Annotated in this window: 55 protein-coding genes, 1 tRNA gene and 1 riboswitch; of the genes, 28 read left to right on the forward strand and 28 right to left on the reverse strand. The window is 42.5% G+C overall.

Translation table 11 applies throughout. The features are described 5' to 3' along the window. The 9 genes from ACILP5_RS07910 to ACILP5_RS07950 form a co-directional block, all read right to left on the reverse strand. Window positions 1-251, reverse strand: a 251-nt coding sequence (locus ACILP5_RS07910; RefSeq protein WP_395618118.1) for a MerR family transcriptional regulator, incomplete at its 3' end; no start/stop codon positions are given. A gap of 31 nt (window positions 252-282) precedes the next feature. Beyond that, window positions 283-921 (reverse strand): carotenoid biosynthesis protein, encoded by a 639-nt coding sequence (locus ACILP5_RS07915; protein WP_395618119.1) that lies wholly within the window; start codon window positions 919-921, stop codon window positions 283-285. A gap of 72 nt (window positions 922-993) precedes the next feature. Continuing rightward, window positions 994-1067: transfer RNA gene (locus ACILP5_RS07920), tRNA-His, on the reverse strand. 91 nt (window positions 1068-1158) lie between these two features. Then, a complete protein-coding gene (locus ACILP5_RS07925; protein WP_395618120.1) occupies window positions 1159-1770 on the reverse strand; it encodes a superoxide dismutase in 612 nt (203 codons plus the stop codon). A gap of 117 nt (window positions 1771-1887) precedes the next feature. Next, the gene (locus ACILP5_RS07930; protein WP_395618121.1) at window positions 1888-2328 is read right to left on the reverse strand and encodes a nucleoside deaminase; all 441 of its coding nucleotides are present in this window, start codon (window positions 2326-2328) and stop codon (window positions 1888-1890) included. Continuing rightward, a complete protein-coding gene (gene aroC / locus ACILP5_RS07935; protein WP_395618122.1) occupies window positions 2325-3416 on the reverse strand; it encodes a chorismate synthase in 1092 nt (363 codons plus the stop codon). Before aroC ends, ACILP5_RS07930 begins: the two co-directional genes overlap by 4 nt. A gap of 1 nt (window position 3417) precedes the next feature. After that, the gene (locus ACILP5_RS07940) at window positions 3418-4794 is read right to left on the reverse strand and encodes a BatD family protein (RefSeq protein ID WP_395618123.1); all 1377 of its coding nucleotides are present in this window, start codon (window positions 4792-4794) and stop codon (window positions 3418-3420) included. Window positions 4795-4830: 36 nt separating this feature from the next. Next, window positions 4831-5547: a transporter gene (locus tag ACILP5_RS07945; protein WP_395618124.1), complete on the reverse strand. Its 717-nt coding sequence runs from the start codon at window positions 5545-5547 to the stop codon at window positions 4831-4833. Window positions 5548-5613: 66 nt separating this feature from the next. Continuing rightward, window positions 5614-6459: a hypothetical protein gene (locus tag ACILP5_RS07950; protein WP_395618125.1), complete on the reverse strand. Its 846-nt coding sequence runs from the start codon at window positions 6457-6459 to the stop codon at window positions 5614-5616. A gap of 140 nt (window positions 6460-6599) precedes the next feature. Here ACILP5_RS07950 and ACILP5_RS07955 point away from each other — a divergent pair, with 140 nt between their 5' ends. Next, window positions 6600-7427, forward strand: a complete 828-nt coding sequence (locus ACILP5_RS07955) for a phytanoyl-CoA dioxygenase family protein (RefSeq protein WP_395618126.1) — start codon at window positions 6600-6602, stop codon at window positions 7425-7427. A gap of 32 nt (window positions 7428-7459) precedes the next feature. Here ACILP5_RS07955 and ruvX read toward each other — a convergent pair whose 3' ends face one another. Continuing rightward, on the reverse strand, window positions 7460-7873 hold the full coding sequence (ruvX, locus tag ACILP5_RS07960) for a Holliday junction resolvase RuvX (RefSeq protein WP_395618127.1): 414 nt from the start codon (window positions 7871-7873) through the stop codon (window positions 7460-7462). A gap of 1 nt (window position 7874) precedes the next feature. Further along, on the reverse strand, window positions 7875-8423 hold the full coding sequence (locus ACILP5_RS07965) for a YcxB family protein (RefSeq protein WP_395618128.1): 549 nt from the start codon (window positions 8421-8423) through the stop codon (window positions 7875-7877). Between the two features lie 97 nt (window positions 8424-8520). On the opposite strand from ACILP5_RS07965, the gene ACILP5_RS07970 reads away from it, so the two are divergent. Further along, window positions 8521-9024: a phosphoribosyltransferase family protein gene (locus ACILP5_RS07970; RefSeq protein ID WP_395618129.1), complete on the forward strand. Its 504-nt coding sequence runs from the start codon at window positions 8521-8523 to the stop codon at window positions 9022-9024. Here ACILP5_RS07970 and ACILP5_RS07975 read toward each other — a convergent pair. Genes ACILP5_RS07975 through ACILP5_RS07985 form a run of 3 tightly spaced genes read right to left on the reverse strand, consistent with a single transcriptional unit; the run spans window position 9021 to window position 11177 of the window. Further along, entirely contained in the window at window positions 9021-9779 is a 759-nt protein-coding gene (locus ACILP5_RS07975; RefSeq protein ID WP_395618130.1) for a shikimate dehydrogenase family protein, read from the reverse strand. The two genes, ACILP5_RS07970 and ACILP5_RS07975, sit on opposite strands and share 4 nt — an antisense overlap. 1 nt (window position 9780) lies before the next feature. After that, window positions 9781-10410: a VTT domain-containing protein gene (locus ACILP5_RS07980; protein ID WP_395618131.1), complete on the reverse strand. Its 630-nt coding sequence runs from the start codon at window positions 10408-10410 to the stop codon at window positions 9781-9783. 5 nt (window positions 10411-10415) lie between these two features. Continuing rightward, window positions 10416-11177, reverse strand: a complete 762-nt coding sequence (locus ACILP5_RS07985) for a phosphosulfolactate synthase (protein WP_395618132.1) — start codon at window positions 11175-11177, stop codon at window positions 10416-10418. A gap of 128 nt (window positions 11178-11305) precedes the next feature. Between ACILP5_RS07985 and ACILP5_RS07990 the strand changes: the two genes are divergently transcribed. Both ACILP5_RS07990 and ACILP5_RS07995 read left to right on the forward strand, forming a co-directional pair. Beyond that, window positions 11306-11725: a DUF2147 domain-containing protein gene (locus ACILP5_RS07990; protein WP_395618133.1), complete on the forward strand. Its 420-nt coding sequence runs from the start codon at window positions 11306-11308 to the stop codon at window positions 11723-11725. An 18-nt stretch (window positions 11726-11743) separates the two neighbouring features. Then, on the forward strand, window positions 11744-12193 hold the full coding sequence (locus ACILP5_RS07995) for a PaaI family thioesterase (protein WP_395618134.1): 450 nt from the start codon (window positions 11744-11746) through the stop codon (window positions 12191-12193). Here the strand turns inward: ACILP5_RS07995 and feoB are convergent. Then, entirely contained in the window at window positions 12190-14316 is a 2127-nt protein-coding gene (feoB, locus tag ACILP5_RS08000; RefSeq protein ID WP_395618135.1) for a ferrous iron transport protein B, read from the reverse strand. The two genes, ACILP5_RS07995 and feoB, sit on opposite strands and share 4 nt — an antisense overlap. A 3-nt stretch (window positions 14317-14319) precedes the next feature. Beyond that, window positions 14320-14547, reverse strand: a complete 228-nt coding sequence (locus ACILP5_RS08005; RefSeq protein WP_377979026.1) for a ferrous iron transport protein A — start codon at window positions 14545-14547, stop codon at window positions 14320-14322. 101 nt (window positions 14548-14648) lie between these two features. On the opposite strand from ACILP5_RS08005, the gene ACILP5_RS08010 reads away from it, so the two are divergent. From ACILP5_RS08010 to ACILP5_RS08040, 7 genes are read left to right on the forward strand one after another with little or no spacing between them, the layout of a single operon-like run. Beyond that, window positions 14649-15317 carry a heme exporter protein CcmB gene (locus ACILP5_RS08010; protein ID WP_395618136.1) on the forward strand — a complete coding sequence of 223 codons (669 nt, stop codon included), beginning with the start codon at window positions 14649-14651 and terminating at the stop codon, window positions 15315-15317. Then, window positions 15305-15973 (forward strand): cytochrome c biogenesis protein CcsA, encoded by a 669-nt coding sequence (gene ccsA / locus ACILP5_RS08015; protein ID WP_395618137.1) that lies wholly within the window; start codon window positions 15305-15307, stop codon window positions 15971-15973. Before ACILP5_RS08010 ends, ccsA (ACILP5_RS08015) begins: the two co-directional genes overlap by 13 nt. Then, on the forward strand, window positions 15973-16179 hold the full coding sequence (locus ACILP5_RS08020; protein ID WP_395618138.1) for a CcmD family protein: 207 nt from the start codon (window positions 15973-15975) through the stop codon (window positions 16177-16179). Before ccsA (ACILP5_RS08015) ends, ACILP5_RS08020 begins: the two co-directional genes overlap by 1 nt. Next, window positions 16176-16619 carry a cytochrome c maturation protein CcmE gene (locus ACILP5_RS08025; RefSeq protein ID WP_395618139.1) on the forward strand — a complete coding sequence of 148 codons (444 nt, stop codon included), beginning with the start codon at window positions 16176-16178 and terminating at the stop codon, window positions 16617-16619. The genes ACILP5_RS08020 and ACILP5_RS08025 overlap by 4 nt, the downstream gene beginning before the upstream one ends. Window positions 16620-16621: 2 nt before the next feature. Further along, window positions 16622-19171 carry a cytochrome c biogenesis protein CcsA gene (gene ccsA / locus ACILP5_RS08030; protein ID WP_395618140.1) on the forward strand — a complete coding sequence of 850 codons (2550 nt, stop codon included), beginning with the start codon at window positions 16622-16624 and terminating at the stop codon, window positions 19169-19171. A 1-nt stretch (window position 19172) separates the two neighbouring features. Further along, the gene (locus tag ACILP5_RS08035; RefSeq protein ID WP_395618141.1) at window positions 19173-19391 is read left to right on the forward strand and encodes a hypothetical protein; all 219 of its coding nucleotides are present in this window, start codon (window positions 19173-19175) and stop codon (window positions 19389-19391) included. After that, on the forward strand, window positions 19378-20697 hold the full coding sequence (locus tag ACILP5_RS08040; RefSeq protein ID WP_395618142.1) for a hemolysin family protein: 1320 nt from the start codon (window positions 19378-19380) through the stop codon (window positions 20695-20697). Before ACILP5_RS08035 ends, ACILP5_RS08040 begins: the two co-directional genes overlap by 14 nt. Here the strand turns inward: ACILP5_RS08040 and ACILP5_RS08045 are convergent. Together ACILP5_RS08045 and ACILP5_RS08050 are read right to left on the reverse strand one after the other, a co-directional pair. After that, on the reverse strand, window positions 20686-21774 hold the full coding sequence (locus ACILP5_RS08045) for a chorismate-binding protein (protein ID WP_395618143.1): 1089 nt from the start codon (window positions 21772-21774) through the stop codon (window positions 20686-20688). The genes ACILP5_RS08040 and ACILP5_RS08045 overlap by 12 nt on opposite strands. After that, entirely contained in the window at window positions 21771-22193 is a 423-nt protein-coding gene (locus ACILP5_RS08050) for a hotdog fold thioesterase (RefSeq protein WP_395618144.1), read from the reverse strand. Before ACILP5_RS08050 ends, ACILP5_RS08045 begins: the two co-directional genes overlap by 4 nt. Window positions 22194-22238: 45 nt before the next feature. Here ACILP5_RS08050 and ACILP5_RS08055 point away from each other — a divergent pair, with 45 nt between their 5' ends. Genes ACILP5_RS08055 through ACILP5_RS08065 form a run of 3 tightly spaced genes read left to right on the forward strand, consistent with a single transcriptional unit; the run spans window position 22239 to window position 24683 of the window. Continuing rightward, a complete protein-coding gene (locus ACILP5_RS08055; RefSeq protein WP_395618145.1) occupies window positions 22239-22892 on the forward strand; it encodes a histidine phosphatase family protein in 654 nt (217 codons plus the stop codon). A 1-nt stretch (window position 22893) separates the two neighbouring features. Beyond that, window positions 22894-23940: a sensor histidine kinase gene (locus ACILP5_RS08060; RefSeq protein ID WP_395618146.1), complete on the forward strand. Its 1047-nt coding sequence runs from the start codon at window positions 22894-22896 to the stop codon at window positions 23938-23940. A gap of 5 nt (window positions 23941-23945) precedes the next feature. After that, a complete protein-coding gene (locus tag ACILP5_RS08065) occupies window positions 23946-24683 on the forward strand; it encodes a LytR/AlgR family response regulator transcription factor (RefSeq protein ID WP_395618147.1) in 738 nt (245 codons plus the stop codon). Here ACILP5_RS08065 and ACILP5_RS08070 read toward each other — a convergent pair. Beyond that, window positions 24661-25731, reverse strand: coding sequence for an AI-2E family transporter (locus ACILP5_RS08070; protein ID WP_395618148.1), 1071 nt, complete (start codon window positions 25729-25731; stop codon window positions 24661-24663). The two genes, ACILP5_RS08065 and ACILP5_RS08070, sit on opposite strands and share 23 nt — an antisense overlap. Before the next feature lie 67 nt (window positions 25732-25798). Between ACILP5_RS08070 and ACILP5_RS08075 the strand changes: the two genes are divergently transcribed. Genes ACILP5_RS08075 through ACILP5_RS08095 form a run of 5 tightly spaced genes read left to right on the forward strand, consistent with a single transcriptional unit; the run spans window position 25799 to window position 31077 of the window. Further along, a complete protein-coding gene (locus tag ACILP5_RS08075) occupies window positions 25799-26500 on the forward strand; it encodes a response regulator transcription factor (protein WP_395618149.1) in 702 nt (233 codons plus the stop codon). 30 nt (window positions 26501-26530) lie between these two features. After that, a complete protein-coding gene (locus tag ACILP5_RS08080; protein WP_395618150.1) occupies window positions 26531-28024 on the forward strand; it encodes a glycoside hydrolase family 10 protein in 1494 nt (497 codons plus the stop codon). A 1-nt stretch (window position 28025) separates the two neighbouring features. Continuing rightward, window positions 28026-29072: a 2Fe-2S iron-sulfur cluster-binding protein gene (locus ACILP5_RS08085; protein WP_395618151.1), complete on the forward strand. Its 1047-nt coding sequence runs from the start codon at window positions 28026-28028 to the stop codon at window positions 29070-29072. Between the two features lies 1 nt (window position 29073). After that, complete coding sequence (locus ACILP5_RS08090) at window positions 29074-30777, forward strand: M3 family oligoendopeptidase (RefSeq protein WP_395618152.1); 1704 nt, start codon at window positions 29074-29076, stop codon at window positions 30775-30777. A 51-nt stretch (window positions 30778-30828) separates the two neighbouring features. Further along, on the forward strand, window positions 30829-31077 hold the full coding sequence (locus ACILP5_RS08095) for a hypothetical protein (protein ID WP_395618153.1): 249 nt from the start codon (window positions 30829-30831) through the stop codon (window positions 31075-31077). A gap of 65 nt (window positions 31078-31142) precedes the next feature. Here ACILP5_RS08095 and ACILP5_RS08100 read toward each other — a convergent pair whose 3' ends face one another. Further along, a complete protein-coding gene (locus ACILP5_RS08100) occupies window positions 31143-31589 on the reverse strand; it encodes a hypothetical protein (RefSeq protein WP_395618154.1) in 447 nt (148 codons plus the stop codon). Next, window positions 31589-33598 carry a cytochrome c biogenesis protein CcdA gene (locus tag ACILP5_RS08105; protein WP_395618155.1) on the reverse strand — a complete coding sequence of 670 codons (2010 nt, stop codon included), beginning with the start codon at window positions 33596-33598 and terminating at the stop codon, window positions 31589-31591. The genes ACILP5_RS08100 and ACILP5_RS08105 overlap by 1 nt, the downstream gene beginning before the upstream one ends. Before the next feature lie 150 nt (window positions 33599-33748). On the opposite strand from ACILP5_RS08105, the gene glyA reads away from it, so the two are divergent. The 3 genes from glyA to ACILP5_RS08120 are packed head-to-tail and all read left to right on the forward strand — an operon-like array spanning window position 33749 to window position 37796. Next, window positions 33749-35038 (forward strand): serine hydroxymethyltransferase, encoded by a 1290-nt coding sequence (glyA, locus tag ACILP5_RS08110; protein ID WP_395618156.1) that lies wholly within the window; start codon window positions 33749-33751, stop codon window positions 35036-35038. Window positions 35039-35044: 6 nt separating this feature from the next. After that, a complete protein-coding gene (tatC, locus tag ACILP5_RS08115; RefSeq protein ID WP_395618157.1) occupies window positions 35045-35911 on the forward strand; it encodes a twin-arginine translocase subunit TatC in 867 nt (288 codons plus the stop codon). A gap of 22 nt (window positions 35912-35933) precedes the next feature. Beyond that, the gene (locus tag ACILP5_RS08120) at window positions 35934-37796 is read left to right on the forward strand and encodes an ABC-F family ATP-binding cassette domain-containing protein (protein WP_395618158.1); all 1863 of its coding nucleotides are present in this window, start codon (window positions 35934-35936) and stop codon (window positions 37794-37796) included. A 46-nt stretch (window positions 37797-37842) separates the two neighbouring features. Here ACILP5_RS08120 and ACILP5_RS08125 read toward each other — a convergent pair whose 3' ends face one another. After that, entirely contained in the window at window positions 37843-41211 is a 3369-nt protein-coding gene (locus tag ACILP5_RS08125) for a ThuA domain-containing protein (protein WP_395618159.1), read from the reverse strand. A gap of 85 nt (window positions 41212-41296) precedes the next feature. On the opposite strand from ACILP5_RS08125, the gene ACILP5_RS08130 reads away from it, so the two are divergent. Further along, window positions 41297-42133: a dienelactone hydrolase family protein gene (locus ACILP5_RS08130; protein WP_395618160.1), complete on the forward strand. Its 837-nt coding sequence runs from the start codon at window positions 41297-41299 to the stop codon at window positions 42131-42133. A 126-nt stretch (window positions 42134-42259) separates the two neighbouring features. Here ACILP5_RS08130 and ACILP5_RS08135 read toward each other — a convergent pair whose 3' ends face one another. Further along, entirely contained in the window at window positions 42260-43048 is a 789-nt protein-coding gene (locus ACILP5_RS08135; RefSeq protein ID WP_395618161.1) for a phytanoyl-CoA dioxygenase family protein, read from the reverse strand. A gap of 116 nt (window positions 43049-43164) precedes the next feature. On the opposite strand from ACILP5_RS08135, the gene ACILP5_RS08140 reads away from it, so the two are divergent. Beyond that, window positions 43165-44034 carry an AraC family transcriptional regulator gene (locus tag ACILP5_RS08140; protein ID WP_395618162.1) on the forward strand — a complete coding sequence of 290 codons (870 nt, stop codon included), beginning with the start codon at window positions 43165-43167 and terminating at the stop codon, window positions 44032-44034. Here ACILP5_RS08140 and ACILP5_RS08145 read toward each other — a convergent pair. After that, window positions 44031-45089 (reverse strand): TerC/Alx family metal homeostasis membrane protein, encoded by a 1059-nt coding sequence (locus tag ACILP5_RS08145; protein WP_395618171.1) that lies wholly within the window; start codon window positions 45087-45089, stop codon window positions 44031-44033. The two genes, ACILP5_RS08140 and ACILP5_RS08145, sit on opposite strands and share 4 nt — an antisense overlap. 52 nt (window positions 45090-45141) lie before the next feature. Here ACILP5_RS08145 and ACILP5_RS08150 point away from each other — a divergent pair, with 52 nt between their 5' ends. After that, the gene (locus ACILP5_RS08150) at window positions 45142-45879 is read left to right on the forward strand and encodes a glycosyltransferase family 2 protein (RefSeq protein WP_395618163.1); all 738 of its coding nucleotides are present in this window, start codon (window positions 45142-45144) and stop codon (window positions 45877-45879) included. 61 nt (window positions 45880-45940) lie between these two features. On the opposite strand, the gene ACILP5_RS08155 is transcribed toward ACILP5_RS08150, so the two are convergent. The 3 genes from ACILP5_RS08155 to ACILP5_RS08165 form a co-directional block, all read right to left on the reverse strand. Next, the gene (locus tag ACILP5_RS08155; RefSeq protein WP_395618164.1) at window positions 45941-46252 is read right to left on the reverse strand and encodes a hypothetical protein; all 312 of its coding nucleotides are present in this window, start codon (window positions 46250-46252) and stop codon (window positions 45941-45943) included. Between the two features lie 277 nt (window positions 46253-46529). After that, complete coding sequence (locus ACILP5_RS08160) at window positions 46530-46748, reverse strand: hypothetical protein (RefSeq protein ID WP_395618165.1); 219 nt, start codon at window positions 46746-46748, stop codon at window positions 46530-46532. A 188-nt stretch (window positions 46749-46936) separates the two neighbouring features. Beyond that, window positions 46937-49309 carry a TonB-dependent receptor gene (locus tag ACILP5_RS08165; protein ID WP_395618166.1) on the reverse strand — a complete coding sequence of 791 codons (2373 nt, stop codon included), beginning with the start codon at window positions 49307-49309 and terminating at the stop codon, window positions 46937-46939. Between the two features lie 94 nt (window positions 49310-49403). After that, window positions 49404-49498, reverse strand: a riboswitch (TPP riboswitch). A 67-nt stretch (window positions 49499-49565) separates the two neighbouring features. Between ACILP5_RS08165 and mfd the strand changes: the two genes are divergently transcribed. After that, window positions 49566-52910, forward strand: a complete 3345-nt coding sequence (mfd, locus tag ACILP5_RS08170; RefSeq protein ID WP_395618167.1) for a transcription-repair coupling factor — start codon at window positions 49566-49568, stop codon at window positions 52908-52910. A 42-nt stretch (window positions 52911-52952) separates the two neighbouring features. Beyond that, window positions 52953-54164 carry a gliding motility lipoprotein GldJ gene (gldJ, locus tag ACILP5_RS08175; protein ID WP_395618168.1) on the forward strand — a complete coding sequence of 404 codons (1212 nt, stop codon included), beginning with the start codon at window positions 52953-52955 and terminating at the stop codon, window positions 54162-54164. A 21-nt stretch (window positions 54165-54185) separates the two neighbouring features. On the opposite strand, the gene ACILP5_RS08180 is transcribed toward gldJ, so the two are convergent. Beyond that, window positions 54186-54854: a ComF family protein gene (locus ACILP5_RS08180; protein ID WP_395618169.1), complete on the reverse strand. Its 669-nt coding sequence runs from the start codon at window positions 54852-54854 to the stop codon at window positions 54186-54188. Window positions 54855-55001: 147 nt separating this feature from the next. Between ACILP5_RS08180 and fusA the strand changes: the two genes are divergently transcribed. Further along, window positions 55002-56440, forward strand: a 1439-nt coding sequence (fusA, locus tag ACILP5_RS08185) for an elongation factor G (protein WP_395618170.1), incomplete at its 3' end; no start/stop codon positions are given.

Genomic DNA, 56440 nt, shown 5'->3' on the forward strand with positions numbered 1-56440 from the left:
CCGGAAAGCTCCAGAATTTTCTCGGAAATTTCGGCTTCAGATAATTCGGCAATCTTGGAAATCTTGATTCCTCCTTTATTTTGAAGGGTCGCAATATTCAAAATTCGCTTTAACTCATTGTCAGTATAGGTACGAATCCCCGTTTCAGTCCGAACAGGCTGAAGTAAGTTATACCGCTGCTCCCAGATACGAATCGTATGAGCTTTGATACCACTGAAGTTCTCTAAATCTTTAATCGAGTAGACGTTCATCCACATGGTAACATCCTAACGTATAAATTGTTTACGAATTCCACTGAAGAATTAACCAATGACCTAAAAAGAATAAAAATTGCAAGGCAGCAATAAGTCGAAAAAGGCTTGATTTGGAAGGAAATGGCGTATTTTGATAGGCTAAATGAAAAAAGAAAGAGGCCATCCACCACGCCAAAAAGTTTTGTGTAGGCACCTGAATTCCAGCCCAAGTCCAAAAATCAAAATGCACAGCCACCGGCTCAATTAAAAAATCCAAGGCTGTCATCAGACCAGCTCCTATCGCCGCTTTGCTGATTTTACCAGCAATATTCCATTCTTCCACTAAGGCACTCGTAGCTAAGACAAGCACTAGCCAATTCAAGCCAATGGTTAGCGGCGCTCTGAGCAATTGAAATCCTAACGTTTTTCCATATGAATATACTCCGAAAATTTGACCCGTTCTGACTCCCTGCACTTCTAAAAACCAACCAGCTATGGCTAGAGCTACTAAAAAAAGATAGGCTTGAAACGAGGGCTTGGGAAAATAAACCAGACAAATAAAGGCTGTAAACCAAAGTGTTAAAGGAACTAAAGAGGTAAATAAGGCTGCAGTCGCAGGCAAATGCATCCCGATGAGACCGGAAGCATACAATATGATTAAAAAACGTTTTAAAAATACAGGATTCATATACTTGTTTTCGCTACAAATGTAGAAAAAATAACACAAAAAAAGCCCCAGCATTTCTACTGAGGCATTTTGGGCGGATGATGGGATTCGAACCCACTACCCCTGGTACCACAAACCAGTGCTCTAACCGAGTGAGCTACAACCGCCATTTGGGACTGCAAAAATACGCAAAGCTTCCAATATTGCAAAAGAAAGCCGAAAAAAACGGGAGAATTTTCACCCTCCCGTTCTAATAAATTACTTCTGAGCAGCTTGGTAACGCGCTTCCGCTTTGTTCCAATCCACTACGCTCCAAAATGCATCAATGTAATCTGGACGCTTATTTTGGAATTTCAAGTAGTAAGCATGCTCCCAAACATCTAATCCAATCACTGGGAAGCCTTTTACATCGGCGACATCCATTATAGGATTGTCTTGGTTAGGTGTGCTAGAAACCGCTACTGAACCATCTTTCTGCGCTACTAACCATGCCCAGCCAGAACCGAAACGCGTTAAACCTGCTTTCTTGAACTCCTCTTTGAAGGCATCAAAAGAACCGAATTTCGCATCGATCGCTTTTGCTAAAGTTCCTACTGGAGCACCACCGCCATTTGGCGACAAGATATTCCAGAATAAATCGTGGTTAAAGTGACCACCGCCGTTATTACGAACTGCCGGAGATAATGTAGAGATAGAAGTGAATAATTCCTCTAAAGACTTACCTTCTAACTCTGTTCCAGCCACCGCTGCGTTTAGGTTAGTCACGTACGCATTGTGGTGACGATCATGGTGGATTTCCATCGTTAATGCATCAAAATGCGGCTCTAACGCATTGTTTGCATACGGTAATGGGGCTAATGTGAATGACATAATATCTAATTTAATGGTGAATGATTAATGGTGTTTTAAATGGTGAATGGTAAATGGTGAATGGTAAATGAAAAGCAAAAAAACATTCACCATTTACCACTCACCATTTACCATTATTTAGCGTCGCATGGAAAAGAACTCCTTTAAAAGTTGTTCTGATTCATTTGCCAAAACCCCTCCAACAATCTCTGTCTTCGGGTGTAAAATTCCTTTTCCTAACTTTTCAAAACCGCGCTTCTCTTCTGAAGCACCGTACACTAATCGCCCCAGTTGTGACCAGTAAATGGCTCCTGCACACATTAGGCAAGGCTCCAAGGTCACATAGAGCGTGCAATCTTTTAAATATTTAGCGCCGATGGTTTGGGCGGCAGAGGTAATTGCTATCATCTCTGCGTGAGCCGTTACATCGGTCAAAATTTCCGTTTGGTTGTAGGCCTTTGCCACTATTTTACCTTGGCAAACTACGACCGCCCCTACCGGAATCTCTTCGTCTTCTAAAGCCCTCTCCGCCTGTTTCAGCGCGAGGCTCATGTAATATTCATCCTCGTTTGGAATCATAATACGTCAGCTAATTTCGTCAAGCGATGACGCAAATAGAAATCCAATAACACAATCGCTGACATCGCTTCCACGATAGGCACCGCTCGCGGTACTACGCAAGGATCATGGCGACCTTTGCCTGATACAACAATTTTTTCGCCAGAATTGTTCAAACTATCCTGATCCTGCATAATGGTAGCCACTGGCTTGAATCCTACCCGGAAATAGATGGGCTCTCCATTCGAAATACCCCCCTGAATACCCCCTGAATGATTTGTGACGGTGCTAACTTTTCCTGCTTCGTCTTTTATAATTATATCGTTATGTTGAGATCCTCGTAATTCTACTCCTTCGAATCCAGAACCGTATTCAAACCCTTTTACGGCATTAATACTTAGCATTGCCTTGCCTAACTCCGCGTGCAATTTATCAAAAACCGGTTCGCCTAAACCCACTGGGCAACCCGTGATGTAAGCAGAAACGACGCCCCCCACGGAATCCCCTTGCTTGCGGATTTCATCGATATAAGTGAACATTTCTTCGGCTAATTTTGTATCAGGACAACGCACGGCGTTTGTTTCTGCCACAGATAAATCCAGTTGCTCTACGGGCGTTGTTAATTTCAAGGTTCCTACCTGTGAAACGTAAGCGGTTATTTTTACACCTAACTGATTTAATACTAATTTCGCCAAAGCTCCCGCAGCCACCCGCGCCACCGTTTCTCTGGCTGAGCTACGTCCGCCTCCGCGGTAATCGCGAATACCATATTTTTCTTGGTAGGTAAAATCGGCGTGCGAAGGACGGAATTGATCCGCAATATGCGAATAGTCTTTCGATCGTTGATCTCCATTCCAAACTAACATCGCAATGGGCGTACCTGTTGTTTTTCCTTCGAAAACACCTGATACGACTTCCACTGAATCTGCTTCTTTGCGTTGGGTAGTAATGCGCGATTGGCCTGGTTTACGGCGATCCAATTCTGATTGAATGAAATCCATATCAAAATCGACTCCTGCTGGACAACCCGTGACCACAACGCCTACCGCAGCGCCATGAGATTCACCAAAGGTGCTAATTTGAAATATTTTACCGTAAATACTGCCCATACTATTTATATTTGGCCTTAATTATCAAAATGAAAAGCCAGAGTAAAACTAGCCCTAATAAAGCATTAAAAATCTGTTTCCAATCCATCCAGCGATAACCTATCAACTTATCCGCTGCTAACTTTTCGAGTCCCCGATAAAGCAACATCGTTTCCGATTGCGTATTCAAATAACGATCTGAAGGCTGACCACTTACCGCTAAAATTGACTCAGAACGCAAAGTGTCGTAAGTCGCTGTCCGGGTATTAAAGAAAATCCAATTAAAATAGGATTTCAGTGCAAATTTACCCGGTTGCGATGGAATAATCAGTATTTTCTCGGTTTTATTGCCGAACATTTTGTCTCCATAGGGATAAACGGAACTTTGAGTCCCAATTGGGAAGAAATTGAGAAAGTAATCCGACTCAATTAATTTCGAATCCCAAAGGATGCTATTCCCGTCGCCCACCACACTTGAAACATAAACTACGGTGTCCCCTGTCTGAACTTGAGCCCGCGACAAAGTCTCTTCAAGGTGAAAATCCCCCACAGGAATCTTCCCTTTCAACGGATGATTAGGCAATTCCTTCGGACTTATCACGATGGGTTTCGAACTAAATACTACCTTCTCGTTATTTTTTAATAATTGCAAACTCAAGGAAGGTATCACTATTTTCTTCGCGTCCAATGCAAAAAAGGTGGACTGAAAGAAGCGATATTCTGTATATTTTTTATTCTTATAAACGACCTTGGATACTTTTACTTCCTGTAAGCCAAAACTTTCTTCCCAACAGTTCTTCGGCCTTATTTTCTGAATCAGCGCAGGGATTTGAATATCATTTCGATCAAAACTGTAGCGCGTCGAATTATCATCGGGAATAAATAAAGAAAATTTCAACGTGAATCCTTGGCCCACGAATGGCTGAAATTGAGTGGAGGTAAGGGCGAGAATTAGTGAACTTTGGCCCTTAAATAAATCCTCTATTTGCTCCTTGGTATCTTCTACTACCTCTTCTTTTTGCGCTGATTCACTAATCTGCAAAGCAAAGGCTTCTGTTTTTAAGGATTGCTGATTAACGATAACCTCAGCTGGTGGTATGAGTAGTGAGCCGGTGGCCGATGCTTGATAATATTGGGAGAAAGTATAGGAATAAACCGACTCCCCATTTTGAATATCGGTCGCTTTAGACCTGGAAACTCCTAATTTTCGCAATCCAGGCAATTCTGGAAATTTAAAAATGGGTGTCTCAATACTCGCATTAGCTGATTTAATAATGAAAGACAAAGAAAAGTTCTCTTCTAACGTGATTGATTTCTCCCCTACCACGAGTGTGGCTTGAGCACTCAACTCGGTGATAGCGAGCAAAAAGACCCAGAAGAAATAGAAAAAACGCCTCATTGCTGCAATTTAAGAAATCCTGGTTCAATGTCCGCATCATCGTATGATTCGAAAGCGAAAAGATAGTCCGACAGCAATGTAATAATCCTCGGGGTGAAGTAAACTTTGGCCAGCCGATATATCTAATTTTAAGTCATCATTCACATAATAGGCAAATCCGGCGTCATATGAATGATCCGCAAATTCAGAAGCGGGAAACCTTCCAAAAACCTCGACATAGGCATAGCCCTTTTTACCAATCAATACATTCGGTGCCACCCGATAAATTCCCTCTAAGGATCCATTTGAATGTAGTTCGGCTCCTACATTGTACCCAATACCAGAGCGCTCATTGAAATCATTTTGCATGGTAAAAACCACGTCACCAATCGAGTGGCCACGCAAGTTTTTCTCAGAAAAATCCCGGTTTTGGTGGTCCCAATTATAATGGACGATGACAGATGTGCGGGGTATCCAAGCTGAAGATTGAAATCCTGAAGGCTGAAATAGGGCCCACTTAAATCCGACGGCCTCCGTTTGAAAACGGGTTTGCATTCCCGGTTCTTGAGACAATACGGAAACATAGCGCAATTCTAATCGCTTACTTAAGCCATATTTCAACAAGGAAGTAGGAAAAAGATATTCTGAAGTAGATCGATTAAAGCCCAATTCGCCTTGCACATATCCTTTTTTTACTATGAAAGGGCATTCCGTTTGATCTGGACGATCAGTTTCAATACGTCCCTCACTTTGTGCAAGAGCGGTGAAAGACAAGAACAAAAAGAATGCAATTCGAGTAACCACACTCGAAGATAGTATTTTTTAGTCTAGTCTAAAAATTTATTTAGAAGAACCTTTTATGGTGAATCCTAAAGCGCCATAGAATTCCATAAAATAGATAGCCTGCTCCGCATGATCAACTGAGCGACCCGTCGTGCGAATATCCCATAATTTAGTCGCGCCTGTCTTGATGGTCGTTTCAAAGAATAAAAGTTTAGAGAAATTGAACTTTAAACCTGTCTTCAAGGAAGCTCCACCACCTGCCAGATTCCAATAATTATTTTTACCAACACCAAAAACATGGACATCGGAACGAGGAACTAAGGCACCAATTCCAACTCCGCGTATCCAGTCAATTGCAAAACGACTCTTTTTACTCTGAAAAAGAGATTTATAGTGCTCGATTTCAATTGAAGCGTAGTTGTAGCCATCCGTATGTTCTAAATGGACAAATTCATCCGGATCTAATTCTAAGGGTGTTTGGTTAAAGGTCCCCACGTAAGCTGGATTAACTGTAATGGCTGGAGTTGAAGTTTGCGGATTAATAAAGCCAGTCACTCGAACTATTTGGTCATCTGTTACCACGTATTTCATGTGATCCCAACCAATACTAATCGAAAGATTGTCTTTTATAAAATAGCCTGCATGGAAATTAAACTGTGGAATGGATAACAATTCAGGATTAACATAGGTTTTGAAGTCCCTAATGGGGGTAGGAAAATCCAAAGCCTTTGCATTTAACAACGTAAAATCATAACCTGGACCTACAAAACGAATATCCGAATTGGCGTAGCTAGAACGATTATACCCCCAAGTGATATAATATGAGCCTTTTTTATTCGTTTGTTGAGAAAAAGAAGTAAGACTAAACAAACTGAATAAGGCAATAAAAAGAGCTTTTTTCATTGGGGTTATTAAAAATTCAATTGGCTAAGGTCGGTGTTTTTTATGCCAAAAACTTGATTTTGAATAGAAAATCAGATTACGATAACTATAATTCATTCATATTGCCGTAAATTGCACCTCGGATTCATTACCATTATCTTATGAGAAAACCATCTGCGAAATTTGAAAACAAAACCTTTACGTTAGGTGAGAAACTGACTGAGGAGCAGAAAGAATACTTCAAGAAGTATGGAGTAATTCAATTTAAGAAGTTTATTGAGCCTGAAACAGCAGAAATTTTCATTTCGGAATTAGCGAAAATCGAAAAGCAGTGGCTAGAGGAAGGTATTGAAAAAGTAAAAGGGATTCCATTAAAGTTTGGTAAAGACCACCTAGGAAACCCGATGATTCAGCGCATGTGCTTTACGAATCAATTTAGCCATGTTTTAGCAGAATTAATCAGAGATCCACGCTTGCAATTATTAATCGAATTGTTAGCCCCTTACGAAGGACGTATCAGTGAGGATGAAAAAGATGGCTTAGTTTTCAATCACTACATCAATGAGCCCAATTCCAAGTTCAGCCAAATGGGCTGGCACACAGATAGCCCGCGTGATTTATTCTTAGGCCAAAAAATCCTTCCGATGTTAAACGTAGGGATTCACCTAGATAATTGTCCTTCTTCTAACGGTGGTTTACGCGTACTTCCAGGCACACATACGCAAGGAGTATTGAAGTTGCTATTCGGAAAGAAGCAATTCATAGACCATAAACCAGATCCAAGAGAAGCAGCGTTTGAAATTGAACGTGGGGATTTAACGATACACGATGGCCGTTTATGGCACAGAGTAGAGGTTTCTCCTAATGTGGGTGAAAAATCCCGTCGACGCGTCATGTATGTTCCCATTATCACCGGAAAATACAAACCGAAAACAGATCAAAGTAAGACTCCATTCTACCACCGCTTTGCGAAAGTAGTAACGAAATAAAAAAAGCGGCTCTTTTCGAAGGGCCGCTTTTTTTATGATTTAGATTCTAAATACGATTGCAATATAATCGTGGCGGATACCCGATCCACCGTTCCTTTTTCTCTTCGGTCTTTCTTCGACATACCTCCCGCAATCATCGCTTGCATCGCTAATTTCGAGGTGAAACGCTCATCATGCTCTTCTAGAGGAATCATGGGAAACTTCTTTCGAAAGCTTTTAATAAAAATACGAACGCCTGCTGTGGAATCGGTATCGGTGTTATCGAGGTTTTTAGGCATTCCGATAACTACTTGGTCCACCGTCTCTTTTGCAAAATAGCTTTGAAGAAAAGCTAATAAAGTATGCGTAGAAACCGTTTCTAACCCATTTGCGATAATCTGCAAGGGATCTGTGACTGCAATCCCCGTCCTTTTTAACCCAAAATCAATGGCTAGAATACGCCCCATCTTAGGAAATTAAAAACCCCTTGTCACGCAAGATTTTATCTAGTAATTTCTTGTCGTTATCATTATTGAATACGCTAAATGGCAAGTGCAAGAATTGGTATTTACCCATTTCCAAAATATAAGCATCTTTATCCTTGTAAGCCCCTACAATCATATCCCATTTGATCATTCCGCCTTCTTTGTCAGAAAGCTTCATAAAGATTTGCCGGCTATCGATTTCGTAACGGTACTTGTCAAAAAGTTGCTTGTATTGTGCTAATTGCGTGATTCCTGTAAATTGAATTAACCAGAAAAGAATATATCCAATCACACCTACGGCGATAAAAATATAGATCCAGTAGTTTTTATAGGTTCCAGTTAGGTTCAAAGCCACATTCCCCAGCACTAAGGCTAATGGAATGAACGCAAATTTCCATTGGTTCGAGAAAAGTTGACGCATGCACAAACCCACAAACTTATTTTTTTCCAAGGCAAATTTCTTTGTCTTAATGGCTAGAGGATTCGAAGGTGCTTGCATTTGGCGCTGTTGAGCACCGTACATTTTAGACATAATTGAATGATTTTAAACGCTATTTAAGGGGTAAAGGTACGAAAATTGGATAATTTTGGTAATTTTAAAGCGTACAATTTGAATTAAAGCATTCGCTATGTCCGCTAAACAAGTACTTGATGGCCCTGCCCTTCTACAAAAGATCCGTAGAATTGCTTTCCAAATCTATGAGAATAACTTCGAGGAGTCGGAAATTGTTATAGCGGGAATCGTGGGCGAGGGTTTTACGTTTGCGGAAATGCTCTGTGAAGAGATCAAAGGCATTTCGAAGATCAAGGCAATCCCCGTTAAAATTGATTTGAATAAGGAGCAACCTTACGAGCGTCCGGTGAAATTCGAGGGTGGTACCGATGCGTTGGAAAACAAGGTTATCATTGTGGTCGACGACGTATTGAATACAGGACGTACGTTCTCCTATAGCCTGGCGCCTTTCTTAAGCATGCACGTAAAACGTATTCAGGTAGCCGTGATTGTGGATCGGAATTACAAGCGTTTCCCGATTTCTGCTGACTACAAAGGATACGAACTTTCGACCACGCTTTCTGAGCACGTGCAGGTCATCTTGAGCGATACAGCAAAAAGAGGGGTGTATTTAGCTTAGTTTTTCTGCCAAATTTCCCAAGCCTTATCGGCCTGGCCATGCAACATCTCTAATCCAGTGTAGATTCCACCTACGCCATTTTCCAATCCGGCCTTTAAAAAAGCGGTCTCCAACGGATTATAAACGATATCGTATAAATAATGCTGCTTGTTCAATAAATCATAAGGGATAGGCGGCTTGTCATCCACTTTTGGAAACATTCCCAGCGGTGTTGTATTCACGATAAGGCCGATTTCCTCCAGTAGTGAAGGCATAGCTTCGTAATTCACCGTTTCGTCTGATGCTTGACGGGATACCTTGATTACCTCAAACCCCATATCTTCCAAGGCCACAATGATCGCTTTCGCAGCTCCACCTTGACCTAAAACACAGGCCTTCAATGATTCGAAGTTTTTGAATTTATCCCAAAACTCTACCGTCGTCCGGAATCCCCAATAATCGGTATTATACCCTCGGGTATATCCATCAGGTGCAATTTTAATGGTATTCACCGCACCAATCGTAGCAGCAGCTAAATCGATTTCGTCTAAAAGAGGCATCACGGCCTGCTTGTAGGGAATGGTCACGTTCAAACCTTTTAGATTTGGATTTGCCGCTAGAATATCTTTGAATTCTTCGATACTTGGAATCGGGAATTGTTCGTAAGCGTGTGTCTGCGAAAGACCTAGCTTCTCGAATTTCTCAGTGAAATAGGCTTTGGAAAAAGAATGGCCTAAGGGATATCCAATTAGACCATATAAGTGAGAGATGGCCATCTTATTTACGTTTTGTAATCAATCCCCAAACAATAGGCAATACAGACACGCCCACGATACCTAGGACCACTTTTTCGAAATTTGCTTTCACAAATTCATTGTCTCCTAAGAAATAACCAGCCGTAGAAATACTGCTTACCCAAAGTGTCGCCCCTAAAAAGCCGTACAATAAATAGACCGGATAGGACATGCGTCCGGCACCCGCTACGAAAGGGGCAACGGTACGTACAATAGGAATAAAGCGGGCAAGAATGACTGTTTTGGGGCCGTATTTGGCATAAAACGCTTCCGTCTCCTCGATATGCTCGCGCTTTAAAAACAAAACCTTTTCGCGTTCGCGAATGATCCCACTAAAATATTTTCCGATGAAATAATTCACCTGATCGCCCAGAAGGGCAGCTCCGATTAACAAAGGAATCACGGTAGCTAGCGATAATTCGCCACTCGCGGCCGCAAGCAAACCGACCGAAAATAAGAGTGAATCACCAGGTAAAAAGGGCATCACGACTAAGCCTGTTTCCACGAACACGATCAGGAACAATAGACCGTAGGTCAATGCGCCATGAGCGGCAATGAATTCAGACAAAAAAGTCAAAGGATCCCTCAAGAGATCAAGAAGAAGCTGCAGCATTGAACTTATTTCGTTAAGAAGTGGTCAAATGTATCGCCACGTAATCCTAAACGTATCGTTTCTAGTGAAACTACTTCCTGAGGAGCAATATTTCCTACGTTTACGTTCGCTCCTACGAGTTTTACGAACCAAACTTGCTGTGATTTTTGCGGTGCCTCCCAGATGATTTTCTCCTCTGGAATCTCCGTTAAAATTTCTTCTACTAAACCTTGGCGAACCTCTCCAGATGCACGAAATAGCCCCACATTACCTCCTTCACGCGCCTCTCCAATTACCTTCCAGGCACCCGCCTCTAATTCCATACGCATCAATTTGATCCACTTGTAAGGAGGGATAATTTTTGCTTCGTCCTTGGAACCCACTTCTGAAAGAACAGTTACTTGAGTGGCCAACGTGCGGATTAATTCACACTTAATATCAGACTCCATTTCGATGGAACCATCCGAAACCTCCGCATGCTCCATACCAAATTCGTCTAATAGACGACGGTAATCCTCGAATTGACCACGAATATAAAAGGCTTCAAATAGCGTGCCTCCAAAATATACCGGAATGCCAGCTGATTTATATAAAGCTAACTTCTCTTTTAAATTAGGAGTCACATAAGAAGTCGCCCAGCCTAATTTAACGATATCTGTATAATCTGCGCCTGTCTCTAGGAAATCCTCCACTTGACGAAGACTTAGTCCTTTATCCATCACCATCGTTAAACCTTTTTGACGTGGTTTAGTTGTACGTTCAGGAATTTGATTTAAATGATAATTCATATAGTTTATTAATGGATTGGTACGGTTTTGTGCCAAATATGTACAAAAATAAGCATTCCTATTGATAGCCACAAACCTGATTATGCTAGAATCGTTCGTATATTTGTCACATTAAACCTTCATCAACCATGAAAAAAGGAATTTTATCGTTTATTACCCTCCTATTTATTTCCATTTCCACCTTTGCAAATTCAGGCGTTGATGCCATTTTAGGTGAATGGCTTTCACAAGAAAAAGATGGTAAAATCACCATTTTCAAACAGGGTGATCAGTACTTTGGCAAAATCTCCTGGGGGAAAAAAACCGGAATGAAAGACACTAAAAATCCAGATGAAAAATTACGCAGCCGTGATTTACTGGGAACGGTTATATTAAAGAATTTTAAATTCACTGGATCTGCTTGGGAAAATGGAACTATCTATGATCCCAATACTGGCAAGACCTACGATTGCATATTAAAAGTTAAAGACGGGAACAAAACATTGGATATTCGGGGTTTTGTGGGTACCCCGATGTTTGGCAGAACATCTACCTGGACTCGATCTTAATCACAATAACCGCCTAAAATGGAACCAAACGAACAAGTAGTAGCCTACCTCAATCAAAATTTACACAAAAAGATTGCCGACGGAAACCCTGCTCCCATTGGAAAATGGTTAGATGGCACGTTAGTAAAAGCCGAAGCGGGGAAATTAACGGCTGAATTTGTGGTTCGCCCAGATCAATTAAATCATGCGGGTGTCATTCACGGTGGCGTGATTTCTGCGATGCTCGATGAGATGATGGGTATGACTTTAATTACAGTCAAAATTGATCATCTATATGTGACCATCAATTTGTACATCGATTTCCTATTCGGAGCTAAGGCTAATGAAAAGATTACCGTAACAACGGAAGTTCACCGGGTAGGTAAAAAAATCGCTAACATAGAGGCTAAATTGCACAATGCGGAAGGCAAATTGTTAGCAAAAGGCGTGAGTAATCTAGCGGCGACTTCGATTCCTTTTTCTTTCTAAGATAGAAGTTGGTAGACGGCGAAGGCTGATAAGTAAGCCAAAGCCGTCATGTAGGTAAATTGGATTAACGGATATTTCCACGATTTCGTCTCGCGGTAGGTCGTAGCCAATGTACTCATGCACTGCATCGCAAAAGCATAAAATATCAAAAGAGAGAATCCCAAGGCAACATCGTACATCGGTTTACCTGTGGCTGGATTTATTTCAGCGCGCATCCGATTTTTAATCGTCGCATTTTCATCGTCTACTTCTCCACCCATACTGTAAATAGTGGACATCGTTCCCACGAACACTTCGCGAGCTGCGAAAGAAGTAATCAACGCAATCCCGATCTTCCAGTCATAGCCGAGCGGACGAATAACAGGCTCTACAAAGTGACCAAAGTGACCCGCATACGAGTTCTCTAGCTTCTGCGCTGAAATCTTGTTAGCTAATTCTACTCCCTGTAGAGTCGGGTTTTCTTGACGAACACGCGCTTCAGACTGTGCAATTTTATCTCCCGGACCATAGCTCGCTAAAACCCATAATACAATCGAAATGGCAACAATAATTTTACCCGCCTCAAATACAAAGGCATTCACGGAATTCCAAATAGTCAGCGCCACGTGCTTAAATCGCGGCCCTTTGTAGGTGGGTAATTCCATGATGAAATAACTCTTTTCTTTGGCCTGTAAAATCACCTTCATTACCCACGCAGAAACCAACGCCATGAAGAAGCCCAATAGATAAAGGCCGAAAAGGGCTACTCCTTGCAGATTAAATAGCCCGAATAGCGTATTTTTCTCTGGCACCACTAAAGCAATCAAAACCGTATAAATAGGCAAACGCGCCGAACAAGACATCAAAGGCGTAACTAAAATCGTAATCAAACGATCCTTCCAAGAACCAATCGACCGCGTACTCATGATCGCCGGAACTGCACACGCCACCCCAGAAATCAAGGGCACCACTGACTTTCCATTCAAACCAAAACGGCGCATCAATTTGTCCATAATGAACATCACGCGCGACATATAACCGGTCTCTTCTAACAAAGAGATGAATAAAAACAAAAAGGCAATCTGTGGAATGAAGATTAAAACCCCACCAATTCCAGCAATCAATCCATCGGTTAACAAAGCCGTCAAAGCCGATTCCGGCAACACCCCTTTTAACCAATCATTCAGCGCCGCAACTCCACCATCAATCAAATCCATCGGATAGGTCGCCCAGGTGAATACAGCCTGGAACATCACAAATAGAATCGCTAAAAAGAACACATAACCTCCGACTGGGTGCAAGAAGAATTTATCTAAGCGATCCGTCCAAGTGCGGACGGGTGGAGCATCCCATTGGCGGTTCAAATTAATCACACAACGATCCACCACCTCGGTGATTTGCTCGTAGCGCTTGACCGTTTCTTGTGACTGGTATTTTTTACCGGAAAATTGATGTTTATTTTGAATGGCATCCAATACCTCGCATTGCTTTTTCGAGAACATCTTCATCCGATCATGTTCCATCAACCACAAGAGAGAACGATATGGCTCTGCCTCACCAAATTCTGCTTGAATATCTTGAATAAGTTCCTCTGAAATAGGCAAAGGCAATGCGTCGTTAGATGCGAAACGGTTTTGAAGCGTCTTGACTACCGATAATTTCAGGCCGTTAAGTCCGATACCCTTTTTGGCATTCACTTCGGCTACTTCTACATTTAATTCGCGAGCAAGCTTGATCGAGTTGATGACATAACCCTCGTTCTCCGCTACGTCGATCATATTCAAGGCCAGCACCGTAGGGATTCCTAAGTCGCGAACCTGCGAGAAAAGCAATAAATTTCGCTTTAAATTAGAGGCGTCCGCCACCACGATGGCCATATCCGGAAAATCTGGATGCTTCGGATCTCCTAAAATGTTGATGACTAATTCCTCGTCGATGGACTTCGGATAAATACTATAAATACCAGGCAAATCTAAAATTTCCACGGAACGCTTGGGTTCTAGTTCCCAAATCCCCGTCCGCTTCTCCATGGTTACTCCCGGAAAATTCCCTGTCTTCTGATTCAACCCCGTTAAGGAATTAAAGAGAGACGACTTTCCTGCATTGGGATTCCCAATCAGCGCTATTTTAGGTGTTTTTGCCAAAATTTATGTTCTTTTAATCAGCATCGTTTCTGCTTCCTCCCGTCTCATGGACAAGGTATAAGAGCCTGAAACCCGAATCGCGATGGGATCGCCAAAAGGAGCCAAATGGGTCAAAATTACCTCAGTTCCTGGCAAACAACCCATCTCTAATAGTTTTAACGAAAGCAATTCGTCCGTGAAGCCCACTATCTCCCCCTTTTCACCAATCTTCAAGTCGGCCAAATTTGCCATGTTCACTATTTAGAATAATTCAAAATTAGACACAAATGTACTAAGTATTTCTGAGCTAAAAAATGATACAAATAGTTTTTTCTGTCGTAAATTGCAGGTTCATGGCCTTAACTGAAATTTTCGTGTTGATTCGCAAAGAAATGCAATTAGAGTGGCGCAATAAATATGCGATCCACGGTCTAGTGCTGTACTTAGCCGCGACTATTTTCATCTGTTATTTGTCCTTCAAAGCGAAACAACAATCGATCCATCCGATTATGTGGAATACGTTGTTTTGGATCATCTTACTTTTCTCTGCCGTGAATGCGGTAGGCAAGAGTTTCACGCAAGAATCAGCGAATCGAAATATCTTTTATTATACGTTTGCCAAGCCAGAATCGGTCATTTTTAGCAAAATCATCTACAATACGTTGGTGATGCTGGGGGTGTCTTTCATCGGTATTTTCTTTTATTCTTGGGTGATGGGTAATCCTGTTGGCAACATGCCGCTCTATCTCCTATCGCTGGTTTTAGGAGCAATCGGTTTTGCTTCAACCCTTTCATTGGTGGCAGGAATTGCCGCTCAGGGAGAGAATTCAGCCACTTTGATGGCAGTGATGAGCTTTCCTTTGCTCATTCCCTTGTTGTTGTTATTATTAAAATTGTCCAAAAGTGCCCTAGACGGAATTTCACTAGCAGAGAACTGGGATGAGATCGCTATTTTAGGAGCGCTAGATATCATTGTTATTGTATTTTCTGGGATCTTATTCCCTTACATATGGAAACATTAAAACGCCAATATTGGAAGATTTTGTCGATCATTTTATTGATTTACACGGTCTATGCCGGGTTAAACGGAGAGGTGCCGCGTCAACCTATTTTGAACGAGACGATTCGCAATCTGTATTTTCACGTGACCATGTGGTTCAGCATGATTTTCCTTTTAGGGACATCGGTGTATCATTCCATTCAATACCTGCGTAAATCTGATCTGAAATCAGACCTGATTTCGAGCACCTATGTGGAAGTTGGAATGGTGTTTGCGATCTTAGGCTTAATTACGGGGAGTGTTTGGGCGAAATTTACTTGGGGAGATTGGTGGACAAATGACCCGAAACTAAATTCAGTCGCTATTGGTTTACTTATTTACCTAGCCTATTCGCTAGTTAGATCATCGATGCCAGATGAGATGCAGAAAGCGCGAATTTCGTCGGTTTACAACATCTTTGCTTTCGTGATCTTCATGGTATTGATTTGGATTTTGCCACGCATGACAGATTCCTTGCACCCTGGAAACGGCGGAAACCCCGCTTTTTCGAAGATGGACTTAGATAACCGGATGCGCCTGGTCTTTTATCCTGCGATTGTCGGTTGGACATTACTAGGTTATTGGATTGCGCAAATCCGCATTCGAATTAAGAATTTAGAACAACAAAACGAGTTATAATGAAAGCATTCCTTTTATTCTTATTCAGTCTTACTGCTTTTACGGCTAGTGCACAAGCTAGCGACATCGAGATGGCAGATCAATTCCGCGCTGACGGAAAAATCTATGTAGTGATTGCGGTGATTAGCGTCGTGCTGATCGGATTATTTGCTTATTTATTCCGTTTAGAAAGTAAAGTTTCAGCCTTAGAAAAACGCAACAAATGAAAAAGACACACATCATCGGATTGATATTAATTGCGGTTGCCATCGGAATCATTATGATTACGACGGGGGATGCGAGCACCTATGTGGGTTTTGATGAGGCAGAAAGCATTTCTCAGCAAGATCCGAATCAGAAAGTACACGTGGTGGGAACTTTAAGAAAAGATGCTGCAGGTAAAATTGTAGGATTAAATTACAATCCTGCCGTTGATGCCAATCACTTGGAATTTCTAGTTCAAGACAGTTTAGGACGCGAGAATCAAGTAGTCTATGCAGCGCCAAAGCCTCAAGACTTTGAGAAATCCGAGAAGATTGTTTTAGTGGGCAGTATGCATTCCGATAAGGTATTCTACTGCGATAAAATTCTATTAAAGTGCCCTTCCAAGTACCAAGAAGGTGAAATTTCAGCAGACTCCATTGCCTCAGTAGCGGTAAAAAATTAAATATGATACACGAAACCATCGGTTCGGTTGGACATTTATTTGTCATTATTTCCTTCGTAACGGCGCTTCTAGCGACGTTTGCGTATTTCAAATCAGCTCAATCCACGAACGAATTAGAGAATGATTGGAAATTAACGGCACGCGTGTTGTTTGGGCTGCATTTGATATCAGTGATTGTAGTGGCGGGCAGCCTCTTCGTCATTATTTATAACCACTATTTCGAGTACCATTACGCCTTCACGCACTCCTCGTTGCAATTGCCTACGATGTTTATGATCTCCTGTTATTGGGAGGGCCAAGAGGGTTCGTTTTTGTTGTGGATCTTCTGGCAAGCGATTTTAGGTCTGTTATTGATGATCAAAAATCCGAAATGGGAGTCGCCTGTGATGACGGTTTTTGCGCTTGTGCAGACGTTTTTAACCTCGATGATCTTGGGCGTCATTATCCCTTGGATCGACTTGAAAATCGGCTCTTCTCCGTTCTTATTATTGCGTGAGGCACAGCCAGATCTTCCGGTTTGGAGTATGCAGCCGAATTTTATTCCTAAAGACGGACGTGGATTAAATCCTCTTTTACAAAACTATTGGATGGTGATTCACCCGCCTACCTTGTTCTTAGGTTTTGCCTTGACGCTCGTTCCGTTTGCGTATTTGATCGCTGGATTGTGGAAGAAGAAATTAACGGAATGGGTGCTGCCGGCCTTGCCTTGGGCGCTTTTTGCCGCAGGGGTACTAGGAATTGGTATCATGATGGGTGCTTATTGGGCCTATGAGACCTTGAATTTTGGGGGATATTGGAACTGGGATCCGGTGGAGAATGCCTCGTTTGTGCCTTGGTTAGTTTTGTTAGGTGCCATCCATACGATGATCGCACACAAAACATCTAGTTCTGCGCTAAAGACCTCGATTATCTTAGTCATTGCGACCTTCATCTTAGTCTTGTACTCGACCTTCTTGAACCGTTCTGGAATCCTAGGAAATGCTTCTGTGCACTCCTTTACGGATTTGGGCCTTTCTGGCCAGCTCTTATTGTACATGGGAACCTTCCTTTTTGTGGCCATTGCTATGTCCATTTACCGTTGGAAGGATTTGCCTCAGGATACCAAAGAACTAGGGACCTATAACCGCGAGTTTTGGGTATTCGTAGGTGCGGCTATTTTAGGCTTATCTGCCTTCCAATTAACGTTTACGACTTCGATCCCGGTGTACAATAAGATTGCAGAGGCTTTTGGCCTTCTCTCTAATATCGCGTTACCGGCTGATCAGGCAGAACATTATAGCAAGATTCAAATTTGGATATTCGTAGCCGTTGCTATTTTGAGTGGCATCGGTCAATATGTGTGGTGGGGAAAAATCAAGCAAAGCACGAGCTTCAAGCCTTTGATCAATCCGGCTTTGATGGCGACATTTTTGAGTGTCGTGTTCATCAACATTGGTAAGATTTACACGATCCCCTACATCATCTTATTGTGGAGTGGATTATTCGCTGTTTTCGCGAACTTCAAAATCCTTTGGTTCCTCATCCGTGAAAAGTTCTCATTGGTAGGTGGTGCAGTGGCACACGTCGGTTTAGCGATCATGTTGATCGGTATTTTATTCTCAGCAGGTTATTCCAAAGTCGTATCGTTAAACCGCTCCGGCTTCGCGATTAGCACGAAAGTGGAGGAATTCACGAAGGATAACAACAAAGAAAACAAGGAAAACTTACCGCTTTGGCTAGGTCAAGGCGCCCAAATGCAGGATTACTTAGTAACATACAAAGGTCGCCGGATCGAGGTTCGGGGTCAAAAGGGTTATTTCAATAAGAACGATTTTGAGATTATTGAGGGGGATTTCCACGCGGTGGCTTTGAAAAACATCATCCGGGATAGTGTAAAAATCGCTAGCAAAGGGGACACCGTGACGGTGGAACCAGAGAATACCTATTACGAATTAGAATTTAAGAACGAGGAAGGTAAAGCCGTTTCTCTATTCCCGAGATGGCAAGTAAATCCGAAAATGGGAACCGCTATTTCCCCTGATGTGAAGCATGCCTGGAACCACGACATTTACACCTACGTTTCACTAGATCCACGTCTAGCGGCAGAAGCCGGCTCAGAAAAACAGTGGTCTCAAACGGAGGAGCAAACGGTTACGACAGGAGATACCTTGTTCATTAACGACTTCGTGGCCATTCTGAAAGAGGTAAACCGCGTGACGAATGTCGATGGAGTTGAATTAGGCGCAAATGATGCCGCGGTTCAAGCGAACTTCCAAGTATTAGGCAAGAACTCACAACAGTTTACGCTGAGCCCTATTTTCGTCATCAAAGGAGGAATGGTCGCCATGCCTGCTTTTGAAAGTGAAGAAACTGGAATTAAGATTAAATTTACTGGCATTAACCCACAATCACAGGAATTTGGGTTTGCGTGGAATACGACGCAACAAGAATTAATCGTCGTGAAAGCCTTGGAAAAACCCTATATCAACTTAGTGTGGATCGGATCTATCCTCGTGTTTATCGGTTTGTTTATAGCCACCTATCGACGCTTAAAACCTGCTATCGCTGCCTAATATGGGAAAGAAAGAAATCTTAAGTTTAGCTGCGGCCATCGGATTTATCCTCATCTGGATCATCGACTTGAATAGCCCGACACCTGCAGAGTTGAAGGGGCAGTTTTGGGCAGGAATATTTTATCATTATGGCTGGTTAATGTATGGGGTAGCTTGCTTGTTCTACTACCAATACGCGAAGAACGAACGCATTAAGAAAGAAAAAGATGACAGAAAGTAATATCAGTTTAGATAATGCCCAAATCATCGGGATCGTCGCATCGATGGTTTTCTCCGCCTTCTTTTCTGGAGTCGAGATGGCCTTCGTTTCTTCGAATAAATTATACTTCGAACTGAAGGCTAAACAGGATATCCTGAGCGCAAAAATCATTGCCAACTTCAACCAACATCCGTCTCGATTCATTGGAACGATGCTAATCGGCAATACCCTTTCCCTAGTGGCCTATGGTATTTTTATGGAGGAATTTTTGCACCACGTGGTGTTGCATTTCCTGTCTATCAATGAGATTTTGGCGCGTTTGATTGCCACGATTGTAGCAACCATCTTGATTTTGATGACATCAGAATTCACGCCTAAAAGTGTCTTCTTGATTAACCCAGATGCCATTTTAGAGTTTCTTGCCATTCCGATTTGGGTAATATACACCTTGATGTTTCCTTTGGTTTGGGTAACAGTGGGATTATCGAAATGGTTTATCACGAAAGTCTTGCGTTTGAGTTATTCAGAGGAGAAACCGGCCTTCGGTTTAACGGATTTAAATCATTACCTCCAAAATCTGAACCGCAAAGTCTCTACCGAACAGGAAGCCGAAGTAGATCACAAGATTTTCCACAATGCCCTCGAGTTTAAGCAAGTAAAAGTGCGTGATTGCATGATTCCTCGGACGGAAATCACGGCTATCGACCTAGAGGACGGGATCGAAAAACTGAAGGAAGTCTTTTTAGAAAGTGGCCACTCGAAGGTATTAGTTTACAAAGAGACCTTAGAAGAGGTGATTGGTTATTGCCATTCTTTGGCCCTATTTAAAAAACCTAAAGATTTACAATCCATCCTGACCAGCATTCCCATCGTACCAGAGGCGATGCCTGCGAATGATTTAATGATCAAGTTCTCGAAGGAGCGTAAGTCGCTGGCCTTAGTCGTGGACGAATTCGGGTCAACAAGTGGATTAGTGAGTATGGAGGATGTGATGGAACAGATTTTTGGCGAGATTCAAGACGAATACGACGACTCTGAAGACTGGATTGAGAAGCAAATCGATGAAACGACTTTCGTGCTTTCTGGCCGTCACGAGATTGATTATTTGAACGAAAAATACGAATGGAATCTGCCTGAAGGGGATTATGAAACCTTGGGAGGGATGTTAATTAGCTTGTATGAAGATATTCCGCAAGTAAATGAGATGATTACCTTAGCGCCTTTTCAATTCCAAATCTTAACGACGACTGACGCTAGAATTGATACGGTTAAAGTACTGATAACCGGCAAGATTACTCCAGCTCCCTCTTCGGAATTACTGCATTAATACCCGCTGAAGGGTCTGACATTTCATCTGAGTTTCCTGCCATTCCTTTTCCGGATCAGAATCTTCCGTGATGCCACAACCGGCATAGAATACTGCGTGATTTTCCTTGATTTCCACGGTTCGCAAATTCACAAATAAATACGTGGCGTTCATCAAATTAACTGGCCCTAAATAGCCAGAATACATCGAACGATCGTGTCTTTCTGTCGCTGAAATAAAATCAATTGCCTCCTGCTTAGGTGTACCACAAACCGCGGAGGTGGGATGCAATAAGCCTAACATCAAACCTGGCAATTGCGGAAAATCCATTGCCTTCGTTTCGACAATATAATCCGTTTTAAGGTGCAATAGATTTCCGGTAGAGATCGTCTTAGGCCCTATTTCTGTGTATTCTCGCAAGCGAATCTTTTTGAAACAATCGATAATGTAGCGACTGACGAAGGCTTGCTCTTCGATCTCTTTTTGAGACCAGCGCGCCTGCGAAGGAGATATCGGTAACCCGTCTAGGTCTACTCCAGATTGTGTGCCGGCTAAAGAAATCGTTCGAAAAATCCCCTCCTCATTTTGTTCGACCAAAATTTCCGGGGTCGCACACATCCAAACTCCTTCAAGCGCTGGAATATACAGGGCACATACAAAAGCATTGGGATAGGCGGAAGCTAAATCTTCCAAAGCCTTCATGACATTAAAATCAGCCGGCAACTCTTTTTCATCCGTTCGGGATACAACCACTTTCTGCAAAGGCCCTTGTTTGATGGCTTCAATCGCTTGAGCCACCCAGGTCATAAATTCACTTTTCTTGGCTGTATTTTCGGCAGGTGCTGTATATGCTGTGGTAGTTTCAGCTAGCTGAATGGGGAAAGTGGTTAATGAATCTGCTCGCAGAAAATAAGGTAGACCGATGAAGGGAGCGGCTAAAAATCCAGCAGACAATTCACTTAAATTCCACCCTTCCGCTAGTGTAGATCCCCCAGAAAAATCTTGCAAAAGAAAAGCCTCATTCCCCTGCGGCAAGCGCCAGGTTGCTATCGCTGCCCCTCTAGCTATTCCCTCCTCCCACGCTAATCCTTGTTTCATTTTATCGGTATAATCGCTACCGTTAAACGGCTCGCACAAATCAAATTTTCTTCTTCGTCGTGAATTTTAATCTCATAAACATGTAAAGTGCGACCGATGCGCAATGGCACACAAGTACCTATTACGTAGCCACCTCGAGCAGACTTTAAATGGTTCGCATTGATCTCAACCCCTACTCCCGTTTCCTTCATGGGATCTTTCAAAGCTAAAACCACGGCAGTACTTCCGATGGTTTCTGCTAAAACGACAGATGCTCCCCCATGTAACAAACCTAAAGGCTGTTTTGTTCGGTGGTCGACAGGCATTTTTGCCTTAATATATCCAGCTTGAACTTCAATAAACTCAATCCCCAGATGTTCGATCATATTGCCTTTTGACATCGAATTCAATGTCTCCAGCGAGATGGAAGTATTAAACATATATTTCGTAATTTTGGCTAAAATTCGGAATAAAATACGATTAATATGCAAGCTCGGCCTGATTTAGTGAAAGATATTTACCTGATTCGCCATGGCGAAACGGAATACAATCGCAAGGGGGTCGTGCAAGGCAGTGGGATAGATGCAGATTTAAATGCATTAGGCCAAAGACAAGCAGAAGCCTTCTTCGCGCACTACCAAGATCTTCCGATTGATAAAATTTATACTTCAGCGCTGAAAAGAACACATCAATCCGTCAAAGGCTTTATCGAAAAAGGCTTGCCTTGGGAGCAGCACGAAGGTTTAAATGAGATTTCCTGGGGAAGTAAAGAAGGAAAGTCGCCTAATACAGAGGACGATTTATATTATAAAAATTTAACAAAAACTTGGAGAGAGGGCCATATTCACGTGCAGTCTGATCAGGGAGAAAGCCCGGTGGAAGTGTTAGAGCGTCAAAAACCAGTTGTCAACCTCCTTCTTTCCAGACCAGAGGAAAAGTCCATATTAATCGCGATGCATGGTCGTGCGATGCGGGTTTTACTCACCCACTTATTCAACGCACCTTTACATCATATGGACAACTATGCACACCAAAACCTGTGCCTATACCATATACAATACGATTATAGCGCAAAAGAATTTCGCCTGGTAAAAGGCAATTGCATCATCCATCTAGCCGACTTACCGGAGTCCATGTAATATGCTGAGAAAACACATGTATTGGGTTTTGACTTTAAGCGGTTGGTTCGCCTGGATGCTTAACGAGGCGGTTCTTTACACGAATCAATATGGCTGGCATTGGGCTTGGTTGTATGCATCCATCGCAAATATCTCCTTGGCGATACTATTAACCCATCAATATAAGCACATTACGAAACGCTATGCATGGCAGGATTTACCGCTCATCCAGATGATACGTAACCATTTTTTTGCCCTTTGCTTCATGGCAACTTGCTTGGTTGCGCTCAATTTACCTATCGATCAATACTTGTTGGGGGAGAATTTTGAGGTCCAAATTAGTCCCTTCATCATCACCCAGTACCTATTCAACTTTATGAAGCCGCTAGCAATTTGGATGTTGATCTATTTCTTCTTTCAATATTCGAAAAAACAACTCGAGATGGAAAGGGAGAATAATCAATTAGAACGCGCTATTCAAGAGACAGAGGGGAAAGTATTGCGAGCACAAATGAATCCTCATTTCGTCTTTAATGCCCTAAACAGTATTCGTGCGTTAATTACGGAAGATCCGTCGAAGGCCAAAAAAGGAATCAATCAACTCTCTAAACTTCTTCGAAGTTCTTTATTAACTGAACGAAAGAAGACAATCTCCATCGCAGAAGAATTAGATACCATTTTGGACTATTTACATTTGGAAAAAATCCGCTACGAGGAACGCCTTACCTGGAAAATCGACGTCTCTAAAGAAATTCACCAAGCACAAATACCTCCCATGTTATTACAAACCTTAGTGGAAAATGCGATCAAACACGGGATCGCACATTCCGCGAAAGAAGGTTTAATCCAAATCACAGGAGAGATGGCTTCAGAAATGATTCATTTACAAGTTATTAATCCAGGACATTTAAAAGATAAAGAGGAATCAACCGGAATTGGATTAGTCAACTCCCAAAACCGCCTTTCCTTATTGTTTGGGGAGACCGCTCATATTGACTTAAAGCCTTTGGACAAAAATCGCGTACTTGCTTCTGTAACGATTCCTTATCTTGTTGAAACAATAGCCTAATTCCCATGAGAGCCATCATCGTAGACGACGAACGCCTAGCCAGAAATGAACTGAAACGTTTATTAGAAAATTTCCCATCCATCGAAGTCGTGGGCGAGGCATCGAATACCGAAGAAGCTAGCCAGTTGATCGAGGAATTGCAGCCAGATGTGGCATTTTTAGACATACAGATGCCTGGTAAAACAGGTTTTGAGTGGTTAGAAGAATGGGATGGCTTTCTCCCGGAGATCATCTTCACGACGGCTTTTGATGAATATGCGTTGAAGGCATTCGAGGTGAACGCTTTGGATTACGTATTAAAACCCATCGAATTAGCGCGTTTAAGTGAAAGCATTCAGAAATTAGAATCTCGTTTTCAGCGACCTACACGAACAGAAAAATCGGCGACTACTAACCATGTTTTAGGAGGAAATGATCAAATATTCGTGAAAGACGGGGAGAAATGTTGGTTCGTACGTCTGGACCGTGTTCGCTTATGTGAATCGATGGGTAATTATGTACGTTTGTTTTTTGACGACCAAAAACCTCTCGTACTAAAATCCCTCAATTCTTTAGAGGAACGCTTAGATCCGAAATTATTCTTCCGTTGCAACCGTAAACACATTGTGAACTTGAACTTCATTGAGAAGATCGAACCCTGGTTCTCTGGCGGATTGCAGGTGACTTTAAAAGGAGAAAAAGCAGAAAAAATCGAAATCTCGCGTCGTCAATCGATCCGTTTTAAGGAGCTTTTGTCTCTTTAGCTCTGGAAGGAGCCTCACCTAACAAGAATCCATAGGGTTCTAAAGTAGGGACGGAGTCAAAAATTACTTTCATAACGGCCGTCAGCGGAAGGGCTAAAATCAAACCTGGAATTCCCCAGAGCAATTCCCCGCACAACAATGCCAGCATCGCGACCATCGGATTCATACTTACTTTAGAGCCCACCACTAAAGGCGTAATGAAATTAGCTTCAATAAACTGTGCAGCCGCCACCCATGCCACCACAGCTAAGGCGTGCGATGGACTCAGGGTCACTAAGCTTAATAATATGGGTAACAATGCTCCTATCCAAATACCGATGTAGGGAATCAACAACAATATTCCCGTCAAAAACCCAAAAAACACCGGATATTCCACACCAATCCACCAAAAACCGACCGAATTCAACACCCCCACAATCAGCATAACCACTAATAATCCTACTAAATATCCTTGGACCACCGACCCCGTTTTCTCAATCACTTTCGTTAAGACTTCAGCTTCCGTTTTAGGAAAGACTTTTTGCAAAAAGCTTTCAAAGAAATCGCGGTAAAACAAGAAGAAAAAGGTAAATACAGGTACTAAAATTAAAGCAGTTATGGCGTGCAAAGCCGTCGAAAACGTAGTGCTAATGATGACACCGGAGTTTTTTAACAAGGCCATCAACTCACTACTTAACTCCAGCATTTGCTTCCGACGTGAGATATTGAAATTAGCAGAAATAAAGGATTGCAAGCTAGATATCCACTTTTCAGCTTTTTTTGCAAAGAGAGGAAACTCAGATGAGAATTCCATAATTTGTACTCCTGCCACAAAGAGCAAAGTAGAAATAAGTGCGAAGGTTAAAAGGATAGCGATGAAGATGGCAAGAGATCGGGGAAAACCTTTGGCCTCCATCCACTTACTCGCAGGCAATAGCAAAAGAGACAAGACGAGAGCGAAAGAAAGCAAAATCAATAGGTCTTGTAATAAATAAGCCGCAGCAATAATCAAGGCCATCGACAAGAGGGAACTCGATAATCTAGACGAGTAAGCAATGTGGTTTGACATATTTAATAAATTAACAATTCCATAACATACATCTTTCTATATTTGTCAGGTAATCCTTTGAACAATTATGGCAACAGCTTCTAAAGCATACAAAATTCTACTCGTAGATGATGATGTAGACATTTTGGAGTTATTGGAATACAATTTACTAAAAGAAAACTTTCTTTTAGCAAAAGCGACGAATGGAAAAGAAGCTATTGCAGCGGCGAAATCCTTCCAACCCCATTTAATCATCATGGATGTGATGATGCCAGAGATGGATGGCATCGAGGCAGCTCGTCAAATCAAATCAAATCCCGAATTCAAAAACACCCTCATTCTGTTCCTAACAGCACGAGGTGAAGAGTATACTGAAATAGCCGCCTTTGAGAGCGGAGCCACTGATTACGTGGTAAAACCCATCAAATTGCGTGCTTTAATCAGCCGAATTAATGCGTTACTAACGCGCGAAGCAGCTGTTCCTGAATCGAAAAACGACGTTATTTCTATTGGCGATTTGGTTATCGACCGCGTGCAATATGCCGCGACATTCCAAGGCCGCGCCTTGATTTTACCTAAAAAGGAATTTGAATTACTTTCATTCCTAGCAAAAAATCCGAACAAGGTGTTTAACCGAGATGAGTTATTGGAGAAGGTTTGGGGGTCAGATGTTTTCGTCGTGGAACGTACCGTGGATGTGCATATTCGCAAATTGCGCGAGAAAATCCCCGAATATTACATCAAAACGTTAAAGGGAGTAGGCTATTTATTTTCAATCGAGAAGGCCTAATTGCCCATTTTTAGGTAAATTGCATCCCGAATGATGCGCCTAATTTCAATCCTTGTTTTTTGTCTTTTTTCTACCTGTGTTTTAGCTCAGGGGCCTAAACGCGAGTTGAGGGGAGTTTGGGTGGCGACCGTCCAAAACATCGATTGGCCCAGTCCACGCAATTACGACGGGGCAAAACAAAAATCCGAATTTATCGAGCTAGTGAATTCCCACCAGAAAACGGGAATCAACGCACTTTTTGTACAAGTCAGAACCGCTTCAGATGCGCTCTACGCGAAAAGTGCGGAACCCTGGACGACTTACCTGTCTGGAAAACAAGGGAAGGCGCCTAGTCCCTATTACGATCCTTTGGAATTCATGATTGATCAGACCCACGCAAGAGGTATGGAATTTCATGCGTGGTTAAACTTGAATCGTGCCACCATGTCGTCGCGGTCACTTTTAAGTTCTGAGCACGTGGCTAGAAAACATCCAGAATGGCTTTTATCGTATAATGGGCAGTTATTATTCGATTTTGGGATGCCGGCCGCACGTCACTACATCGCAGGCTTAGTGCGGAACATCATCTTGAATTACGACGTGGATGGAATTCACTTTGATGATTATTTCTATCCGTATCCCGATCCAAAATCAAAATTAAATGATGAAGAAACGTACTTGCAGTACCGGCATGCTGGCGAGTCTAAGGCAGACTGGAGACGACGAAATACGAGTGCCTTGATTCAGGAAATATCGGAGACTATTCGGAAGACGAATCCAAAGATTAAATTTGGAATTAGTCCTTTTGGGATTTGGCGACATAAAACGTCTGATCCAGTGAATGGCATGCCTACCGTGAAGGGCTTGCAATCCTATGATGATTTATATGCGGATACGGATCATTGGCTGAAACAAGGCTGGTTAGATTATATCGCGCCCCAATTGTATTGGGATACAGCACATCGGGTGGCGCCTTTTAAGCCTTTAGCAGAATGGTGGAATGCGCATTCGTATGGAAAACCGGTCTATTTTGGGATGGCGTCCTATCATTTAGGGGATGTTTGGACAAATAAGGAGATGAAAAAACAGGTGGAGATTAGCCGAAACATGTCTCAAGGCGCAGGATTGATTTTTTATAGCTCGACTTCTTTGACTAAAAATAAGAAAGCATTCCGAGACACCCTTCGCTCGAATTATTTCGCTCATCCCGCTTTACTACCTACCACACCCTGGCTAGATAGTATTGCCCCTCACGCCCCTACACAAGTGTTTTTGACAACAAATAAACTGAAATGGCAGGCTGGAGAGGAATCCGATGATGGTGATCCAGTTTCCTATTATGTGGTCTACCGAATTCCGAAGCAAGACAAAAAATACCTGGAAGACCCAAGCAATATCGTATACAAGGGTAAAGCAAATGAATTAATTTTAGAACAAGATGACCTTAAACCGGGTTATGGATTTACAGTGACAGCCTTCGATAGACTGCACAACGAAAGCAGACCGAGTGCCATAGCTTGGATTAAACCCGTTAGCAGCGATTAATATGCATTTAAAAATTAAAGAAATCACCGACGAAACGATCGACACGAAGACGATCCATTTTTGGCAGCCCATTCACGATGCTTTGCATTATCTATCGGGTCAATTTTTAACCGTCATTCCCGAGATCGAAGGTAAAAAAGTCCGCAGAAGTTATAGTTTATCTTCTTCTTCCAAGACCGATATGTCTCCGGCGATCACCGTAAAACGTATCGAGGGTGGCTTAGTATCTAATTTTTTATGTGATACCCTTCAGGTGGGTGACAGCTTAGAGGTGCTCGAACCGATGGGAAATTTTTCCGTGGAACCCGATTCTACTGCTTCTAAAAACTACGTGTTCGTGGGAGCTGGATCTGGCATTACACCCTTGCTATCGATGATCAAAACGATCCTACACGGTGAGCCTTTATCAAAGATTCACCTAATTTATGGCTCTCGTCATGAAGACCAAATCATCTTCAAAAAAGTATTGGACTCATTAGAGAGCGTGCACACTGATCGCTTGAAAGTATTGCATGTCATCTCTCAACCTGCAGTTAATTGGCCAGGCTTAAAAGGTCGAATTAACCAAGCCTCCATCGTGTATTATTTAAAGCAGGAATTAGGACTGGACATCGCGTCTGCTCACTATTATTTGTGCGGACCGCAAGGGATGATGACAGAGGTACAATCGTCTTTAGCGATGTTTGATGTGCCGACGGGTCAGATTCACCAAGAATCTTTTGGGGTGGTGGCCAGTGAAGCCATGGAGCAAGCGGAAGAGGATGGGTCATTGCAAACCCAAGAAGTGACCCTGATTTACGAGGGGAAAGAACATAAAATTACCGTTCAACCAAGCGAAACTATTTTAGAAGCCGCATTAGAGGCTGATATTGATATCCCTTATTCCTGCCAAGCAGGAATGTGCACGGCTTGTATGGGCCTTTGTTCTAACGGAAAAGTGGGAATGGACGAGGAAGACGGCTTAACCCCGGGCGAAATCGCGAAAGGCTATATTTTAACCTGCGTGGCGCATCCATTGAGCGCTGGGGTGGTGATTGACTTAGATTAATATGAGAAATAGAACATTTTTGCCGGCAGATTTTCAGTTGAGTACATGGGAATCGGTGTTGCCCTATTTTGAAAAATTGAGCGCGACGGAAATCGCTAGCATTTCTGATTTACGTGCTTTTTGCGCGAATAGATCCGAATTAGAATCCTACCTCTCGGAAAACTTCGCGTGGCGCTACATCAAAATGTCTTGCGATAACCAAAATGAGACTTTGCAAACGAGCTACGCACAGTTTGTCAACGAGATCATGCCGAACGCCTCTGTTTTCGACGACGCGTGGAACAAGAAGGTGATCGAAAGTCCCTTTGTTTCAGAGCTAAAAGAAACGGGCTACCCGGTGATGTTACGCGGCATGAAAAAGGCCATCGAAATCTTCCGCGAAGAGAATATTCCTTTATTCACCGAATTGCAGAATTTAGAAACCAATTACGGAGCCTTAACTGGCGCCTTAATGGTAACAATTAAAGGCGAAGAGAAAACTTTGCAGCAAGCGGGCGCCCTTTTAGAGTCCACTGACCGTGCAGAACGCGAATCAGTCTATCGCACGATGGTGGAGAAACGTTTAAGTATCAAAACGGAGCTGAACGACTTATATACTTCGCTGATCGAAAAGCGCCATCAAGTCGCTCAGAATGCAGATTTCGAAAACTACCGTGACTATGCTTTCGCTAGTTTGGGTCGCTTCGACTACGGTCCGGCGGAATGCTTTGAATTCCATGAGGCGGTGGCTGAAACCGTGGTTCCTTTGTTAAATGAGGCCGCTACGAAGCGCAAGCAAGAAATGGGGATTGATGCCTTGAAGCCTTGGGACAAAGCAGTAGACCCTTTTGGTCGTGGTCCTTTGAAACCTTTTGAAACGGGCGAAGAATTACTAGAGAAAACAATCGAAGTGTTCGACGAGATGGATCCGTTCTTGGGTAATTGCCTGAAGGAAATGGTGACTTTGGATCGCTTCGATTTGGATTCCCGTAAGGGAAAGAACCCGGGCGGATATAATTATCCTTTGGAAGAAACAGGTTACCCGTTCATCTTCATGAATGCGGCGGGAACGGTGCGTGATGTAGTGACTTTGTTACACGAAGGCGGGCACGCGGTGCACAGTATTTTGACCAAAGACCTCGCCTTAAACTCCTTCCGAAATTTCCCTTCTGAGGTGGCTGAATTAGCTTCCATGAGCATGGAATTGATGACTATGGACCTGTGGGGACATTATTTTGCGAATCCGGAGGAAGCAAAAAGAGCGAAGATTAAACACTTGGAAGACATCTTGGAAACCTTACCTTGGGTGGCGACGATCGATGCATTCCAGCACTGGGTGTATGAAAACCCTACACATTCAGTAGCGCAACGGGAAGAGAAGTGGAATGAGATCGTTTCTCGTTTCTCAGATTCGGTGACTGATTGGGATGGATTAGCGGAGGTGCGATCGAATATTTGGCAAAAACAATTGCACCTATTCGAAGTGCCGTTCTACTATATTGAATATGCAATAGCGCAGTTAGGGGCGCTGGCGGTTTGGCGTAATTATTGCCAAAACCCGAAAAAAGCCCTCGAGCAATACATCGCCGCACTTTCTCTTGGCTATACACAGCCGATGAAAACGATTTATGCGACAGCTGGAATCGAATTCAATTTCAGCAAGCCCTATATTCAAGAATTGATGAACTTTTTAGCAGATCAACTTAAAAAATTGGAGGAAAGTTAGGCAAACGAAGTCCCATTCCTTATTTTTGCAAATAATTATTGACACAGCCTTATGAAATTATCAAATTTACTTTCTTTAGTAGCCATTTTAGCGGTAGCGACTTCTTGTGATTACCAAAAAAATAACACGATTAAACAAAAAGACGTACGTAAAGATGACGAATACGTTTATGGTGTTCACCCAGACAGCGCAGCGGTTCAAACTAAGTTAACTTACGATGCAAAACCTGAGTTAGAAGTAAAAGCAAATGCAATCCGCGAGAAATTATTCAAAGGAAAAGCAATCAACCAAGGAAACTAATTCCTGAGAATATAGATTTTAAGAAGCCGGTTTATCCGGCTTTTTTTGTGGCCTTATTCCTCGGGCTAATGAACGAGCATATCCCGCAAGAAAGTCAATTGGTAGATACCGGCCACATAGATCAAGGACCAAATCAGTGATGAGATTCCCATCAAGAATAGAATACGAGGCGTGGGCACTTTAAAAGACAGCGATAATAAACTTCCACCGATGGGCGTAAAGATTAAAGGAGTTAGGGCTGCAATTCCTTTCATTCCAAATCGCTGCCAGATATCCACCGCATAGCGGATACGTTTAGAAAAAATCTTCGGTTTTGTTGTTCGGTATTTGGCAATCAAGCCCAAGATGGCTTTGCCTAACGTAACAATAATCGTTACTGTAGCCATCGCCCCTAACCATGTAAAAAGTACCGTTTCATACCAGGTTAAGCCAAGGCTGAAACCCGTGATAGGTCCCGCAATAAACTTCAATCCCGTGGCGATCATTACACCAGAATAGGCTGCCCAAGACATTATTTTGCGGATTGATAGATGGTCTTTCCTTGATCTAAGAAAGTGACAAAATGCGCAACATTCGCATCAAAAGCAACAGGAGTCACCATTGGCTTTGCGTCATTGCGCGGATCTAATAAAACATAATGCGGTTGAGCGTTCGAGTTGAAGCGGGTGATTTGGAAGTCAAGATTTTGGTCCCCTAAGGTCTTCTTCTCTTGACCATCCACTTTCGAGGTATACCACTTGTTTGCCGGCAACTCCGTCTTGTCATCGCAATACAAAGCCACTACCACGTAATCTTGTTTCAGACGCTGAAGCACAGCCGGATCAGACCAAACATACTCCTCCATCTTCCGACAATTCACACAGCCGTGTCCGGTGAAGTCGATGAACAAAGGTTTGTTCGCTTTCAAGGCTGCGGCTTTCGCTTGCTCGAAATCGAAATAACCCGTCAAGCCCAAAGGCAACTCTAAGAAATCGCTATATAATGCTTCACTGTTTTGCGTGGAAGACTCTGTTGCTTGCGACCCTTTGAAATCCTGCGAATTCATCGGAGGCAACCAACCCGAAAGTCCTTTCAACGGCGCTCCGAACATCCCCGGAACCAAGTAAATCACAAAAGCTAAAACCGCCGTCGCAAACAAGGTACGTGGAACCGAAAGGTTCTTGGCAGGCCCATCGTGTGGCAAGGAAATCTTCCCGAATAAATACAAGGTCAAGGCGGTGAAAATCGCAATCCAAATCGCCAAGAATATCTCGCGATCCAATAAATGCCAGTGGTATACCTGATCTGCTACACTTAAGAATTTGAATGCTAAGGCAATTTCTAAGAAACCTAAAACCACCTTTACTTCATTCATCCAATTACCCGACTTAGGCAACTTCTGCATGAATCCAGGGAAAATCGCGAACATTGTAAAAGGAATAGCGAAGGCTAAAGAGAAGCCCAGCATCCCGATGATCGGTTTCAAGAAAGCACCCTGTGAGGCCGCAATCAAGATGGATCCAGCTAAAGGCCCCGTGCAAGAGAACGAAACCAATACCAACGTGAAGGCCATAAAGAAGACGCCGATGAACCCGCCTTTGTCCGATTTCGCATCCACTGTGTTCACTAAATTTGATGGCAATACAATTTCAAATGCGCCTAAGAACGAAATACCGAACAAGATAAATATCGTAAAGAAGAGCATATTCGGAATCCAGTGCGTACTCAAGAAGTTCGCAAAACTAGCCCCCGCGAAGAAGGCTAATAACGTTCCAAAAAACACATAGATTAGCACGATAAATCCACCATATAAGAACGCCAGGCCTTTTCCGCCCTTTTGTTTCGTGAAGAAACTCACGGTCATCGGGATCAATGGATAAACACAGGGAGTTAAAAGAGCTAGGAATCCGGCACCTAAAGCAATCCAGAAGAAGGCGAATAAGGATTCCTCTTGTGGTGCTTGAACGGATGGAACAGTAGGAGCAACAGGAGCTGCTTGTACTGCTGGTGCTTCTACCACCGAATCCAAAGAAATTGGAGGGGCGGCCGCCGTATCTTTTCCCGCGATAGCTTCCGCCTTGCCCTCTAAACTAAATATCCCCCTTATAGGCACACAAAGTCCAGAAACATTCGAGCATGACTGTGAATCATAAGAACCCTCGATCTTATACTCCGGGGCGGTTATTTTAATCTTTTGGCGGAATTCCCCTTGCCCTGTAAAATAGGTATAGGTACCATTCCAAATCTCCGTGTCATTTTTCGAATGTGGGTTAATGGCTTTCAATCCACCGATGGTTTGATATCCGGCACCCGGCTTGAAAGTAACGGTAGTTACCGTGGGGCCTAAATCTTTGTCAAAATCAGATGAATACAGATACCAGTCCTTTTCAATAGCCACTTTGAAAATGACCTCGGCTTGCTCCCCCACTTTCGGGTTTGCAGGTTTGATGGACCAAGACCACTTAGCGGGTGTAATCTTTTGTGCGAGAGCCGGGATGGCCATAAATGCGAACAAAAGAAAGGCGATATACTTTAATTTCATGTTTGTCTCAAAATGCAAAACCAAAATTAAGAAAAAAGCGCGGAAACGCGTGTGATATTTGTCTTATTATACCGGCTTTTCGTTTTTCAATTTGGAGAAAAAAACGTACTTTTGACCTTTCAAATTGTAATCCAGAAAGCATTTATTTTTATGGCATCCACTTTTCCTACACAACGAGACAAAGAGATTTTTGACCTGATTAACCAGGAGGCGCATCGTCAAGAATTTGGCATTGAATTAATCGCCTCTGAAAACTTCACATCTCCTCAGGTGATGGAAGCACAGGGAAGTGTTTTAACGAATAAATACGCCGAAGGTCTTCCAGGAAAGCGTTATTATGGGGGTTGTGAAGTAGTGGATGAAGTGGAAACCCTAGCGATCGAACGTGCGAAGAAATTATTTGGAGCGGCTTGGGCGAACGTTCAACCTCACTCTGGAGCACAAGCGAATGCGGCCGTATTTTTATCTTTCTTAAACCCAGGTGATAAAATCTTAGGATTTGATTTATCTCACGGTGGTCACCTTTCGCACGGTTCCCCAGTAAATTTCTCGGGAAAATATTTCCAAGCTTTCTTCTACGGCGTAGAAAAAGAGACGGGATTAATCGATTGGGATAAGGTAGAAGCTACTGCGTTAAAAGAAAAACCAAGATTACTAATTTGCGGGGCGTCTGCTTATTCTCGTGATTGGGATTATGCAAGACTTCGTTCCATCGCTGACTCCGTAGGTGCCATCCTATTAGCTGATATTTCTCACCCATCTGCGTTAATCGCGAAGGGTTTATTAAATAACCCAGTTCAACATTGCCACATCATAACGACGACGACGCACAAAACGCTTCGTGGACCACGTGGTGGTTTGATTATGATGGGAAATGATTTCGAGAATCCGTTTGGATTTAAAACCTTGAAAGGCGAATTAAAAATGATGTCTGCCTGCTTAGACGCTGCTGTTTTCCCTGGAACACAGGGTGGACCATTAGAGCACGTGATTGCGGCGAAAGCGATTGCGTTTGCAGAGGCTTTGACACCTACATTTGCAGACTACGCGAAGCAAGTGCAGTTAAATGCGCAGGCGATGGCGAAGGCCTTTTTAACGAAAGGATATGATATCATCTCAGGAGGTACAGACAATCACTTGATGTTAATCGACTTACGTCCGAAAGGCTTAAGCGGTAAATTAGCGGAGAACACCTTGATTCAAGCAGATATTACGATTAACAAAAACATGGTTCCATTCGACGACAAGTCACCATTCGTTACTTCAGGTATGCGTGTGGGAACAGCGGCGATGACAACAAGAGGATTGAAAGAAGGCGATATGTCTCAAATTGTGGACATGGTCGATAAAGCCTTGATGAACCACGATAACGAGGCGGTATTGAAATCAATCAAAACAGAAGTAAATGAGTGGGTGAAGCAATTCCCATTATACCTATAATAACACATGGCTGCAGATCAAGATTTTGACGATTTCGACGACGATGACGCATCGGATGGAACAGAAATGTCCTTCCTGGGTCACCTAGAGGAATTAAGATGGCATATTCTGCGATCTGTTGCTTCCTTTTTTGTCTTTGCGGTAGCCGCTTGGTTCTTCCGCGAATTCATCTTCAGCTCGATCATTTTAGGGCCTACGAAGACGGATTTTTATACGAACCAAATCCTGTGCAAAGCCGCTGAACTCTTCAATATGCCTAGCTTGTGCATGCAAAGAGCCGATTTTATTCTTCAAAGTAGAGAGGTATCAGGCCAGTTTATGATGGCACTAACACAGTCCATCATCGTTGGTCTTTTATTCGCATTCCCTTATATGTTCCACGAATTGTGGCGCTTCATCAAACCGGGTTTAAAGAGCAAGGAATTGCAGGCGGCCAGAGGTGCGGTTTTCTGGGTTTCGCTTTTGTTTTTTAGCGGAGTGGCTTTTGGCTATTATGTGGTATCTCCCATGGCCATTAACTTTCTGGCGAACTTTAAATTAGACCCGACCATACAAAACCAGTTCGATATCAACGACTACATTTCATTGTTAGCGATGTTAACCCTGGCATGTGGAATTACCTTCCAATTACCGATGATTGCCTTTGTGCTATCTCAAGTAGGCATTTTAACCCCGTCCTTCATGCGGGAATACCGTAGACATGCCCTTATTGTCATTTTTATCGTGGCGGCGATCATCACTCCTTCTCCGGATGTGATTTCACAACTCTTAGTGGCGTTTCCACTTTTGGGTTTGTATGAGATCAGTATCGGCGTTTCAGGCCGCGTCTTGAAGCGTAAAATGAAACAAGAAGAGATGGAATCGAATTCTTAATTGAATTCTCAACAACAAACGAATGAATTATTTATCGGCGGAAAACATATCACGCAACCTAGGCGAAAGATGGGTGTTTAAAGGACTATTTTTTGGCCTCCAAAAAGGGGAAAAAGTAGCCCTCATCGGAAAGAATGGGACAGGTAAAACCACCTTGATGGAATCCCTCATGGGCATGCAAACTCCGGACGAGGGAAATATTTCTATCCGCAAAGGAATTCGTGTGGGCTATCTACCGCAGAATCCCATTTTCGCCGAAAACGAACAAGTGCTTAATTATCTTTTCTCAGACGATTTACCTAGCGCGGTAGCCATCAAATCCTATGAAAAAGCAATGCTTTCAGGTGATTCGAAAGAACTGGAAGATGCCTTTGCTTTAATGGAGGCTCATAACGCCTGGGATTACGAGGCACGTGCAAAGCAAATCATTAGCCGCTTAGGCATTCCGGATGGAGATCAAAAAGTATCGACTTTATCTGGGGGCCAAAAGAAACGCCTCTCCCTCGCCAAACTTTTGATCGAGAGTCCAGACATTATGATTCTGGATGAGCCGACGAACCATTTGGACATCGAAACCATCGAATGGTTAGAAGGCATCATGTCCGGCCCTAACGTCACCGTTTTAGTCGTTTCCCACGACCGTTATTTCCTGGATAAGGTCTGTAATAAAATGATGGAATTAGCCGACGGATCCATCTACACCTACGAAGGCAATTACGCCTATTTCTTAGAGAAAAAAGCCGAACGCGAAGCCTCAGATGCCAGCAGCATTTCGAAAGCAAAAAACCTCTACCGTAAAGAACTTGAGTGGATGCGCAAGCAACCGAAAGCGCGTGGAACCAAGTCCCAGTCCCGCATTGATGCCTTCTACGAAACAGAAGAAAAAGCGAACAAAAAATTAGACGACAGCAAACTGGAACTCAACATCCAAATGTCCCGTCTCGGCAATAAGATCATCGAAATCAACCACCTAAAAAAGGCTTGGGGAGACAAGAAGATTATCAACGACTTTACCTACACCTTTAAGAAGAAAGACCGCATCGGAATCGTAGGTAAAAACGGCGCCGGCAAAACAACATTCTTACAACTCCTAACCGGATTAGAACAACCTGATTCAGGAACCATCGATCCAGGCGAAACACTTGTGGTGGGTTATTATACCCAAATCCCTTTCGATTTCCGCCCAGAACAACGCGTTATCGACACGATCACAGAGATCGCCGAAGTCATTCCTTACGGAAAGAACGAATCACTGAGCCCAAGCCAGTTTTTAAGCAAATTCCTCTTCACTACCGCTCAGCAATATACCCCAGTGGAGAAGCTAAGTGGTGGCGAGAAAAAACGCTTGCAATTAATGCGTGTGCTCGTGAAGAATCCTAACTTCTTGATTCTGGATGAGCCCACAAACGATTTAGACTTAGATACCTTACAACTCTTAGAAGACTTCTTAACTGAATTCCAAGGTTGTCTTTTACTGGTTTCCCATGATCGTTATTTCATGGATAATCTAGTAGATCAATTGATCCTGGTGGAAGGCGAAGGAGAGGTAAAATTCTTCAACGGAAACTATACGGATTATCGCATTGCCCTGGAGAATAAAGAGGATGAACCAGCAACAAAGCAAAGTCCGGTTAAAGCGCCTTCGACTGCTGCTCCCACAGCCCCGAAAGGACCTAAGCTTAGCTTCAAGGAACAGAAGGAATTCGAAGAAATAGAGAAAGAGATGGCGTCTCTCGAAGCTGAAAAAGAAGCACTCGTTGAAAAACTTAACCAAGGCTCGGACGACTTCCAATTATTAACCGATTGGGCCAAGGCCATCGAGGATATCAAAAATACCTTAGAAGAAAAGGAAATGCGCTGGCTCGAGTTATCCGAAAGAGCATAAAAAAAGCCCCGATCGCTCGGGGCTTTTTTCGTATAAGACTTCCAGCTTAATTCTGGAAGTTCAAATTCATCAGAGCATACAAGGCTCCTTCTTTCACTTTGTCATTCACAAATACTAAGTAGACATCATGAACACCTGACATATTTATTGGGAAGTCGTAAGCCTTCGTTGCGTTTACTTCAACAGACCCCACTAATGGACCTGTGACGCTACCTGTTCTAAGCTCTAATTGACCACCTACCGTTTGGCCGGCCATATAAGTAGCCATAACAGATAGATTCTTTATCCCAGTTAAGTCGATTGCATCATAACGCGCATATCCACCTGGACCCGTCGAAACTAAAATTTCTCCGATACCATCTACTTTATACTTCATCGTTTTAGCGGTTGCATCTGCACTTACAGCTGGGAACTTCGCATCACGTAAAGTCACGACTTTAGAGCCTGTTACTGGGGCAATTTTGCCTGCTCCTTTGTCTGTGTACATCGCACGGAAGATAAATGTTCCTGGCTTTCCTTTGTCTTGAGGAATATATTGTCCAGCCACTGGCTTGGATGCTTTCTTTTTGTCAGATAAACCTAAAATGTATTTAACCATTTCACGTGAATCAGCTACCGAAATTTGTGGGTGAGCTGCCATGGCATTCTCGCCCCAAACTCCACCACCACCAGCGATAATCTTCTTTGATAATTCATCGATGTTTTGTGAGCTCGCACGGTATTTCTTACTGATATCTGTGTAAGATGGTCCAATAGATTTCTTTTCAACCGCGTGACAAGTCTTGCAATCTGATAAATCAATCAGACGCTTACCTGCAGAGAATGAGGTATTCGCTTGGTGCCCTTGCGCAATGATTGTTTTGTCAAATCCTTCTAGATAATCGATTTGCATCACAACTTCGTCCTCTGCAATCTTCTTATTCGCTAAACTTCCATCCTCTTTATCTTGCACCGATACTTTATAAGTTATCGGCTTGTCGTTCCAATAGAATGATTTGTTTCCCTCAATAGTTACATCTACCGCTGGCACTTCATTACCCGCTGTGATTTTAACCATTTCCGTATTCGAATTTCCAGCCGCATCTTTCACAGTTAACTTCACATTGTAAATTCCCGCTTTTGTAAATACATGTGTTGGATTAGCAGAGGAGCTTGTTCCTCCATCCCCAAAATTCCACGCATATTTAATCGCGTCTCCATCATAGTCAATCGTTCCTTTAGAAGAGAATTTAACACTCAAAGGCAAAGCACCCACTGGCTTGTCTACTGAAACCATCACCTTAGGAGTTCTATTTCCCGCATTGTACTCAATTTTATAGAGTGCTGCATCCTCACTAGCCGCAAACCAATTCGGCCCATATTCTAATCCATACATTGTGCCCTTGTTATCGAACTCTAAATCCATTGGATGAGAGAAAGTCGTATTAGGCAAGAAACGCTCCATTTGAACGAAGTCTCCTTTTGCATTCATGGATACCGTATAAATCATATCACGAGACCAATCATAAGCGAAGAATTTCCCATCATAATAGGCTGGGAATTTAGTCTTCGAAGTAGCCGGAAAATCATCACGGTAATAAATCGGACCAGCCATCGCGTTACGAGAACCCTTGGAGATTACTGGGCCAAATTCTGGAGAATCAGCATAAGGGTAATAAATGAATGCTTTCTGAGCTGCAGGCAAATGAGCAAATCCCGTATTGTGAGGGGAAGTGTTTATAGGAGCTTTGGGATTAAACGTAGCCCAAGTGCTGTCTTTTGCAAAATCACGCTGGTTATAAGGACGGTTATCCGCCACGAATAATGGCCAACCGAAGTAACCTGCCTGACGCGCTTGATTCACTTCATCATGTCCACGTGGACCATATTTCTTTGAATCTTCACCCGCATCTGGACCTACTTCGCCCCAATACAAGAAACCGGTACGCTTATCGACAGAGATACGGTATGGATTACGATTACCCATCACATAAATCTCTGGTTTAGCATGGTAGATCCCCGCTGGATACAAATTGCCTTCCGGAATAGTGTAACCACCCTCTGGTGTAGGCTTGATACGTAAAATCTTTCCTCTTAAATCATTGGTGTTAGAGGATGTTGCACGCGCATCCCAACCTGCACGACCTGGACGGTTGTCCATAGGTCCGTATCCATTAGAATCAAATGGATTTGTGTCATCACCCGTGGACAAGAACAAGTTTCCTGATTTGTCCCAAGCGATCGAACCACCTGTATGGCAACATCCGTCACGCTTTACAGGCACACGTAATAATACCTTTTCGGTATCCATTAGCAAGGTATCCTTTACGTCGTCGTAGGTAAATCGAGATAGGTGTTGAGCCGTATCTGCTTTGCCTGTTTGAGGAGAATAAAATAAATATAACCAGTGGTTCTTATTGTAATCAGGATCAATATTAACCCCCATTAAACCATATTCAAATTTCGAGAATACGTCCAAATCAGCAACGACCTTTGTCTTCCCCTTTTTCGGATCATACATCTTTAATTTACCCTTGCGCTCTCCAAAGAAGATTTTTCCTCCATCAGTCACCGCAAGTTCTGTAGGCTCATCTAAATTGCGATCCAAAATCACTTTCGTGAAACGATTTTCCTCTGGTGGCAATTCTGAACGTAATTTTTTCGTATAATCTTGAGGACGACCAGACGCTAACCATTGCAACGCACCCCAAATATGCTGTACCACAATCGGCTCCTCAAAAGACTCATGCGTATGTCCCCAATTCGTGTAGAATGCACGGCCACCATCGTATTCATGGTACCAAGCCATTGGGTGAAAATCGCCCATTTTACCATCCTTATATGACTTTTCGTCTAAGGTAATTAATACTTTAACATCTTTATTGAAGTTCTTCGTATCATAAAACTCATCCGTGCGATCGAACGTTTCCGGCATGTGTGCTGTAGAAATGTGTGTGCGGTCAACTGCTGTAAATGTTCCCTTTTGGACATTTGGACGACCTGGGTGAGACGCGAATTGACCACCCGCTAACTTTGTATACCAAGGCCAATCGTATTCAGTATCAGTAGCTGCATGAATGCCAAAATACGCTCCACCCGCTTGAATATAGCGCTCAAAAGCAATTTGTTGCACGTCATTTAACACATTAGATGTCGTGTTTAAAAACACCACAATGCGGTATTGCTTCAAATTTTTCTCTGTAAAATTGGCTGCATTCTCTGTGGTGTCCACTGAAAATCCTTTTTCTGACGCCATTTTGAACAAGGCAATTTGTCCAGGTTTAATGGACGAGTGGCGGAATCCCTTCGTAGAAGAGAAAACTAAAATTTTCTTACCAGCTAAAGGGTTACCAGCTTGTGCAAAGACAGAAAGCGTTGAAACCAATAAGGCAAAAATGAGAGTGATTCGGAGGATTCCGAACGAGGAATTTTTCATGTTTAAAATAAATAGGTTTGGGACAAAGTTAGCGCAAAACAGAAATTTTCGGCTACTTTTAAGAAAAAATTTCTCAAATCGAGCTATGAAAAAATATATCATAACCTTGGCACTCGTTTTCGCCTCGTTTTTCGCCTTTTCTCAAGTCTCTTGTTGCTTCGTAAAGAAAGACGGAATGCAGCTTTTGGCCTCCAATAAAAACTTTGTTAAATCACATGCACTTCCGAAGCCTTATCACCACGTCAGCAAAGCAGGTGGAGTAATGGTCGAATTTAAGACGCCAGATGATCAGATGGCGAAAGGATTTTATATCCCTGCTGATAAGCCTTCTGATATTACCTTATTCGTTTTTCAAGAATGGTGGGGTTTAAATGACCATATCAAAAGAGAGGCAGAACATTTCTACAGCACTTTAGGCAATGTAAATGTGTTAGCCATCGATATGTATGATGGAAAAGTAGCAACTACCAGAGAAGATGCCGCGAAATATATGGGAGGTGCGAATCCTGCTCGTTTAGAAGCGATCATTAAAGGAGCCATTGCCTATGTGGGACCGAAAGCGAAGATTGCGACGGTGGGTTGGTGTTTTGGCGGAGCTTTATCCTTGAAAGCATCTATTTTAGCAGGTAAACAAGCGGCAGCTTGTGTGATGTATTATGGAATGCCAGTGAAAGATGTGGAGCAATTGAAATTATTACAGACGGATGTTTTAGGCCTTTTTGCGGGTAAAGAGCAATTTATCAACCCGACGGTGGTGAAGGAATTCGAAGCCAACATGAAAACGGCAGGTAAAGGAATCCAAACAAAAATCTTCGATGCGCAACACGCTTTTGCTAATCCTTCGAACCCCGCTTATGATAAAGCAGCTACGGAAGAGGCTTGGGGATTAGCGATAAATTACTTTAAAGCACGTTTAAAATAATGCGTTATCTACTACTTATTCTCTGTATCGGCTTACTTGCTGGCTCCTGTGCGAGTCAACGCCAGCCTAAGCTTTACAAGAAAAAATGGTCCTTATTTAAGAAAAACGACTGCGACTGCCCTAACCTCAAATAAGTGGATTTAGGGCAGAGGCAGCAGGTAATCCTGGGGCTAAACCCTGTAACCAACGCTGGCGATCGGCTTCTTGATTCGGATTTTGGGGCTCCATCACTCGAGCCTCCGCATCCATATAGATGATCGTCATCACCTCCCGCATTTTAGTTGATTCATTCCCTGGCGCATTGTGTAGCGTCCAACCCAGGTGGAAGGTGGCATCGCCGGCTTTCATGGATTTTTGAGCCACAATTTCATATCCTTGTTTAGCTACGTAATCGCCAATCAATGATTCAGATTCGTCTGATATTTCTAACTTAGGAAGGTCTGCTCCAGAAGACTTGGAGGCAAAAGTGAGCATTCCCATTCCTTCTTCAATATCTACCAAGGGCATCCACATCGTTACCGTTTTAGGCGTATCGATGGGCCAATAATATTGATCTTGATGCCAAGGTGTATGGCCACCACCCGGCTCTTTAAAAAGTGCTTGGTCGTGGTAAAGGCGAACATTTTTAACTCCTAGTAATTGAGCAGCTACCCCTGCAAAGCGCTTCGCTAAAGTAAATTCCTTTATCGTTTTTGACGTTTCCCACAGATTCATCATCTGTAAAAAAGCTTTTCCATAAGTATCCCGCTCTTCCATTGGTTTTTGCTGAGCGCGAAAGTCCGCCGCCCAATCTAGAATCGCTTGGCGGTAGGGTTGTAATTCTGCAGCTGAAATTAAGCCCGGAATGTAGGCGTGGCCGTTTGCATTAAAATAAGCGGCTTGCTCATGCGAAACGGATAAGGACTGATGTAGCATTTGTTTTTTCTTGCAAAGATTTCAAAAATTATTTCAGCAGTCTACCTTTATTTTGGCCAAAAAAGATGCAATTTTACCCTTCTGCGAATCTAAGCACCCCAATAGGATAAAATTATATGAAAGCACAGCTCGAACAACTCAGCTCCGGATTTCAAATCAAACATGTGAAACAAGCACGTTTTGATGCACCTTACCATTTTCATCCTGAGTTAGAATTAACGCTAATCATTGCTGGGGAAGGAAAGCGTTTTGTAGGGAATCAGATTAGCGATTTCAGACCGGGGGACTTAGTGCTTTTGGGGGAAAACTTACCCCATTGCTGGCAAAATCACCGGAAAGATTGGTTACTAGAAGAGGTCGAATCGGATGGTGCCCAAGCTTTGGTTATTCATTTTAAGCGTGATTTTTTAGGAGAAGATTTTCTTTCAAATGAGGCTTGTATCGGATTGAAAAACCTATTAGAAAAAGCCAAAACTGGATTCTCCATCGTAGGGCCTACACAAGATCGCATCGCAAGAGAAATGTTAACACTAGTAGACATGCCTCCATTCCCACAACTAATCTCCTTTTTGCAAATATTACATACGATCGGAATTTCAACAGCAGATGTTCAGGCTATTGATACCACGGAAGGGAACTATGCGATCGCAGAAGGTGACTTAGAGCGAATCAACAGGGTTTATGCCTATGTAATTGCCAATTATACACAGGACGTTCACTTAGATGAGGTAGCGCATTTAGCGAATATGACCGAAACGGCTTTTTGCCGTTATTTCAAGAAAGTGACCAATAAAACGTTTGTGGAATTAGTGACCGAATTTAGGGTAAAACATGCTTGTACCTTATTGCGTACAACTAGCAAACCAATGATTGAGGTGTGTTTTGAGAGCGGTTTTGGCAATCTATCTCATTTTAATAAACAGTTCAAAACCTGGATGAAAACCCCACCTCTTCAATACCGTAAAATGGTCAAGGAATGGCACTAGGCCTTTTTCTTCTCCGGAAATGCAAGGCTTAACAAAATACTAATCGTCAAAATCCCAACGATCACTGCTAAAGAAGATAGCGTCCCAAATCCCCACTCCTCTAACTTCGAATGAGCCAGCATTTTTCCCCCTACAAAGCTCAATAAGACTCCTAAACCCATCGGTAAGAAGCGGAATAAGCCCATTAAACTAGACAGGAAAAAGAAGAGTGAACGTAGGCCCATCACCGCAAAAACGTTAGAAAAGAAGACAATATACGGGTCTTTCGAAATAGAAAAAATGGCTGGAATCGAATCCACTGCGAAAATAATATCCGTAAAAGCAATCACCACAACCACAACGAAAATGGGTGTAATAAACAGTTTACCCGTGTTCTTCATCCGAACAAAGAAATGTCCGATCACGTTTCTTCTATACACATTGAAAAAACGAGATAATAAACGGACTACGGGATGATTAGCCGTATCAATCTCTTCCTCTTCGTGTTTCGAAAACAAAATCTTCACCCCTGTATAGACTAAGAATGAACCGAAAACATAGATAATCCAATCAAATTTCTGCAATAAGGCCGCACCCAGGAATATAAATACTAAGCGCAAAATAATGGCTCCCAAGATGCCCCAAACAAGGATTTTCTTGTAGTAACGCTTTTGAACACCGAAGGAATTGAAAATTAAAATAAAGACGAACACATTATCTGCCGACAAAGAATACTCTACTAGGTAGCCTGTTATAAACTCTAACGATAGATTGTCCTGGAATATAGCTAGGGCTTTCAGGTAAGACCCAGTCCCTAAATCAATATGGGATGCATAGGCCTGCTGAACCGCTTTTAGACTTTGCATATCTGTAATCCCATGTACCATCGCGCCATTATAGCCCAGGAAAATATAGAACATAATCGCTAATAAAACCCACATCCCCGTCCAGAAACCCGCTTCCTTGAAAGTTACTTCTTCACTGGTATCCTTTTTAAAAATGCCTAGGTCGATCAGCATGACAGCCATCACACCCACTGAAAAAAGAAGAAAAAATAGCGTTTCGCTCATAAATATTTAATTTTACACTTTGGCCCCACAAAGGTCGCAAAAATAGCTCAGAAAATTTATGTACGAAGGTAAAAAGGTCATCGTCGTTATGCCCGCATACAAGGCAGCGCTCACCCTGGAGAAAACATACCATGAAATCCCGCACGATTGGGTGGACGAGGTGATTTTAGTCGATGACCACAGCCCAGATAATACGGTAGAAGTGGCGAAAGCGGTAGGCATCAAGCACGTCATTAGACACGATAAAAACCTGGGCTATGGGGGAAATCAAAAGACTTGCTATACGAAGGCTTTGGAACTAGGTGGTGACATTGTCATCATGTTGCATCCAGATTACCAATACACGCCTATGCTTTTAAAAGCGATGATTTCGATCATCGGAAACGGCTTATATCCCGTCGTTTTCGCGTCCCGTATTTTAGGTAAAGGCGCATTAAAAGGCGGAATGCCTATTTACAAGTACATCGCGAATCGCTTATTGACTTTATTCCAAAATATCCTAATCGACCAAAAGCTTTCCGAATACCATACCGGTTACCGTGCGTTCTCAAAAGAAGCCTTAGAGGCAGTGAAGTTCACGAAATGCGACGACGATTTTATTTTTGATAACCAAATGATCTTACAGCTTTTCTGGAAAGGTTTCGAAGTAGGTGAGGTGACTTGCCCAACGAAATACTTCGACGAGGCCTCCTCGATCAACTTCAAGCGAAGCTCGATCTATGGATTGGGTGTACTTTGGTATTCTGTCCGTTACCGCCTCGCAAAGTGGGGATGGAAATGGGATTTAATGAACTAATAAAAAAAAGCCTCAGACTTTCGACAGATCTGAGGCTTTTTTGTTGTAAACAACACATGATTTAGTTTTCTGACTGACCTTTATAGAATCCAGTACAAAAGCATTCTTGATTATAATTGTCATTGTAAATTTGAAGTACTTCGTCACAGGTAGAAATAGAATTTCCTGAAATTTCAGCCCCTTTTTTATCATTTTTACCATAGTCTAAACCGGCATCATAACTTCTCATATCTTCGCAAGGATCAGAAGAAGAAGAAGATGATGATGATGTTGTTGATTCTGTTGATTGGGATGACGAGTCTGAATCCGACTTCTTGGAATCACAAGCAATCAATAATAGGGACAAACATAAAATTGTTACTATATTTTTCATATCATTTAAAATTTAGTCTATTGTTTGGATTTACATTCGTTATAATCATCTCTCATTTGATCTAAAGATGGATCTGAAGTTCCATAATGATCTTTAAAAACTTCTTGACATTTTTTATAATTACTGTCTCCAACTTGTGCATATTTTGAATCTGTCAAGCAATCACAGAGAGTGGGAGTCTTGGAGGAGCAAGAAACCAATAAGACAAACGCGATTAACACCATCGCAAATAATTGTAGATTTTTCATCAGATTATTTTTTAAAAATTAAATACCTTTTACATTATCCCAAATCCCCATAAAAACATCCAAGCCATATCAAAAAGTGAGGCACTTAATAATTTTTTATCTGAGTTACTGTATCCAACGTAAGCAGCATACCCACATAATAAACCCATCAGAATTTCAAGTCCGTGATTATCAGTAAGGACAAATACAATCCAGGATAAACCATTAATTATCCAGGCAAATTGAGTTGATGTTAAAAAATTTTTCATAATTAATAAGTTTAGTTTAATAAATGATTTTTTCCAAATATATAATTTTTAGATAACAAAATATTACTATTTCAATATATTGTCAAAAAAAATAATTATGCAAATACTTGAATATCAGATGTATACGTGATATATTTAAAAAAACGTTTATTAAATGGAAATATTGATTAGAAAAAATTAATTAATGTTTAAAAGCGTATACTCGCTCCTACTAAGAAATTAAATCCGGCTTGCGGATAGTAGAAGTTTTCTGTTGTCATAGCACCTGCGTAACGGTATGAATAGGTGTAGCCATTAGATGAATACTGCTCATTTAACACATTGTTTAACAATAGCGTGAAAACTGGCCCTTTCTTCAGCGTGTATTTCAATCGAATATCATGTGTGTTATAGGCAGCGAGCGATCGAGCATCATCTGATGTATTATCTAAATACTGCTTCCCTACATATTTACGTAACAGACTTGCTTCAAAAGCCCCTGCCGTATAGGTTAACGTACTTCCATAAATGACCGAAGGAGAAAAGGCAATATCTGTGTTTTCATGATCAATAAAAGCCATATCATAGGTATCATAATCAACGATTTCCTCCTTGAATTGACGGATCCGGTTTTGGCTTACTGTCACATTTCCACTCCAAACTAGGCGCTTTGAAATTTGGATGTTAAGCATGGTCTCTAAACCTAGACGGTAACTCGATTCCACATTTGTCCGAATGGCATCGCCAGTTGAATTGACAGCCCCTGTCAACACCAATTGATCCTGGTAATTCATGAAATAACCATTCAATTGCAATCCATATTTTTGGCCTGAACGCTCATAACCTAACTCGTAATCTTGCAGATATTCCGGACGAGGAGCCCCGGCTGCATTATCTACAAAATCCTGGCGACTCGGCTCTTTACTTCCTGCTGAGACAGAACCGTACACTTTTGATTTTTCTGAAAGTTGATGAGTCAGACCAAATTTAGGATTGAAAAAGGAGTACGTATTATCAGAATCTATCGATAAAAACTTATCTGCTGTTCCTAACATGCGATAGCCTACCGTTCGGTATTGCATATCTACATAGGCGTTCCACGCCGAAGACAAAATGATATTCCCTTTTGCATACAAGTTTAAATCTGTTTTTTGAGATCGACTACGGTACCACTCTCTTCCCGGAAATGGATCCTGCAATACCCCAAAATGGCGTCCAATATAGCGATTCCATGCTCCTCCGAACGTAAATTTAATTTTCTGAGAACCGGTATAATGCAAAGCAAAAGTCGATCCATAAAAATCATTATCTAACCATTTGCGGCGAATAAGGTCCACGCTTTTTAGCGAAGATGCAATGCCATAATTGTTCAGATCAGTACCAGGTCTAAATTCTTCAAAGTACCCGCGACCATACGTATAATGTGCATTCAAATCCAAGTTCCAAGCCTCCGTCAATCGGTGATTCGTGATGAGTTGAAAGTGATCCTGCGCATAATTATCGGTCTGATTATCGTAGGTATAAAAATTATAGGTACGACCACTTTTCAATAAATTATCGGCATCCTGGGGGCTTAAATAATTGCGATCGATAAAGGCCTGCATTTCAGCTACAGAACCAGTGATTCTACTTTCTGGAGTTCCATACCAAGACTGATAAGTCTTTTCGTTTCCGGTAAAGTAGTTAAAACGGGCGAAGCTTTTTTTGCCAAAATAGCCCGCAGAGAAATAAGCGGACACTAAATCTGACGAGGCGCGGTCGATAAAACCATCGGATTCGATGCGGGATAATCGACCATCTAGTGTAAATTTCCCTCCTAAAAGCCCTGAACCTCCCTTAAGTGTTGTTTTAAGCGTTCCAAAAGACCCACCAGAGGCATGTACCTCTCCATGCGCCTCGGACTCAAAGGTATTCGTCTGCATATTAACTGAACCTCCAAAAGCACCGGCGCCATTCGTAGACGTTCCTACCCCGCGCTGGATTTGAACTGAATTCACTGAACTCGCAAAGTCTGGCATATTCACCCAGAAGGTACCTTGAGACTCTGAATCGTTAATCGGAATACCATTCACGGTTACATTGACACGGGTGGCATCTGATCCCCGAATACGAATTCCGGTGTAACCAATACCCGCACCCGCATCAGAAGTAGTGACCACCGAAGGAGTAAAGTTTAACAACATAGGCATGTCTTGACCTAGGTTTGACTTCCCTAATTCTTCTGCAGAGACGTTAGAATAGGCCATCGCCGAATTTTCATCCGCCCGGGTGGCGCGGACTACGACTTCGTCTTGTAAGTAATTGGATTTTTTCAGCCCGATTTTGTTCGCTTGATCTGCCGAAACTTCTACCGGCTCATAGCCCACAAAGCTCACAGCAATAGTTGAATTAGGTGAAATTGCGAGTTGAAACCGTCCTTTCGAATCAGTTACATTCCCTTTAGGAGATCCTTTCACTGAAACGGAAGCACCCCATAAAGGAGCTTTAGTCTCCTGATCGAAAACGATTCCTTGTAGTCGTTGCGCAAAAAGAGTTTGCGCACATAAAATAAGCGTAATAATAAGCGTTGTTGCCTTTTTCATTTTTTTGAAATTTTAGCAACAGGTAAAGGAGCCAAATCCTGTTATGATTTAACTTTTTAACCCTTACATTGACGATTTTTTTGAGTTTTCAGCGCTAAAAACTCGACAAAATCCCTTCGACGGCACTACCCGCATCAGGTTCAATGGGTATAATCTCAGCCTTTTTTACGGGCACCCCTTTTTGTAGATGCACAAAGATACAAAATTTCCTACCTTTGCAAGCCCTACGTAAATTTTGTGGGGGATTTTTGAACGTATGATCGTCAAAGAATTTCTAAGTATCTACCAGAGCGACGGAATTGTCCAAAGCATTTCTGATAAAATAACTACGTCCAAACCGGGCGAATCCCTCCACCTAAAAGGCCTCTGCGGCTCCCTCGACACCGTTTTGATGTCTGCCCTTTTAAAGGAGCAACAGCCCTTTCTGATTATTTGCGAGGAAAAAGAGGAAGCTCAATACATTTACAACGATCTTCAGTCGCTCGTAGGTGACACTTCTGTGATCCTATTCCCGATGTCCCACAAGAAACCCTATGAATGGGAGGAAGTGGACAACGCGAATGTGTTATTGCGAGCAGAAGTGCTCAACATGTTAAGTAATTACAATGGCCAAAGCCTCGCCATCGTCAGCTACCCCGCGGCGATGACCGAGAAGGTGATTAACCGAAAGTCTTTAGTGAAAAATACCCTATCCATTCGTGTAGGAGATAAAATCGACCGCAATTTCGTGGCCGAAACGCTGAACGAATACGATTTTGAACGAACCGATTTTGTCTACGAAGCAGGCCAATATTCGGTGCGTGGAGGAATTTTGGACGTTTTCTCGTATGCCGCGGAATACCCCTATCGACTTGACTTCTTCGGCGATGAAGTCGATAGCATCCGAACATTTCACCCAGAAACCCAGCTTTCCATTCAATCCGTTTCTGCCATGCACCTCATTCCCGATGTGCAGACGAAGCTGATTCAAGAAACACGGGAATCTTTCTTCACCTTTTTGCCCGATAACACCAAGATCTGGATCAAAGATCTAAGTATCCTGAGCGATGTATTGTCGGAGAATTTTGAAAAAGGGACGATGGTCTATGAGGTCAATTCCTCCTCTGACATCAATCTGTTGAATAAGCCTGAGGAACGCTGGGAAACGGCGAAGACGATTAAAAAATCTTTGCAAGGATTTGGCTGTGTCGAGTTTGGCAAACGATCCCACCTGAAAAATTCAGAGACCATCGTATTTCCCTCGAAGAATCCGGGCGCATTCCAAAAGGACTTTGAGCGTCTAGCCACGACTTTATTAGACAACCAAACACACGGTTTTCACAATATCATCAGTTCGGAATCACCGCGGCAATTAGAACGCCTCGAGGTGATTTTTAACGAGATTAATACGAGTATTCAATTCAAACCTTTGCAGATCTCCTTGCGCGAGGGCTTTGTAGATGAACAAACAAAGGTGGCCTTTTACCCAGACCACCAGCTGTTTGAACGCTACCACCGCTACAAGGAAAAGAACAAGTTCTCCAAGAACAAGGCCTTAACCTTAAAGGAATTACGTTCCCTTCAGGTAGGCGATTTCGTGACGCACATTGACTATGGAATCGGGCGTTTTGCCGGTTTAAATTTAATTGAAACCGCGAACGGAGAGCAGGAAGTCATTCGATTGATCTACCGCGACGACGACGTCTTATCGGTTTCAATTCATTCTCTACATAAGATTTCGAAATACTCTGGCAAGGAAGGAGCCCCTCCTTCCATGTCGAAACTAGGCTCACCTGACTGGGACAACAAGAAATCTCGGGTGAAGAAGCAGGTAAAGGATATTGCCAAAGAGCTCATATCTCTCTACGCCAAGCGTAAGAATGCACCCGGTTTTTCCTTCTCGCCTGATACCTATTTACAAGCAGAACTTGAATCGTCCTTCCTATATGAAGACACACCAGATCAGGCGAAAGCAACCATCGACGTGAAAGCCGATATGGAGAAACCGCACCCAATGGATCGATTGGTGTGTGGGGATGTAGGTTTTGGGAAGACAGAAATAGCCATTCGAGCTGCCTTCAAGGCCGTAGCGGATTCGAAACAAGTCGCTGTCCTTGTGCCCACGACCGTATTAGCGATGCAGCATTACCGTACCTTCCATGATCGTCTGGCTGCATTCCCTTGCAAAGTGGAATACATCAATCGCTTTAAATCAACGAAACAAATCAATGAGACCCTGGCCCGAGTTGCGAGCGGACAAACTGATATATTGATCGGGACACACCGATTAGTAAATAAGGATGTGCAATTCAAGAGTTTAGGATTGATGATCATCGACGAAGAACAAAAATTCGGGGTGAAAGTAAAGGACCGTCTGAAGGAGATGCGTGTGGATGTGGATGTGTTGACCTTAACGGCGACGCCTATACCGAGAACACTCCATTTCTCTTTGATGGGGGCCCGCGATTTAAGTATTATTGCGACGCCACCACCAAACCGCCAGCCGGTTGAAACCAAATTAATTGTCTTATCAGATGAAGTCTTGCGTGATGGGGTACGAGAAGAAATCAGTCGCGGAGGACAAGTTTTTGTCGTCTACAACCGAATAGGGGAACTAGAAAGCATCGCGAACCGCATCCTACGCCTAGTCCCAGATGCAAAAATCGCTGTGGCACACGGCCAAATGGAAGGCGACCAGCTCGAAAAAATCATGATGGGCTTCATCGAGGGCCATTACGATGTACTTGTGGCGACGAACATCATCGAATCTGGCCTCGACATCCCGAACGCAAATACGATCTTCATTTTGAATGCGAATAATTTCGGGCTTTCAGACTTACACCAAATGCGCGGTCGCGTAGGCCGGTCAAACAAGAAAGCCTATTGCTTCTTAGCGACTCCATCCCTAGCGAATTTAACCAGCGATGCGCGGAAGCGTTTGAGTGCCTTAGAGGAGTTCTCCGATTTAGGCGATGGAATTAAGGTGGCCATGCGCGACTTGGATATTCGGGGTGCCGGAAACCTGTTAGGTGCGGAGCAAAGCGGATTTATCAATGATTTGGGATACGACATGTACCATAAAATACTCGATGAGGCTGTTCAGGAATTGAAGGAAAATGAGTTTAGGAAACTTTTCGAAGTAGATTTAGAGCAGGTGGCTGAAAGCTTGAAAGTGGATTGCACCATCGAAACCGATTTGCGCGTGTTAATTCCGGAGGAATATGTGACGAGCATATCTGAACGCCTTGCCCTCTATACGCGTTTGGATGAAATCGAAGACGAAGAAACACTTGCCACCTTTATTAAAGAAATCAAAGACCGTTTTGGCGATTTGCCTCAAGAGGTGAACGATATGATTGAATTAGTGAAGTGTCGTTGGAAGGCTCAGGTTTTGGGAATTGAAAAAATCCTGTTGAAAAACAATAATCTGAAGTTTCATTTCGTTTCATCAGAGTCCGCTCGACCACTTGATCAAAGCCTAGTGGTTAAAGTGATTTCGTTTGTAAATAACAAAAAAGGCCTTTGTCAGTTAAGAGAAAAAGCAGGAAAAATGATCTTACAAATCGATAAGGTGAGTAGTATTAAAGAATTAAATACTATTTTAGTGGATATTTTAGGGTAATTAATACCTTTGTTAATTAATTCTATTGTAAAAGGAATATAAATGCGTACTCAATTTAGACTAATACTTTTCATTTCTCTTGCCATCGGAGCCTTAAGCTCTTGTAACAAATTAAAGAAAAACGAGAAGCCTAATAGCTTATCTCCTGGAAAAACTTCTAGTATTTCGGGTGTAGATTACAACAAGAAAGGCGGATTTCAAACGAATTCTAAATTTGTGGGTGACATGGTAGGTCCTAATCTTGTCTTTATAGAAGGGGGGCGATTTACCATGGGAGCGACTGACGAGGATGTTTTAGGGAAACACGATAATTACCAACGTACAGTCACTATACAGTCCTTTTATATTGACGAAACAGAGATGGCGAATATTCACTATTTGGAATATTTAAATGCTGTTCAAAAAGATTCCACTCAAGAATTCTACGAGGCTGCCTTACCAGACACCACTGTCTGGTTAAATCAGTTAGCCTATAATGACCCCTATGTAGAACAATACCTTAGACATCCTGGATTTAGATTATATCCTGTTGTAGGCGTGTCTTGGAAACAAGCCAATGACTTCTGCAAATGGAGAACCACAGCGGTAAATAATTCCATCAACAATATCCAAAAAGATGTTAAAGGCAAAAAGCCTAAAAAAAATAAAAAAGAGTTAGATGTAGCCTCGGGTAGACTACTTCCTCCTTTCCGTTTACCTACCGAGGCGGAATGGGAATATGCTGCGAAGGCAATGATCGGAACGCAACAAGAGGATGAAAATCAGAGTAATCAGCGTATTTATCCATGGGATGGCCCTTCGATGCGTCAGCCACTAGGAAAAAATAGAGGTATGATGATGGCTAATTTCAAAAGAGGACGAGGAGACTATGTTGGTTTAGCTGGAAGAAACAATGATGGTGCTATTATCACGGCAGAAATTTACAGCTATTCCCCTAACGATTTTGGTCTATACCAAATGGCAGGAAATGTAAACGAGTGGGTTGCTGACCTTTATCGCCCGTTATCTTATCAGGACTTCAACGACTTAAATCCAGTTCGTTTAAATGACGACTTAGATAAAGCTGACAAGTATGATAAAAAGAACAATCAATCCTTAATTGATAATAAGATTCGTGTTTATAAAGGAGGTTCATGGTCTGACTTACCCTTCTGGTTAGCGCCAGGAACGCGTCGTTTCTTAGATGAGGACTCAGCTACTTCAACCATCGGGTTCCGTTGTGCCATGATTGCTACGGGCGCCAAGAGAAAATAAGCCATTCACAAAATAAGCCATTCACTTTAAAGCAGCCAGCGCCAGGAAAGACAATTCCCCCGTGCTGGCTGCTTTTATTTTTGCCCCTGCCGCTAAAAAAGTCGCGCCCGTCGTCAGCGTATCATCAACTAGTAATATTCGCTTCCCATCTAACTCCTCTGGACGCTTGATCTCAAAAACCTCCTCTAAGCTAGCGTAACGCTCTGCTCGATTCAACCCAATCAATGAAACCCCTTGTTTAGTTCGCCATAAATGTGTTTCAGAAAACGGAATACCAGACTCGCTTGCCATCCCTTTCGCAATACAAGCCGCCTGATTATAGCCTCGCTCTTTCAAACGCGATGAGTGCAAAGGCATAGGGATAATTACATCATAATCGGCCAACGAAAAAGACCGCCCCACACAGGCCCCCAAGTATTTCCCTAATTCCTGCTGACCTTTGTATTTAACCTGGTGCAGCAAATGTTGGACCTTCCCTCCCTGGGCAAACAAAAAATAAGCATGCACTCGATCGTATTCAATCAAGCCATCAAGCTTGTGTGAGATCCAATTAGGCTGTTCTAGGAATAATCCGGGGCTAGGCAGTTCGAATCGGCAGCGAGTACAGATCCAATTTTCAGACCGAATTAGGACTTGATCGCAGGCAAAACAACATTTGGGATAAAGTAATTGTAAAAAGGTATTAATCATTTAGAAAAAACTTTTGTATTTAACTAAGTTTCAGTAATTTTGCACCCCTAAACAAGTACTCGAACGAGAATGTTGTCCAAGTACTTGGTAATTACCAAACAATTCACAAACGGATTAAAAAAATCATTTCATAATTAACCTTTTAAAATGGCACGCGATTTAAAATTCACTAGAAACATCGGTATTGCTGCGCACATTGATGCGGGTAAAACCACCACTACGGAACGTATCCTGTATTATGCAGGGGTTTCCCACAAAATTGGTGAGGTACACGATGGTGCGGCAACAATGGACTGGATGGAGCAAGAGCAAGAGCGTGGTATCACGATCACTTCTGCTGCAACGACAGTAGGTTGGAAATACCGCGATCAAGATTACCACATCAACATTATCGATACTCCAGGTCACGTTGACTTTACAGTAGAGGTAAACCGTTCTTTACGTGTATTAGATGGTCTAGTATTTTTATTCTCTGCAGTAGATGGTGTTGAGCCTCAATCAGAGACTAACTGGCGTTTAGCAAATAACTACAACGTAGCACGTATCGGTTTCGTTAACAAAATGGACCGTTCAGGCGCTGATTTCTTAAACGTGTGTAAGCAGGTAAAAGAAATGTTAGGTAGCTACGCAGTGCCATTGCAATTGCCTATCGGAGCTGAAGAAGGATTCGAAGGTGTAGTTGACTTAGTTAACTTCCGTGGTATCAAATGGAACGAGGCAGATAAAGGAATGACATTCACTGAGGTACCTATCCCAGATGATATGTTAGAAGAGGCGACTGAGTACCGTGAGAAATTATTAGAAGCAGTAGCTGAGTTTGATGAGTCTTTGATGGAGAAATACTTCGAAGATCCAGCATCTATCTCAGAAGATGAAATCTTAGCGGCTTTACGTGCAGCTACGATCTCTATGAAAATCGTTCCAATGCTTTGTGGTTCATCTTTCAAAAACAAAGGTGTTCAAACGATGTTGGATTACGTGATGGCTATCTTGCCATCTCCAATGGATAAAGAAGGCGTTAAAGGAATTCACCCAGATACAGGTGCTGAAATCTTGCGTAAGCCAAGTGAGTCTGAGCCATTCGCGGCTTTGGCATTTAAAATTGCAACAGATCCTTACGTAGGTCGTTTATGTTTCATTCGTGCCTATTCAGGTGGATTAGATTCAGGTTCTTATGTATTGAACAACCGTTCAGGAAATAAGGAGCGTATCTCTCGTATCTTCCAAATGCACGCGAACAAGCAAAACGCGATCGAGCGCTTAGGTGCTGGTGATATCGGTGCGGTAGTAGGTTTCAAAGACATCAAAACGGGAGATACTCTTTCTGATGAGAAACACCCAATCGTATTAGAAGCAATGGACTTCCCAGAGCCAGTTATCGGTTATGCAATCGAACCTAAGAAAACGGCTGATGCAGATAACTTCTCTAAAGCGATCACTAAATTGATCGAAGAAGATCCTACGTTACAAGTAGAGTCAAACGAAGAGACTGGTCAAACGATCATCAAGGGTATGGGTGAGCTTCACTTAGAGATCATCATCGACCGTATGCGTCGTGAGTTCAAAGTAGAAGTGAACCAAGGTGC

Origin of the sequence: Aquirufa sp., from assembly GCF_044239315.1 — a bacterium.
Lineage (GTDB): Bacteria > Bacteroidota > Bacteroidia > Cytophagales > Spirosomataceae > Aquirufa.

Bases quoted from the DNA above. Each gene is read 5' to 3' on its own strand.
- ACILP5_RS07915 (WP_395618119.1), bottom strand. From the start codon at position 921: ATGAATCCTGTATTTTTAAAACGTTTTTTAATCATATTGTATGCTTCC.
- ACILP5_RS07925 (WP_395618120.1), bottom strand. From the start codon at position 1,770: ATGTCATTCACATTAGCCCCATTACCGTATGCAAACAATGCGTTAGAG.
- ACILP5_RS07930 (WP_395618121.1), bottom strand. From the start codon at position 2,328: ATGATTCCAAACGAGGATGAATATTACATGAGCCTCGCGCTGAAACAG.
- aroC (WP_395618122.1), bottom strand. From the start codon at position 3,416: ATGGGCAGTATTTACGGTAAAATATTTCAAATTAGCACCTTTGGTGAA.
- ACILP5_RS07940 (WP_395618123.1), bottom strand. From the start codon at position 4,794: ATGAGGCGTTTTTTCTATTTCTTCTGGGTCTTTTTGCTCGCTATCACC.
- ACILP5_RS07950 (WP_395618125.1), bottom strand. From the start codon at position 6,459: ATGAAAAAAGCTCTTTTTATTGCCTTATTCAGTTTGTTTAGTCTTACT.
- ACILP5_RS07955 (WP_395618126.1), top strand. From the start codon at position 6,600: ATGAGAAAACCATCTGCGAAATTTGAAAACAAAACCTTTACGTTAGGT.
- ruvX (WP_395618127.1), bottom strand. From the start codon at position 7,873: ATGGGGCGTATTCTAGCCATTGATTTTGGGTTAAAAAGGACGGGGATT.
- ACILP5_RS07965 (WP_395618128.1), bottom strand. From the start codon at position 8,423: ATGTCTAAAATGTACGGTGCTCAACAGCGCCAAATGCAAGCACCTTCG.
- ACILP5_RS07970 (WP_395618129.1), top strand. From the start codon at position 8,521: ATGTCCGCTAAACAAGTACTTGATGGCCCTGCCCTTCTACAAAAGATC.
- ACILP5_RS07975 (WP_395618130.1), bottom strand. From the start codon at position 9,779: ATGGCCATCTCTCACTTATATGGTCTAATTGGATATCCCTTAGGCCAT.
- ACILP5_RS07980 (WP_395618131.1), bottom strand. From the start codon at position 10,410: ATGCTGCAGCTTCTTCTTGATCTCTTGAGGGATCCTTTGACTTTTTTG.
- ACILP5_RS07985 (WP_395618132.1), bottom strand. From the start codon at position 11,177: ATGAATTATCATTTAAATCAAATTCCTGAACGTACAACTAAACCACGT.
- ACILP5_RS07990 (WP_395618133.1), top strand. From the start codon at position 11,306: ATGAAAAAAGGAATTTTATCGTTTATTACCCTCCTATTTATTTCCATT.
- ACILP5_RS07995 (WP_395618134.1), top strand. From the start codon at position 11,744: ATGGAACCAAACGAACAAGTAGTAGCCTACCTCAATCAAAATTTACAC.
- ACILP5_RS08005 (WP_377979026.1), bottom strand. From the start codon at position 14,547: ATGGCAAATTTGGCCGACTTGAAGATTGGTGAAAAGGGGGAGATAGTG.
- ACILP5_RS08010 (WP_395618136.1), top strand. From the start codon at position 14,649: ATGGCCTTAACTGAAATTTTCGTGTTGATTCGCAAAGAAATGCAATTA.
- ccsA (WP_395618137.1), top strand. From the start codon at position 15,305: ATGGAAACATTAAAACGCCAATATTGGAAGATTTTGTCGATCATTTTA.
- ACILP5_RS08020 (WP_395618138.1), top strand. From the start codon at position 15,973: ATGAAAGCATTCCTTTTATTCTTATTCAGTCTTACTGCTTTTACGGCT.
- ACILP5_RS08025 (WP_395618139.1), top strand. From the start codon at position 16,176: ATGAAAAAGACACACATCATCGGATTGATATTAATTGCGGTTGCCATC.
- ccsA (WP_395618140.1), top strand. From the start codon at position 16,622: ATGATACACGAAACCATCGGTTCGGTTGGACATTTATTTGTCATTATT.
- ACILP5_RS08035 (WP_395618141.1), top strand. From the start codon at position 19,173: ATGGGAAAGAAAGAAATCTTAAGTTTAGCTGCGGCCATCGGATTTATC.
- ACILP5_RS08040 (WP_395618142.1), top strand. From the start codon at position 19,378: ATGACAGAAAGTAATATCAGTTTAGATAATGCCCAAATCATCGGGATC.
- ACILP5_RS08045 (WP_395618143.1), bottom strand. From the start codon at position 21,774: ATGAAACAAGGATTAGCGTGGGAGGAGGGAATAGCTAGAGGGGCAGCG.
- ACILP5_RS08050 (WP_395618144.1), bottom strand. From the start codon at position 22,193: ATGTTTAATACTTCCATCTCGCTGGAGACATTGAATTCGATGTCAAAA.
- ACILP5_RS08055 (WP_395618145.1), top strand. From the start codon at position 22,239: ATGCAAGCTCGGCCTGATTTAGTGAAAGATATTTACCTGATTCGCCAT.
- ACILP5_RS08060 (WP_395618146.1), top strand. From the start codon at position 22,894: ATGCTGAGAAAACACATGTATTGGGTTTTGACTTTAAGCGGTTGGTTC.
- ACILP5_RS08065 (WP_395618147.1), top strand. From the start codon at position 23,946: ATGAGAGCCATCATCGTAGACGACGAACGCCTAGCCAGAAATGAACTG.
- ACILP5_RS08070 (WP_395618148.1), bottom strand. From the start codon at position 25,731: ATGTCAAACCACATTGCTTACTCGTCTAGATTATCGAGTTCCCTCTTG.
- ACILP5_RS08075 (WP_395618149.1), top strand. From the start codon at position 25,799: ATGGCAACAGCTTCTAAAGCATACAAAATTCTACTCGTAGATGATGAT.
- ACILP5_RS08080 (WP_395618150.1), top strand. From the start codon at position 26,531: ATGATGCGCCTAATTTCAATCCTTGTTTTTTGTCTTTTTTCTACCTGT.
- ACILP5_RS08085 (WP_395618151.1), top strand. From the start codon at position 28,026: ATGCATTTAAAAATTAAAGAAATCACCGACGAAACGATCGACACGAAG.
- ACILP5_RS08090 (WP_395618152.1), top strand. From the start codon at position 29,074: ATGAGAAATAGAACATTTTTGCCGGCAGATTTTCAGTTGAGTACATGG.
- ACILP5_RS08095 (WP_395618153.1), top strand. From the start codon at position 30,829: ATGAAATTATCAAATTTACTTTCTTTAGTAGCCATTTTAGCGGTAGCG.
- ACILP5_RS08100 (WP_395618154.1), bottom strand. From the start codon at position 31,589: ATGTCTTGGGCAGCCTATTCTGGTGTAATGATCGCCACGGGATTGAAG.
- ACILP5_RS08105 (WP_395618155.1), bottom strand. From the start codon at position 33,598: ATGAAATTAAAGTATATCGCCTTTCTTTTGTTCGCATTTATGGCCATC.
- glyA (WP_395618156.1), top strand. From the start codon at position 33,749: ATGGCATCCACTTTTCCTACACAACGAGACAAAGAGATTTTTGACCTG.
- tatC (WP_395618157.1), top strand. From the start codon at position 35,045: ATGGCTGCAGATCAAGATTTTGACGATTTCGACGACGATGACGCATCG.
- ACILP5_RS08120 (WP_395618158.1), top strand. From the start codon at position 35,934: ATGAATTATTTATCGGCGGAAAACATATCACGCAACCTAGGCGAAAGA.
- ACILP5_RS08125 (WP_395618159.1), bottom strand. From the start codon at position 41,211: ATGAAAAATTCCTCGTTCGGAATCCTCCGAATCACTCTCATTTTTGCC.
- ACILP5_RS08130 (WP_395618160.1), top strand. From the start codon at position 41,297: ATGAAAAAATATATCATAACCTTGGCACTCGTTTTCGCCTCGTTTTTC.
- ACILP5_RS08135 (WP_395618161.1), bottom strand. From the start codon at position 43,048: ATGCTACATCAGTCCTTATCCGTTTCGCATGAGCAAGCCGCTTATTTT.
- ACILP5_RS08140 (WP_395618162.1), top strand. From the start codon at position 43,165: ATGAAAGCACAGCTCGAACAACTCAGCTCCGGATTTCAAATCAAACAT.
- ACILP5_RS08150 (WP_395618163.1), top strand. From the start codon at position 45,142: ATGTACGAAGGTAAAAAGGTCATCGTCGTTATGCCCGCATACAAGGCA.
- ACILP5_RS08155 (WP_395618164.1), bottom strand. From the start codon at position 46,252: ATGAAAAATATAGTAACAATTTTATGTTTGTCCCTATTATTGATTGCT.
- ACILP5_RS08160 (WP_395618165.1), bottom strand. From the start codon at position 46,748: ATGAAAAATTTTTTAACATCAACTCAATTTGCCTGGATAATTAATGGT.
- ACILP5_RS08165 (WP_395618166.1), bottom strand. From the start codon at position 49,309: ATGAAAAAGGCAACAACGCTTATTATTACGCTTATTTTATGTGCGCAA.
- mfd (WP_395618167.1), top strand. From the start codon at position 49,566: ATGATCGTCAAAGAATTTCTAAGTATCTACCAGAGCGACGGAATTGTC.
- gldJ (WP_395618168.1), top strand. From the start codon at position 52,953: ATGCGTACTCAATTTAGACTAATACTTTTCATTTCTCTTGCCATCGGA.
- ACILP5_RS08180 (WP_395618169.1), bottom strand. From the start codon at position 54,854: ATGATTAATACCTTTTTACAATTACTTTATCCCAAATGTTGTTTTGCC.